74 protein-coding genes and 1 pseudogene (2 of these 75 running past the window's edge) are annotated in these 55212 nt (G+C 39.9%); 64 read left to right on the top strand and 11 right to left on the bottom strand.

From position 1 onward, the window contains the following. The 40 genes from C6Y07_RS13215 to C6Y07_RS13010 all read left to right on the top strand — a co-directional run. Window positions 1-106 carry the 3' portion of a helix-turn-helix domain-containing protein gene (locus C6Y07_RS13215; protein ID WP_046343209.1) on the top strand. 92 nt of this gene lie to the left of the window's left edge, so 106 of the gene's 198 nt are visible here — the last part of the coding sequence; its start codon lies beyond the left edge, outside the window; it ends in the stop codon at window positions 104-106. 45 nt (window positions 107-151) lie between these two features. Next, a complete protein-coding gene (locus C6Y07_RS13210; RefSeq protein WP_096881243.1) occupies window positions 152-346 on the top strand; it encodes a helix-turn-helix domain-containing protein in 195 nt (64 codons plus the stop codon). Between the two features lie 87 nt (window positions 347-433). Then, window positions 434-700, top strand: a complete 267-nt coding sequence (locus tag C6Y07_RS13205) for a helix-turn-helix domain-containing protein (RefSeq protein WP_223254150.1) — start codon at window positions 434-436, stop codon at window positions 698-700. Between the two features lie 2 nt (window positions 701-702). After that, window positions 703-972 carry a hypothetical protein gene (locus C6Y07_RS13200; protein ID WP_106156873.1) on the top strand — a complete coding sequence of 90 codons (270 nt, stop codon included), beginning with the start codon at window positions 703-705 and terminating at the stop codon, window positions 970-972. Beyond that, on the top strand, window positions 973-1143 hold the full coding sequence (locus tag C6Y07_RS18985; protein ID WP_189318377.1) for a hypothetical protein: 171 nt from the start codon (window positions 973-975) through the stop codon (window positions 1141-1143). Window positions 1144-1332: 189 nt separating this feature from the next. After that, on the top strand, window positions 1333-1524 hold the full coding sequence (locus tag C6Y07_RS13195) for a hypothetical protein (protein ID WP_025092874.1): 192 nt from the start codon (window positions 1333-1335) through the stop codon (window positions 1522-1524). 32 nt (window positions 1525-1556) lie between these two features. After that, window positions 1557-1778 (top strand): YqaI family protein, encoded by a 222-nt coding sequence (locus C6Y07_RS13190; RefSeq protein ID WP_025092875.1) that lies wholly within the window; start codon window positions 1557-1559, stop codon window positions 1776-1778. A gap of 110 nt (window positions 1779-1888) precedes the next feature. Next, window positions 1889-2809: a hypothetical protein gene (locus tag C6Y07_RS13185; protein WP_106156871.1), complete on the top strand. Its 921-nt coding sequence runs from the start codon at window positions 1889-1891 to the stop codon at window positions 2807-2809. Next, window positions 2769-3569, top strand: a complete 801-nt coding sequence (locus tag C6Y07_RS13180; RefSeq protein WP_106156870.1) for a PD-(D/E)XK nuclease-like domain-containing protein — start codon at window positions 2769-2771, stop codon at window positions 3567-3569. Before C6Y07_RS13185 ends, C6Y07_RS13180 begins: the two co-directional genes overlap by 41 nt. 213 nt (window positions 3570-3782) lie before the next feature. Beyond that, the gene (locus tag C6Y07_RS18980) at window positions 3783-4727 is read left to right on the top strand and encodes a hypothetical protein (protein WP_189318376.1); all 945 of its coding nucleotides are present in this window, start codon (window positions 3783-3785) and stop codon (window positions 4725-4727) included. Beyond that, on the top strand, window positions 4717-5520 hold the full coding sequence (locus C6Y07_RS13170; protein ID WP_189318375.1) for an ATP-binding protein: 804 nt from the start codon (window positions 4717-4719) through the stop codon (window positions 5518-5520). The genes C6Y07_RS18980 and C6Y07_RS13170 overlap by 11 nt, the downstream gene beginning before the upstream one ends. A gap of 377 nt (window positions 5521-5897) precedes the next feature. Continuing rightward, entirely contained in the window at window positions 5898-6338 is a 441-nt protein-coding gene (locus C6Y07_RS13160) for a RusA family crossover junction endodeoxyribonuclease (RefSeq protein ID WP_106156862.1), read from the top strand. A 131-nt stretch (window positions 6339-6469) separates the two neighbouring features. Then, a complete protein-coding gene (locus tag C6Y07_RS13155) occupies window positions 6470-6754 on the top strand; it encodes a hypothetical protein (RefSeq protein WP_106156861.1) in 285 nt (94 codons plus the stop codon). Between the two features lie 71 nt (window positions 6755-6825). Continuing rightward, window positions 6826-7029, top strand: coding sequence for an XtrA/YqaO family protein (locus C6Y07_RS13150; RefSeq protein ID WP_106156859.1), 204 nt, complete (start codon window positions 6826-6828; stop codon window positions 7027-7029). A gap of 31 nt (window positions 7030-7060) precedes the next feature. Beyond that, window positions 7061-7285, top strand: a complete 225-nt coding sequence (locus C6Y07_RS13145; protein WP_061409378.1) for a hypothetical protein — start codon at window positions 7061-7063, stop codon at window positions 7283-7285. Window positions 7286-7291: 6 nt separating this feature from the next. Then, complete coding sequence (locus C6Y07_RS13140) at window positions 7292-8548, top strand: DNA cytosine methyltransferase (RefSeq protein WP_106156857.1); 1257 nt, start codon at window positions 7292-7294, stop codon at window positions 8546-8548. A gap of 351 nt (window positions 8549-8899) precedes the next feature. Further along, the gene (locus tag C6Y07_RS13130) at window positions 8900-9604 is read left to right on the top strand and encodes a Rha family transcriptional regulator (protein WP_106156853.1); all 705 of its coding nucleotides are present in this window, start codon (window positions 8900-8902) and stop codon (window positions 9602-9604) included. A 28-nt stretch (window positions 9605-9632) separates the two neighbouring features. Then, on the top strand, window positions 9633-10043 hold the full coding sequence (locus tag C6Y07_RS13125; protein ID WP_106156851.1) for a hypothetical protein: 411 nt from the start codon (window positions 9633-9635) through the stop codon (window positions 10041-10043). A 157-nt stretch (window positions 10044-10200) separates the two neighbouring features. Then, window positions 10201-10401 (top strand): hypothetical protein, encoded by a 201-nt coding sequence (locus C6Y07_RS13120; RefSeq protein ID WP_142395335.1) that lies wholly within the window; start codon window positions 10201-10203, stop codon window positions 10399-10401. Between the two features lie 70 nt (window positions 10402-10471). Further along, window positions 10472-10855: an ArpU family phage packaging/lysis transcriptional regulator gene (locus tag C6Y07_RS13115; protein ID WP_106065067.1), complete on the top strand. Its 384-nt coding sequence runs from the start codon at window positions 10472-10474 to the stop codon at window positions 10853-10855. Between the two features lie 102 nt (window positions 10856-10957). Further along, complete coding sequence (locus C6Y07_RS13110; protein WP_223254149.1) at window positions 10958-12022, top strand: dimethylarginine dimethylaminohydrolase family protein; 1065 nt, start codon at window positions 10958-10960, stop codon at window positions 12020-12022. Window positions 12023-12757: 735 nt separating this feature from the next. Then, the gene (locus C6Y07_RS13100) at window positions 12758-13102 is read left to right on the top strand and encodes a hypothetical protein (RefSeq protein WP_041085542.1); all 345 of its coding nucleotides are present in this window, start codon (window positions 12758-12760) and stop codon (window positions 13100-13102) included. Window positions 13103-13157: 55 nt separating this feature from the next. Beyond that, a complete protein-coding gene (locus C6Y07_RS13095) occupies window positions 13158-13676 on the top strand; it encodes a ParB N-terminal domain-containing protein (protein ID WP_041085544.1) in 519 nt (172 codons plus the stop codon). Window positions 13677-13684: 8 nt separating this feature from the next. Continuing rightward, on the top strand, window positions 13685-14713 hold the full coding sequence (locus C6Y07_RS13090; protein ID WP_106156847.1) for a DNA cytosine methyltransferase: 1029 nt from the start codon (window positions 13685-13687) through the stop codon (window positions 14711-14713). 135 nt (window positions 14714-14848) lie between these two features. After that, a complete protein-coding gene (locus C6Y07_RS13085; RefSeq protein ID WP_106156845.1) occupies window positions 14849-15097 on the top strand; it encodes a hypothetical protein in 249 nt (82 codons plus the stop codon). A gap of 46 nt (window positions 15098-15143) precedes the next feature. Continuing rightward, window positions 15144-16013, top strand: a complete 870-nt coding sequence (gene terS / locus C6Y07_RS13080) for a phage terminase small subunit (protein ID WP_106156843.1) — start codon at window positions 15144-15146, stop codon at window positions 16011-16013. Between the two features lie 11 nt (window positions 16014-16024). Beyond that, on the top strand, window positions 16025-17320 hold the full coding sequence (locus C6Y07_RS13075) for a PBSX family phage terminase large subunit (RefSeq protein WP_189318379.1): 1296 nt from the start codon (window positions 16025-16027) through the stop codon (window positions 17318-17320). Continuing rightward, window positions 17320-18840 carry a phage portal protein gene (locus tag C6Y07_RS13070; protein WP_106156839.1) on the top strand — a complete coding sequence of 507 codons (1521 nt, stop codon included), beginning with the start codon at window positions 17320-17322 and terminating at the stop codon, window positions 18838-18840. The genes C6Y07_RS13075 and C6Y07_RS13070 overlap by 1 nt, the downstream gene beginning before the upstream one ends. Further along, the gene (locus tag C6Y07_RS13065; RefSeq protein ID WP_106156837.1) at window positions 18837-19754 is read left to right on the top strand and encodes a phage minor head protein; all 918 of its coding nucleotides are present in this window, start codon (window positions 18837-18839) and stop codon (window positions 19752-19754) included. Before C6Y07_RS13070 ends, C6Y07_RS13065 begins: the two co-directional genes overlap by 4 nt. Window positions 19755-19796: 42 nt before the next feature. After that, the gene (locus tag C6Y07_RS13060) at window positions 19797-20387 is read left to right on the top strand and encodes a hypothetical protein (protein ID WP_106156835.1); all 591 of its coding nucleotides are present in this window, start codon (window positions 19797-19799) and stop codon (window positions 20385-20387) included. A gap of 34 nt (window positions 20388-20421) precedes the next feature. After that, entirely contained in the window at window positions 20422-21372 is a 951-nt protein-coding gene (locus tag C6Y07_RS13055; protein WP_106156833.1) for an XkdF-like putative serine protease domain-containing protein, read from the top strand. 23 nt (window positions 21373-21395) lie between these two features. After that, window positions 21396-22319: a phage major capsid protein gene (locus C6Y07_RS13050; protein ID WP_106156832.1), complete on the top strand. Its 924-nt coding sequence runs from the start codon at window positions 21396-21398 to the stop codon at window positions 22317-22319. Window positions 22320-22324: 5 nt separating this feature from the next. Continuing rightward, window positions 22325-22717: a YqbF domain-containing protein gene (locus tag C6Y07_RS13045; RefSeq protein ID WP_095285437.1), complete on the top strand. Its 393-nt coding sequence runs from the start codon at window positions 22325-22327 to the stop codon at window positions 22715-22717. A gap of 5 nt (window positions 22718-22722) precedes the next feature. After that, on the top strand, window positions 22723-23115 hold the full coding sequence (gene yqbG / locus C6Y07_RS13040; protein ID WP_095285436.1) for a protein YqbG: 393 nt from the start codon (window positions 22723-22725) through the stop codon (window positions 23113-23115). Next, window positions 23112-23468: a DUF3599 family protein gene (locus C6Y07_RS13035; protein ID WP_095285435.1), complete on the top strand. Its 357-nt coding sequence runs from the start codon at window positions 23112-23114 to the stop codon at window positions 23466-23468. Before yqbG ends, C6Y07_RS13035 begins: the two co-directional genes overlap by 4 nt. Next, the gene (locus C6Y07_RS13030) at window positions 23465-23971 is read left to right on the top strand and encodes an HK97 gp10 family phage protein (RefSeq protein WP_095285434.1); all 507 of its coding nucleotides are present in this window, start codon (window positions 23465-23467) and stop codon (window positions 23969-23971) included. Before C6Y07_RS13035 ends, C6Y07_RS13030 begins: the two co-directional genes overlap by 4 nt. A gap of 4 nt (window positions 23972-23975) precedes the next feature. Then, window positions 23976-24431, top strand: coding sequence for a phage tail terminator family protein (locus C6Y07_RS13025; protein WP_095285433.1), 456 nt, complete (start codon window positions 23976-23978; stop codon window positions 24429-24431). Beyond that, entirely contained in the window at window positions 24418-24642 is a 225-nt protein-coding gene (locus C6Y07_RS13020) for a YqzN/YkzM domain-containing protein (RefSeq protein ID WP_095285432.1), read from the top strand. The genes C6Y07_RS13025 and C6Y07_RS13020 overlap by 14 nt, the downstream gene beginning before the upstream one ends. Before the next feature lie 2 nt (window positions 24643-24644). Then, window positions 24645-25991, top strand: coding sequence for a phage tail sheath family protein (locus C6Y07_RS13015; protein ID WP_106156830.1), 1347 nt, complete (start codon window positions 24645-24647; stop codon window positions 25989-25991). 1 nt (window position 25992) lies between these two features. Continuing rightward, complete coding sequence (locus C6Y07_RS13010; protein WP_025092909.1) at window positions 25993-26436, top strand: phage tail tube protein; 444 nt, start codon at window positions 25993-25995, stop codon at window positions 26434-26436. Window positions 26437-26745: 309 nt separating this feature from the next. Here the strand turns inward: C6Y07_RS13010 and C6Y07_RS13005 are convergent, their stop codons facing one another. Further along, window positions 26746-26853 carry a putative holin-like toxin gene (locus C6Y07_RS13005; protein ID WP_082179342.1) on the bottom strand — a complete coding sequence of 36 codons (108 nt, stop codon included), beginning with the start codon at window positions 26851-26853 and terminating at the stop codon, window positions 26746-26748. Window positions 26854-27017: 164 nt separating this feature from the next. Between C6Y07_RS13005 and C6Y07_RS13000 the strand changes: the two genes are divergently transcribed. The 14 genes from C6Y07_RS13000 to C6Y07_RS12935 all read left to right on the top strand — a co-directional run bounded on the left by C6Y07_RS13000 (window position 27018) and on the right by C6Y07_RS12935 (window position 40149). Beyond that, window positions 27018-27467: a phage tail assembly chaperone gene (locus C6Y07_RS13000; protein WP_106156828.1), complete on the top strand. Its 450-nt coding sequence runs from the start codon at window positions 27018-27020 to the stop codon at window positions 27465-27467. A 29-nt stretch (window positions 27468-27496) separates the two neighbouring features. Next, window positions 27497-27643 (top strand): hypothetical protein, encoded by a 147-nt coding sequence (locus C6Y07_RS12995; protein WP_106156954.1) that lies wholly within the window; start codon window positions 27497-27499, stop codon window positions 27641-27643. Between the two features lie 3 nt (window positions 27644-27646). Beyond that, complete coding sequence (locus C6Y07_RS12990) at window positions 27647-32611, top strand: transglycosylase SLT domain-containing protein (RefSeq protein WP_106156826.1); 4965 nt, start codon at window positions 27647-27649, stop codon at window positions 32609-32611. Next, window positions 32604-33266, top strand: a complete 663-nt coding sequence (locus C6Y07_RS12985; RefSeq protein WP_087977383.1) for a LysM peptidoglycan-binding domain-containing protein — start codon at window positions 32604-32606, stop codon at window positions 33264-33266. Before C6Y07_RS12990 ends, C6Y07_RS12985 begins: the two co-directional genes overlap by 8 nt. Before the next feature lie 11 nt (window positions 33267-33277). After that, on the top strand, window positions 33278-34369 hold the full coding sequence (locus C6Y07_RS12980) for an XkdQ/YqbQ family protein (RefSeq protein ID WP_106156824.1): 1092 nt from the start codon (window positions 33278-33280) through the stop codon (window positions 34367-34369). Continuing rightward, window positions 34366-34647 (top strand): DUF2577 family protein, encoded by a 282-nt coding sequence (locus C6Y07_RS12975; RefSeq protein WP_106156822.1) that lies wholly within the window; start codon window positions 34366-34368, stop codon window positions 34645-34647. Before C6Y07_RS12980 ends, C6Y07_RS12975 begins: the two co-directional genes overlap by 4 nt. After that, window positions 34647-35075, top strand: a complete 429-nt coding sequence (locus C6Y07_RS12970) for a DUF2634 domain-containing protein (RefSeq protein WP_106156820.1) — start codon at window positions 34647-34649, stop codon at window positions 35073-35075. The genes C6Y07_RS12975 and C6Y07_RS12970 overlap by 1 nt, the downstream gene beginning before the upstream one ends. After that, window positions 35068-36114, top strand: a complete 1047-nt coding sequence (locus tag C6Y07_RS12965; RefSeq protein ID WP_106156819.1) for a baseplate J/gp47 family protein — start codon at window positions 35068-35070, stop codon at window positions 36112-36114. The genes C6Y07_RS12970 and C6Y07_RS12965 overlap by 8 nt, the downstream gene beginning before the upstream one ends. After that, a complete protein-coding gene (locus C6Y07_RS19330; protein WP_106156817.1) occupies window positions 36101-37024 on the top strand; it encodes a YmfQ family protein in 924 nt (307 codons plus the stop codon). Before C6Y07_RS12965 ends, C6Y07_RS19330 begins: the two co-directional genes overlap by 14 nt. A gap of 12 nt (window positions 37025-37036) precedes the next feature. Then, the gene (locus C6Y07_RS12955) at window positions 37037-37420 is read left to right on the top strand and encodes a phage tail-collar fiber domain-containing protein (protein ID WP_106065091.1); all 384 of its coding nucleotides are present in this window, start codon (window positions 37037-37039) and stop codon (window positions 37418-37420) included. A 17-nt stretch (window positions 37421-37437) separates the two neighbouring features. Next, window positions 37438-38631, top strand: a complete 1194-nt coding sequence (locus C6Y07_RS12950) for a hypothetical protein (protein WP_106156815.1) — start codon at window positions 37438-37440, stop codon at window positions 38629-38631. Between the two features lie 10 nt (window positions 38632-38641). Continuing rightward, window positions 38642-38989, top strand: coding sequence for an XkdW family protein (locus C6Y07_RS12945; protein WP_106156813.1), 348 nt, complete (start codon window positions 38642-38644; stop codon window positions 38987-38989). Further along, a complete protein-coding gene (locus C6Y07_RS12940) occupies window positions 38979-39167 on the top strand; it encodes an XkdX family protein (protein ID WP_106156812.1) in 189 nt (62 codons plus the stop codon). Before C6Y07_RS12945 ends, C6Y07_RS12940 begins: the two co-directional genes overlap by 11 nt. A 169-nt stretch (window positions 39168-39336) precedes the next feature. Next, window positions 39337-40149, top strand: coding sequence for a peptidoglycan recognition protein family protein (locus C6Y07_RS12935; protein ID WP_106156953.1), 813 nt, complete (start codon window positions 39337-39339; stop codon window positions 40147-40149). A 27-nt stretch (window positions 40150-40176) separates the two neighbouring features. Here the strand turns inward: C6Y07_RS12935 and C6Y07_RS12930 are convergent, their stop codons facing one another. From C6Y07_RS12930 to C6Y07_RS12920, 3 genes are read right to left on the bottom strand one after another with little or no spacing between them, the layout of a single operon-like run. Further along, entirely contained in the window at window positions 40177-40863 is a 687-nt protein-coding gene (locus C6Y07_RS12930; protein WP_106156810.1) for a hypothetical protein, read from the bottom strand. 1 nt (window position 40864) lies between these two features. After that, window positions 40865-41233, bottom strand: coding sequence for a hypothetical protein (locus C6Y07_RS12925; protein WP_106156809.1), 369 nt, complete (start codon window positions 41231-41233; stop codon window positions 40865-40867). Then, a complete protein-coding gene (locus C6Y07_RS12920) occupies window positions 41230-42078 on the bottom strand; it encodes a ParA family protein (RefSeq protein ID WP_106156807.1) in 849 nt (282 codons plus the stop codon). The genes C6Y07_RS12925 and C6Y07_RS12920 overlap by 4 nt, the downstream gene beginning before the upstream one ends. A 248-nt stretch (window positions 42079-42326) precedes the next feature. On the opposite strand from C6Y07_RS12920, the gene C6Y07_RS12915 reads away from it, so the two are divergent. Together C6Y07_RS12915 and C6Y07_RS12910 are read left to right on the top strand one after the other, a co-directional pair. Then, window positions 42327-43070, top strand: coding sequence for a hypothetical protein (locus C6Y07_RS12915; RefSeq protein ID WP_106156805.1), 744 nt, complete (start codon window positions 42327-42329; stop codon window positions 43068-43070). Between the two features lie 18 nt (window positions 43071-43088). Continuing rightward, a complete protein-coding gene (locus tag C6Y07_RS12910) occupies window positions 43089-43721 on the top strand; it encodes a hypothetical protein (protein WP_087977374.1) in 633 nt (210 codons plus the stop codon). Between the two features lie 82 nt (window positions 43722-43803). Here C6Y07_RS12910 and C6Y07_RS12905 read toward each other — a convergent pair whose 3' ends face one another. Further along, the gene (locus tag C6Y07_RS12905; RefSeq protein WP_106065101.1) at window positions 43804-43992 is read right to left on the bottom strand and encodes a BlaI/MecI/CopY family transcriptional regulator; all 189 of its coding nucleotides are present in this window, start codon (window positions 43990-43992) and stop codon (window positions 43804-43806) included. Window positions 43993-44071: 79 nt separating this feature from the next. Here C6Y07_RS12905 and C6Y07_RS12900 point away from each other — a divergent pair, with 79 nt between their 5' ends. Next, window positions 44072-44911, top strand: a complete 840-nt coding sequence (locus tag C6Y07_RS12900; RefSeq protein WP_106156803.1) for an SMI1/KNR4 family protein — start codon at window positions 44072-44074, stop codon at window positions 44909-44911. Window positions 44912-45010: 99 nt separating this feature from the next. On the opposite strand, the gene C6Y07_RS12895 is transcribed toward C6Y07_RS12900, so the two are convergent. Continuing rightward, window positions 45011-45595, bottom strand: a complete 585-nt coding sequence (locus C6Y07_RS12895; RefSeq protein WP_106156802.1) for a hypothetical protein — start codon at window positions 45593-45595, stop codon at window positions 45011-45013. A 256-nt stretch (window positions 45596-45851) separates the two neighbouring features. Between C6Y07_RS12895 and C6Y07_RS18975 the strand changes: the two genes are divergently transcribed. Beyond that, a complete protein-coding gene (locus C6Y07_RS18975; RefSeq protein ID WP_189318373.1) occupies window positions 45852-46016 on the top strand; it encodes a hypothetical protein in 165 nt (54 codons plus the stop codon). Between the two features lie 328 nt (window positions 46017-46344). Here the strand turns inward: C6Y07_RS18975 and C6Y07_RS12890 are convergent, their stop codons facing one another. Next, window positions 46345-46764, bottom strand: coding sequence for a hypothetical protein (locus C6Y07_RS12890; RefSeq protein WP_060596046.1), 420 nt, complete (start codon window positions 46762-46764; stop codon window positions 46345-46347). Between the two features lie 167 nt (window positions 46765-46931). Here C6Y07_RS12890 and C6Y07_RS12885 point away from each other — a divergent pair, with 167 nt between their 5' ends. From C6Y07_RS12885 to C6Y07_RS12865, 5 genes are all read left to right on the top strand, one after another. Continuing rightward, window positions 46932-47762, top strand: a complete 831-nt coding sequence (locus tag C6Y07_RS12885) for a sialate O-acetylesterase (RefSeq protein ID WP_066031021.1) — start codon at window positions 46932-46934, stop codon at window positions 47760-47762. A gap of 154 nt (window positions 47763-47916) precedes the next feature. Then, entirely contained in the window at window positions 47917-48579 is a 663-nt protein-coding gene (catA, locus tag C6Y07_RS12880; RefSeq protein ID WP_066031020.1) for a type A chloramphenicol O-acetyltransferase, read from the top strand. Window positions 48580-48783: 204 nt separating this feature from the next. Further along, window positions 48784-49902 carry a Rap family tetratricopeptide repeat protein gene (locus C6Y07_RS12875; RefSeq protein ID WP_106031524.1) on the top strand — a complete coding sequence of 373 codons (1119 nt, stop codon included), beginning with the start codon at window positions 48784-48786 and terminating at the stop codon, window positions 49900-49902. Then, window positions 49892-50068, top strand: a complete 177-nt coding sequence (locus tag C6Y07_RS12870; protein WP_060596049.1) for a hypothetical protein — start codon at window positions 49892-49894, stop codon at window positions 50066-50068. The genes C6Y07_RS12875 and C6Y07_RS12870 overlap by 11 nt, the downstream gene beginning before the upstream one ends. Window positions 50069-50177: 109 nt before the next feature. Beyond that, entirely contained in the window at window positions 50178-51008 is an 831-nt protein-coding gene (locus C6Y07_RS12865) for an SMI1/KNR4 family protein (RefSeq protein WP_106156800.1), read from the top strand. 42 nt (window positions 51009-51050) lie between these two features. Here C6Y07_RS12865 and C6Y07_RS12860 read toward each other — a convergent pair whose 3' ends face one another. After that, window positions 51051-51299 carry a DUF2651 family protein gene (locus C6Y07_RS12860; protein ID WP_003211793.1) on the bottom strand — a complete coding sequence of 83 codons (249 nt, stop codon included), beginning with the start codon at window positions 51297-51299 and terminating at the stop codon, window positions 51051-51053. A 540-nt stretch (window positions 51300-51839) separates the two neighbouring features. Here C6Y07_RS12860 and C6Y07_RS12855 point away from each other — a divergent pair. Continuing rightward, window positions 51840-52736 (top strand): macrolide 2'-phosphotransferase, encoded by an 897-nt coding sequence (locus C6Y07_RS12855; protein WP_060596052.1) that lies wholly within the window; start codon window positions 51840-51842, stop codon window positions 52734-52736. 45 nt (window positions 52737-52781) lie between these two features. Here C6Y07_RS12855 and C6Y07_RS12850 read toward each other — a convergent pair. The 3 genes and pseudogenes from C6Y07_RS12850 to C6Y07_RS12840 all read right to left on the bottom strand — a co-directional run. Continuing rightward, window positions 52782-53657: pseudogene (locus tag C6Y07_RS12850) on the bottom strand (LysR family transcriptional regulator). Window positions 53658-53680: 23 nt separating this feature from the next. Continuing rightward, window positions 53681-54379 (bottom strand): cysteate racemase, encoded by a 699-nt coding sequence (gene cuyB / locus C6Y07_RS12845; protein ID WP_106072276.1) that lies wholly within the window; start codon window positions 54377-54379, stop codon window positions 53681-53683. Between the two features lie 203 nt (window positions 54380-54582). Continuing rightward, a protein-coding gene (locus C6Y07_RS12840) for a LysR family transcriptional regulator (RefSeq protein WP_106031527.1) crosses the window boundary here: on the bottom strand, window positions 54583-55212 show its 3' portion. 261 nt of this gene lie beyond the right edge of the window; 630 of the gene's 891 nt are visible here — the last part of the coding sequence; its start codon lies off the right edge, out of view; it ends in the stop codon at window positions 54583-54585.

Here is a 55212-nt window from a genome sequence, read left to right as displayed (position 1 = left end):
AACATATATGAAATATGAGACAGGAGAATATGCCTTTAAAGCAAACCATCTCCCGATATTGGCTAAAGAATTAGACTGTGACATAAGGGATTTCTTTCGGAAGTGAATTTCTAAAATAGAAATATAATTAAGTGACTAGGAGAGATAAGATATGCCATCAAAATCAACTATGACTGTTCATGAAACGGCTGATTTTCTTGGGGTACATCACGACACTGTTTACACAATGGTTCGTGAAAAACAAATACCTTTCTTCCGAGTAAGAAAAAGAATTTTCTTTAAACGAGAAGTTCTTGAAGAATGGCAATTAGCACAAATGGAATCCAATTTTCAGCCAGTTGAATGATTAATAATTTACTACCTTAGAATACAGCGGATTTTTAGGTTTTTCTGTTCCAATTCGCAACATGTTCTATATAGGAACAATAAGGGGGTGAGGAAGTTGAGGTTGGGGGTAGTGCTCCGACAAGCAAGGAAAAGAGCTGGGATGTCCCAAGAGAAGTTGGCTGAATTGTTAAGTCGCTCAAGGAGCTGCATATCAAAATTTGAGAACGATCAAAAGATGCTTGATGTTCCTACATATGTACGGTGGATGGAGGCGACAAATGCAAAAGAAGCCATGATCGCAACCTTATGTGGTGTCGATCCACTTGCAGTCACGCAGCAAATTACAGCCATCATGGCTTTGTTTGGAGGATGAAGATGAGAAAAGCAATTTTCAAGAGTATTGATCATGAAGGGATAACAGCTGAAATGATCTGTATTGAACAACTACAAAAAAGATTAATGAAAGCATTAGAGAGTGCTGATACAGATACGGCATTAGCAGCTCACAAAGATATTGCTAAATCTTTAAACCAAATTCAGCGTTACGAAAGCCAAGCTAAGGTTCATTTATTAAAACAGGCTGCGAGGGTTACAAAAATCAAATATCCAAAATCACTAAAAAATAGATTGAGAGGATTGATCTAGGTGAAGTATTTGTTCACAGCAAGTCGTTTAATGAAGGCGAAAGATATCGTGAAACAATGTCAGATGCGTCATACAGAGGAAGGGCCCATTTTATTAGCCGCTCTGGAATTACAGATCAGAACGGAAATAGAAAACAGAAAAAAGCAGCAAGCTCCGACACTTACTGCTTAAATCATTTCAAACCATGAATAACAAAATGATCGATCTCATTATAGCGTTATTTAGAGATCACGACAAGGCTTATTCTTGTCGTCCGGCTTGCGGATGGGACAGTGTACACCTACCCCCTCAAATCATGCTCCATCCGCGGTCGGACGATGCGAATAAGCATCAAATAATGTGTTAAGGAGGAAAGAAGTTTTGAGAACTAAACCAGTTATTAAACCTTTCAGTGAGAGACAGTCTGATCAGTTCTATCTATCACAAGTGAATGGATCAATTGTGATGACTAACAAAGGTAAGCCAATGTTCCAATTTCCTGATAAACAAGCCTTTGAGAAATTTCAACAACTAAAGGCAGATGCGATCCGCTCAAAATTAGAGATTTCTTGATGTTTACACCAAACAGAAAAGGAGGGAAGAAGATGAATATTGAGCATCCGATTATCACAGAGATTAATAGATATGGCTATCCAAAAGATATGGTGAGGCAAGAAGAACACTTTGGAATTGATTTTTATGGGTCAGAAATTTTGCTAGAAGATGACTATGTTGAGGATAAAAATTCGGGTGAATTGATCTTGCGAGAAAATCTAGAACGATATCTTGCAGAGGAACTTGATTTTGAGTTTAAAACAGCAAAATAAAAGAGTTCACTCCCAACAAGTGAACTCTCATCTAAATAACCAGACACAGAATAAGGTGTCAACCACTATTATAAGCAGGTTGGCACCTAAATTCAATGGGGGTTTCTTATATGAATGGATTGTCAAATGTTGATTACTCAAACTATATGGCAGGTTCTCAGCAATCAGCAGGAACTTCAGTAACAACTGAAGCTATGGTTAGTCGGCAGGCTCAAGAAGTACAAGCAGCTATGGTCATAGCAAAGAAGTTTCCGCGAGATGTTTATGCTGCCTTTGAACGAATTAAGAAAGCATGTGAGCGTAGGCTATTAGCTGAGAATGCTGTCTATGAATATCCACGAGGTGGCACAAAGGTATCAGGTCCTTCTATTCGTCTGGCTGAAGCTCTGGCACAGAATTGGGGGAATATTGATTACGGAATCATGGAGCTTGAACAAAAAGCTGGGGAATCTTCTGTAATGGCTTATGCATGGGATCTTGAAACCAATACTCGGCAGACCAAAATATTTACGGTAAAGCATGAACGAAAAGCAAAAGGAGCTATTACAAAGCTCAACGATCCAAGAGATATTTATGAACTGGTTGCAAACCAAGGTGCACGTCGCGTTCGTGCGTGCATTCTCGGAGTGATACCAGGAGACATTGTTGATGCCGCAGTTGATATGTGTCAAAGAACACTGATTGATGGTCATAAAGAGCCTTTAGAAGACCGCTTAAGAAAAGCATTAACAACATTTAAAGCTGATTTTGGTGTTACGAAGGAAATGGTCGAGGAATATGTCGGTAGCAAATTGGATGCATTTACTGAGCAGGATTACCTCAAAATAGGACGCATCTACACTTCTCTTCGTGATGGTATGGCAAAGAAAGAGGATTATTTCAACGTCAAAACTTCAGGTGCTACAAATGCCACAAAATCCAAAATCGAAGAGGAGTTTCTAAAGCAGCAGGAACAAAAAGAAAGTGCTGAAAAGGCTGGTGAGCCAGCAGATGATAATTCCGACAATCAACAAGGAGAATTATTACTCTAACGAGATCGACCAAGCTTATATGTCAAATTCTCAATATAAGAGTTTCTTAGAGTGTGAGGCGGCTACAATGGCAAAACTCAACGGTGAATGGCAGCCGCCGTCCTCTGAGGCTCTACTCTTTGGTCAATATGTTCATGCCTGGCTTGAAGGAGAGCAGGCCTTTGATGAATTTAAGATGAACACACCTGCTCTATTTACACAAAAGGGCCAGCTTTATAAACAATATCAATTGGCTGATCTCATGATTGAAGCTATACAGAATGACGACTTGTGTATGTTTGTTCTTCAAGGAGATAAAGAAGTGATTATCACAGGCGAACTGTTCGGAGTGCCCTGGAAAGGAAAACTCGATGTGTACAACCCTGCAGGTGGCCGCTTTGCTGATCTTAAAACAACTCGTTCTCTCAGGGAAAGAATATGGGATCAAGAGCTTGGCTATTGTTCATTTGTAGAAGCCTACGGATATATTGCTCAAATGGCTCTCTATGCGGAATTAGAAAGACAGGAAGCAGGGCGTAGTGATTGGTTAGAGCCTTTGATTGTGGCCATATCAAAAGAAGATCCACCAGATAAAGCAGTTATCAATATTGATGAGTCAAGGATGGAAATTGAGTTAGAAGATATAGAAAAAAACATGGAGCGGATCGTTCAGGTTAAGCATGGCGGAGAAAGACCGAGAAGATGTGAAAAGTGTAAGTATTGTCGTTCTACAAATCGTCTAAACCGCATCATCCATTTTTCTGAACTGGTGAACAGCTAATGAGGGAGAAGCTAATCATTAAAGTTCCTATTCCGTTTGTGTACCTGTCGTTATCTAAATCGAGTCGTAATCAAGCTGCGTTATTTAGAGCGTATGTAAAGGGTTATATCCAAAGAAATGAGCCAGGTCTTGCTTTTATTAGGATCAGTGGAATGTACGCTCTATGTGAGGTTAAAAGGCCTTAATTAATGATGTTGGGGAGGAGGAAGTTATTTGTCTACTGGATGGGTAAAACTGCATCGGAAAATATTAGAACACGAATTATGGAATGACGTGACTACCTTTAGACTGTTCACTTTATTAGTTATGAGAGCAAGTCATCAAGATGGCTTCAAAATGAATGGAGTTGTATTAAATAAGGGCCAGTACATAAGATCGTACTCAAAACTATGTGAGGACCTCGCATATAAAGAAGGAAGAGGGCTAAAAAAGCTGTCTAAAAGTACAATTATGCGTTCAATTAAGAAACTTGTTACGAACAACATCATCACTGTTAGCGAAACGGAACTAGGAACACTATTCACCATTGTGAAATACGAGTCATATCAAGAGTTTTCGAGTGATCACGAAACAGAACCCAGAACGGAAGAAGAACCTATCGCAGAACGAAGACGGAACGAAAGCGGTACGAAGTCGGAACTATATCAAGAATTAAAGAATTTAAGAATTAAAGAAGAAGAAAAGAGAGCCTCAGTAGAAAATGATTTAACTCCTTTCCAGCAGATCGAAGAAAAGTACTTATCACGAAAAGGTGGGTTGATGTTAACACCAAAAGATTCAGCTGCCATTGAAAGGATTCTCAAGGAGCGAATCCCACTTGAAAACATATTGGTGTGGATCGACGAGGTATTTGATCAATATAAACCAAAGCATAGAGCAGACAGTATTAAATCATTTGCATACCTGGAATCAGCGATTCTTGATCGTTGGCATGCCAAACATAAGCCACCTAACAATGTTTCAGAATTTAAGCGTAAACAGCAAAAACATAGCAATTGGAGACCCGAAGGAGTGAAGAAAGATGCAGAGTATGGGGGATACCTTAAAGGCGTTGGAGAAAGCAAATCCAGCACTAGCGAAGAGACTGAGAGACTCCAAGAAATTGCAAGAAGAAAAGGTCTATCTGGCCAGGTACGAGACACTCACTGTGATTTCTGAACAACATTGCATGTATGGGAAATGTGATGGGTCGGGGTTGATATGGATTATTGATCATGAGGAAAACAAAGAATTTATGGAAGAGTGTCCATGCAAAGAAGTGAAAAAGCTCTCAAATAGGCTTATGAGCGCAAGACTCCCCGAAGAGTTTAAAGACGCTTCTCTAAACTCTTTTGATATCAATGTTTACGACAAACCCGAATCCAAAGAGCGAGCAGCCAATGCGAAAAGGGTTGCTAAAAACTATGTTTTGAAATTCGAAAAGATGCGGGATCTAGGGAAAGGCTTGTATTTCTTTAGTAAAGAGAAAGGGAGCGGAAAAACAAGGCTTGCTGCTAGTATTCTTTATGCGATAACCAAAACACATGACACGGTTTATGACAAAGAAACCAAAAAGTACAAACCACTTAAAATCATTTATTCGTCTACAGCTGATTTAATCGGAGAAATAAAAAGCACGTTTGATAGCGAATCGAAAGTGAGGAGTACCGACATTATGGATGCTGTCAAGACAGCTGATCTTGTTGTCCTAGATGATATTGGAGTAGAAAACGTAACTGGTTTTGTTGAAGAAACATTCACACGTATTCTTGATTATCGAGTACAACACAAGAAGCCTACGATCCTTACAAGTAATTTAAGTATAGACGAGCTTGACACAATCTATAAGAATGGCCGAATCAGTAGCAGGGTTGAAAAACTGGCCTTTCCAGTGATTATGCCAGATGAAAAGATTCGTAAAAAAATAGCACAACAAGAAAACGAGGAACTGCTTCTGGAACTATACGAGTAAAGGGGAAGGACAGATGTGTAATATATGCAATGGCAAGAAAATCATCATAGATGAAACGTCATTTATGGCTGGCTACTACCCTTGTCCTGAATGTAATCATACAGGGTGCAAACAGAGCCTAAAACCAATCATCGAGCAATTAAATCAAATGTTAGTCGAATCCAGAACTATGAAATGAGGAATAAATATGTCAAATATAATAGCAAACAGCGCTGTGAGTACCTTTTAAGCGAATTAACTCGTATTGGATATTTAGCTAGTTTGGACAAGAACCCCGAAAATTTATCACTCTATGAACTTGAAATGCTCGTCATCTCTCTCAAGAGTCAACGTGGCAGCAGGGTGTTAACATATAACGCCAGAATGGAGGCATCTGAATGAAGATAGCTTTCACCATCTACGGAGAGCCGGTTGCACAGGGGCGTCCAAGAGCTACTCATATGAATGGAATGACAAGGTTATACGACCCCAAGAAGTCACGAGACTTTAAGCAATACGTTAAGTTGGCTGCGAGCGATCACCGTCCTGATCAACTTCTTACTGGACCACTGGAGTTGAGGGTTAAAGTTTACAAATCCACCCTAAAAAGTTTCAGCAAGAAAAAGGCCGCAGAAGCTGAAAGAGGCGAGCTGAGACCAGCTAAGAAGCCGGATGTTGATAACTACATCAAAGGGATAAAAGATGGCTTGAATAAAGTCATTTGGCAGGATGATAGCCAGATAGTCGATCTACATGTAAGCAAATTCTATAGCAGTTCCCCGAGAATTGAAGTCGAAGTCTCAACTCTCATACCACCTCAGCAAACCGGAGTAGTCTAAAGTGAAACGCAAACGATCAAAACGGTGGTTCCTGCTTTATCGTATAGAGGATGGACAACGTGTTTACCTCTATGAACCACTTAAGAAATATGAATGCTCAGTCGAATCAGGAAAGGATGGAGGATTATCAGATGAAGAACAAATTCTTAGAAGGAGACTGGATCAAAGCATCAAGGAAAGGCAAAAGAGAAACACTTAACAAAGAAGGTTATGTACTTAAAGTATCTGAAGATGACATTTTAGTAAGGTTCCTTAGTGGTAATACCTTGGTTGTTCCAAAGTCTTGGGCTGAAAATTTGGATGAGGCGCTTACTGAAGATGATCTGAAGGCTTTGATTGACCTGTCTTTAGATTTAAGGGACGAACACCTCTTTAGAATGTGTGTACGTGATTTGCGAGCTCTTCAGGGCAAATAAAAAGAACCGATGCACAAGGCCCCAGTTCTATTGAATCTGCACAATTCATTATAACATGGGAGGCCTTGTGCATGAATAATCCTTACAAACATATAGACTCTAACATCTCAATTGATCAGCTTTTTGAAAAAGGAGAAGTTAAAGTTATTATCCTAGACGGCCATTCCAATAATGTAGTGTTGGTTGAAATGCCGAGGTACGGCAAAACTGAGCTCACAACACGTGACGGCCAATTCACCAATTTGAATTACAGCAGTTCACACAAAATAAAATAGCAGGAGCTTCCTCCTGCAGGGAGGCGTCAAAATGAAAGAAATCTGGTATTCAAAATCACCATTCGCTGAATTTTGTATCGTCAATACAGCGAGCGGATATGTTGCCTATTGGCGTTCTGATCTATTAACAGATGCAAAATGGAGCGAGTATGACACATATCAATCCTATCCAGCAGCACGTCGGAATCTTGGTAAAGTCGGCTGTGCTGGAAGTATGAAAAGGGTCGAGCGATTGCCATGGGAAAGTGTGGCATGAGCTTTGATGCAGATTGATCTATTTAGAGAAATCATAGTAGATAACTTTGCAGGAGGCGGCGGAGCAAGCACAGGCATTGAGCTTGCGACAGGCTTATCAGTAGATATAGCTATCAATCATGATCCTGCTGCCATTGCAATGCATGAGGCAAACCATCCTGACACAGAACATTATTGTGAATCTGTGTGGGATGTTGATCCGAAACAAGCAGTTAAAGGGCGAAAAGTTGGTCTAGCATGGTTTTCCCCTGACTGTACACACCATTCAAAGGCCAAAGGCGGCAAGCCTGTAAAACAGAGTATCAGAGGGCTTGCGTGGATTGCTGTTAGATGGGCGATAGCAGTAAAACCGCGCGTCATCATGCTTGAGAACGTTGAAGAATTCAAAGATTGGGGGCCTATCTCTAAAGAAGGTAAACCGATCAAAGAACAAAAGGGACAGACATTTCAATCATTCGTCAAAACGCTGGAATCACTTGGATATGAGGTGCAGTTCAGAGAGTTAACGGCTTGTGACTATGGAGCGCCAACCATAAGAAAAAGATTCTTCATGGTTGCAAGATGTGACGGAAAAGAAATCGTATGGCCAAAACCAACACATGGTGATCCCAAAAGTCTTCTTGTTCAAACGGGAAAGCTCAAGCCGTGGCGATCGTCTTACGAAATTATAGATTGGTCCATAGGGGTTCCTAGTATATTCAGCAGGAAACGACCATTAGTTGAAAATACAATGAAGCGAATCAAACGAGGCATTGAGAAATTCATTGTAAACAATCCAAGTCCTGTAATGGTGCCGGATAAGAGCAAAGCCGCTTTCTTGATTAGCTATTACACAGAGCGATCAGAAAAGGATGTAAGAGGTCTTTCGCTTGATCGTCCATTACACACAATCACAGCTGGCGGTAATAGATTCGGACTAGTGACCATTGCCTTTTTGACTAAGTATTACGGCCAAGGAGTAGGCCAGCGATTAGGCGAGCCATTGCATACCATTACAACCAAAGACCGATTTGCATTAACAACTGTTTGCACAAATGGTCAGAGAATCGCTGACATCGGATTGCGTATGTTGCAACCAAATGAACTATTTGCAGGACAGGGGTTCCCACCTGGATACATTTACGACATTGGGAAGAAAACGGATCAAATACGCAGGGTCGGGAATAGTGTTCCACCGCAATTCGCAGAGCAGCTGGTGCGGGCTAACCTTCCTGAGATGTGCGTACCAAGTCATCTTAATAAATATCATAAGAAAGCTAATTAATAGAGAGGAAGATCATTGTGAAACTGAGAAGCATTTTTTATTTAAACGTACAAGGCATAAGACTTTTGGGAGGATGGGATCACTATCCTAGTGAGGACGAAATGCGAAACGCATTAATTGATATGTATGGATCTTGTACTCACTTAGGAGAACGGCCAATTATTTTTGAAGTCATTAAGCAAAACACGTTTTATCAAGGTGATATACAAGATTTGCAGGGGGGTTACTGATGGCAAAGCGTGAGTCAAACGGGCCTGTCATCTTAACTCTGCTGGCTATCATTGCGATCATCGTGATCGTTGGGTTGATGCAATGAAACACATCACTAGAAATGACAAGGAGGACATACGAATGGAAAAACAATTAGTATTCGTAAAAGAAAATGAAGTGGTAACGGACAGCGTGACGATCGCTGAAATGTTTGATAAACAGCATAAAGACGTTTTGAGAGATATTCGTACTCAAATGGAATATGCAGGCGAGGAATTCGCCCAGCGCAATTTTGCGCCCGGCGATTACAGAGATAAGAATAATCAAACCAGACCAAAATACGACCTAACAGAAGAAGCCTTTACATTGATCGTATTCAGTTATAACACTAAAGAAGCTGTTCAAACAAAAATTAGATTCATTCAAGAGTTTAAACGAATGAAAGAATACATTCAGGCGCAGGAACGACCAAAAGCTATGAGTGAAAAAGAAAGCCTACTTGCGAGCATGAAATTAACCATTCAATTGAATGAAGATGTAGATGGAATGAAAGAAGAAATAAAGCAGCTTCGTGACGATATTGATAAAAAAATAACCCTTGATTATTCACAACAACAAGCCATGAAAAATGCTGTTAACAAACGAGTGCATAAGCTATGGAACGAGGACATGGTTGATAAATCAATCTATGAAAATACGAGAAGACTCTACTCGGCGTTATGGAAGAATTTAAAAGACGCTTACAGGGTGAATGCTTATTCAAACATCCTCCAAAAAGATTTTGAAGAGGCTATGAGTTTTATTGAGGGATGGAGACCTATCTTTAACGGAATCAAAACAGCCTAGCGGCTTAGAAGGAAAAGAGGAATGACAAATGAAAAAGCTACTAATCACACTATCTATCATTGTGGCTGCGGTGATTTGTACGCCGGCAGCTGCAGCTGTAACAAGCGGATATAAAACAATTGGAGGCCATACAGTCAGCGTATCAACGGATGCTAATACGTACACCCCACGTGCTAAAAGCATTGATGTCACAGCACATAAAACGGGTTCTGAAACAGTATACTACCGCTTCACGTTGCAAAAGAAGGTGAGCGGCAAATGGAAAGATCAGCGGTTCAGCTTGGTCGGTTCTTTCAAACGTTCTACACCTGTAAAGGAATTTTACACGGTCAATCATACATCTGGCACGCATCGGATCAAGATGACAATCTATAAATATAAAAATTGGACAGGCGTCAAAGGCAATATCTACACGCCAGCTTTTGAGGTGCGGAAATGACAATCAGAACATGGAACGACTTAATAAGAAAGCATTTCCCTGACGCTGATGATAAGCGATGTGAATTTATCTTGTGGGAAAAGACTGCTTTTCCTCTTGTACCTGTAGAAACTATTGAAAGGCAGCTGCAAGAATATGCCGAGGAGGTCACGAAATGATGAATGTACGAATTGTTGATGACAATTTTAAAGAAATATCTATTCAACCGATTGATATTAAAAAGGTTGATAACTTGATTCGTTTAGTTGCAAAGTATGGGATTGCTGATTTAGATGGGGATAAATATAAATACGAATCAGCTATCTATCTGCCGTTGGAGAATGCGTTTGAGATCAGAGTCTTTCCAATAGAAGAATAAATCATATGACATAGATCGGTGCAAAATTGCCCTGGTCTATGTCTTTCATTGTTTATAGGAGGTTGAGGAAATGGGAGCTGAACAATTGTGTTTACTGCCAGGGATCGATGAGAAACAAGTCCGGAATGCTTTGATCAAGGAGCTGAAGGTCTATAGGGCCCTGAAGGTGAAGGAGGAAAACAGAAAGGAACAGGAGGCAAATGGTGCAACAGGCCTTTTCCCTTCTCTCAGGAACCAGGAAATTTTAAATGAACTGAAGGTACGGCAGATAGAAAGGGCGTTAAAAAATAGTTTAGACGAAATTGAACAAGATATTATCAGGATGAAATATCTTACATCACGATTCGTAAAAGATATAGAAATATGCGAAGAATTGGGATTGAAAAAGGACCGGTACTATAGGTTGAAAAAGCAAGCCACATTTAACCTCTCAACAGCACTGGGTATAATTTAATACAAAAAACACCAAAGAAATCCTATTAGTTAAGAAATATTTAAGATTTAATAGTTACTATCTTTATTAGTGACAAAATAATAAAATGGAGGATTAATTGAAATGAGAAAAAAATTTATTAATTTAGTTGGCTTTGCTGCGGTAATGGCTGTCATTTTAACAGGTTGTTCGCAGTCAAAAAGTTCAGACGGTGTTAAAGCAAAAGCAGAAAAAGTCTCAGCTGAAAACGAAAAAAATAAAGGTAATGTGTATGTTGAAAGTGAATTTGCTCCATTAAAACGTGTCGTTATGTCTCAATCTGAAGTCTATTTTCCAGAAGGTAGCGGCTCAAACATGATGGAAGATATGAACGATATTCAAAACAAAATGGAAAAAGAACGTGATGAGTTTAAGAAAATACTCCAGAAATACGATGTAGACATCCAAATGCCACGCCTTTTAACGGAGGATGAAAAGAAATTAGGTTTAGCTGAAAATGGTATAACTGGTGGAGCTGGTGCTACGAATTTCTTTGTTAGAGATCCATTCTTTACAATTGGGGATCACATAATCGAAGGATCGTTTTTATCAACTTACCGCAGACTTGAAGTGCTTCCAGCAAGGGATATCCTTTTAAAAGAGGTAAAAGCGAACAAAAATCCCTATGTTGCTGTTCCACAACCCGATGTTTCAAAAGGCATAAATTCTAAGAATGGTCCATTTTTAGAGGGTGGAGATATTCTTGTGTACGGGAAAACAATTTTTGTTGGGAACTCTGGTCAAGCATCTAATAAAGCAGGAATCGATTGGCTCCGTAATTATTTAACACCAGATGGTTATAAAGTAGTTGAAGTAAAACTCGAAAAAAATACACTTCATCTTGATTGTGCTATTAGTTTTGTCCGAGACGGTCTGATGATTGTGAATGAAGATTCATTACCAAACGGGATTCCAGATGAATTAAAAGATTGGGATAAAATAAAAGTAAGTTACAAAGATGCGCAAGATTTGGCCATAAATGGTTTACCTATTGATGAAAAAGTATATGTAACGGATTCTGCATATAAAAATACAATTGGTAAAGAACTAGAAAAAAGAAATATCAAGGTGGAGTATGTCGATTTTAAAATCACAAGAAGCTTTGGTGGTGCTTTCCGATGTACTACTCAACCATTACTCCGTAAATAAACTAGAGACGAAACATCCTTAACAAGGATGTTTTTTATATAAATGAGAAAAAGCCGACAAAAAGGGGGATAAAAAGGGTACCTTTTTTCCTAAGTGGATCATCGTATGATAGAGACAAGCAAAACGAACGTGAATATTTTGTCCAGAAGGAAGAACCTGCGGACGCTGATCATTGAGCACTTTAAGTGCCTTGATTGGTGTCCGCTTTTTTTATTGGGAGACGCGTCTTTCCCTTATCAATGGCGTATCTGGATACGGAACAAAGGTGATGAGGAATGTGGCCATACGAGAGGGACATTCTGAGCCTGGATAGCAGCTGGTCTGCGGCGGCCGTATCGAGGACAGTTTTTCATTTTACTTGATGATTGACTGTACTTGGCATCCTCTCGGAGTGTAGTCATCATTTCCAAATCTATTTAAGCGAATAGCGTAAGGTGGTGCTTATTCGGCAAGGGGAGTATGAACATGAAGATCAGAGATTCTTTATCTGTAGAAACAACGAAGCAATTAAAGCGCATTGCTCCTGGTTCTAATAGTAAGAAGAGCGATGCTGATCCGATAACGACGCGCGATTGGGAAGAAATAATGGGCACGAGACGCGAAACGTACCAACGACAAGGCGGCCGTATCCGGAGAAAACGATAAATTTTGGGAACAGTCGTCTTTTGGGTGTATGGCTGCAGGTGCTTTGGTGAGGGATAGGAGCGCAAAAATATAAAAAGGGAGATGATGAGCATGGCATCAAAGTTTGGTGTATCTGCTAATCCGAAAAAAGCGAATCATACTTTAGGAAAGGACAAGGTTGTGGTTGTTGCGATTCAGAATCACAATGATTACATTTGTGGGCCAAACCTTATTCCTCAACGAAAAGTAGAAGGGAAATGGGTCACGATCAAGACTAATTCACCTAACCCGCTTAACCCAGCAGAGAAACAGTACGATGAATTCAGCATCAAGGAATCACTTGATAACAAAAAAGGTACGTATCGATTCAAGGTAGATGTAGAGCGATATGACAAACATGGCAACCATGTTGAAACTGTCGGTACATTCTACACATCGGAATTCTACATCAAGTAAGCAGCTGATGCCGCCCTAAAGGCGGCATCATTTGTTTTTATAGGAGGAAACAGCGATGAATATCAAAACAATTCCCGTACATAAAATTAACCCATCACCATATAACCCCCGCATCGATCTGCAGCCAGGAGATCCAGAATACGACTCTCTGAAAAACTCAATAAAAAAATTCGGATACATTGATCCCTTAGTATGGAATGAACGGACTGGCCATCTCGTAGGAGGTCATCAACGTTTCAAAGTATTGATGGAGGAAAATCCAAGTGATATTCCTGTATCAGTTGTATCGCTTAATGAACAAGATGAAAAAGCACTGAATATCGCATTGAATAAAATAGACGGTGAATGGGATGAGTATAAACTTACTGAACTGCTGAAGGATTTAGAGGGATCAGGATATGATCTAAGCTTAACGGGATTCAGTGACGCAGAATTAGAGGATGTTCTGAATGATTTGGAACACACAGGTCAAGGTGGAGCAGTATCTGAGAGTCATGAGATCGATCTTGATGAATATGGAGATGACCAATTTGAGCATACATGTCCTAAGTGCGGATTCTCTTTTAATGAGTAGGTGGCAGCATGAACATGAACTATAGATGGAAATTGAGTGATCTTAAAAACATCCCTTTCAACGGGTTGAAAGTGTTTAGCACTTTCTCATGCGGTGGTGGCTCTTCAATGGGCTACAAATTAGCAGGGTTTGAATTGCTGGGGAACTGTGAGATTGATCCCCAAATGATGAAAATCTATAAAAAGAATCACAAACCGAAATATCCTTATCTTATGGACATTCGAGAGTTTAACCAGATACCGCTCTCCGATCTTCCTGAAGAACTCATGAATCTTGATGTGTTCGATGGATCGCCGCCATGCAGCGTGTTTTCAACGGCCGGAAAAAGAGAAGAGGATTGGGGAAAAGAAAAGGCATTCAGAGAGGGACAAGCTGTCCAAAAACTAGATGATCTGTTCTTTCATTACCTGGATGCTGTAGAACGTTTGCAGCCCAAAACCTTTGTAGCCGAGAACGTAAGCGGCATGATCAAAGGAAAAGCAAAGGGGTATGTGAAACTTGTCATTGAGCGAGCAAAAGAAATCGGGTATGACGTTCAGCTGTTCTTGCTGAACGCGGCTACAATGGGAGTCCCGCAAAGAAGAGAGAGGGTCTTTTTTATTGGCCGTAGAAAGGACCTGAATCTGCCACCGTTGAAAATGGCTTTCAATGAACAACCGGTCACATATGGAGAGTTTAGAAGTGGACATGGATCAAGGCTAAATGAATCAAGTAAAACATATAAAAGATGGATTAAGCGGCGTCCGTCCGATGGCAACATTGGAGACATCACTAAACGAACAGAAGGTAAAGAGCGGAATTTCAATACAGTATTAGTTAAAAATAGTTTAGTTCCGCCAACACTAGCAAGCGGTTCTGTCTTTATTAGATATGATGAACCTTATTATATCTCTGAAAGGGAAATTATTCTGATGCAATCTTTCCCATTGGATTATGACTTTATGGACGCTTCAGTGCAGTATGTCTGCGGGATGAGCGTGCCTCCAGTGATGATGAAACGGATCGCAGAACAGATACATTTGCAATGGTTTAAATAAAAAAAGAGGGTGCTGACAACACCCTCCCTTCAAAGACAGAAAGAAACTCCCTGCCTAAGAGCGTGATCAAGACGCGGCCGCGTTTGTGGGAAAATATCACGCTCTCATCCACTATTGTAATGGAGGTCAGGGAGAATGACAATAGAAAATAAAAACACACGTTCCCTTTCTGGCGAAGAAAAAATGGAAATGATGATGACCATTCAAGCCGAACAGGCTGAAGGTATAGATAAATCAAAAGAGAACTATCGCAAAATTGCACAGGCTTGTATCTCTCAATGGGTGAGGGATTTTAAAGAAGGTAACATCAAATTGTCTTCAGTAGAAGATCTGAAGAAGCTCATAGAACTCGACATCGACCTTCAGAAGCATGACGATATTTGAAAACAACTCAAACTTAATTAAGCATTTCGGAGGTGGGTGATATGTAATGGCTAGACCACGTGATCCGAGAAGAGATGAAGCTTTCCGTCTTTGGAAAGAGAGCGGTGGAGCCCGCTTACTCAAAGACATTGCAGATGAGTTGGGTGTGACAAGCAGCACTGTCCGTAAATGGAAAGCAAATGATAAATGGGATGATAATTTCAAAGGGAGCGCTCCTAAATTGAAAGGGAGCGCTCCTAAACGCCCTGGGGCTCCCAAAGGGAGTAAAAACGCCAAAGGGAATAAAGGTGGTAAAGCGCCACCAGGTAACCAAAATGCAAAAGGGAATACTGGTGGTGCTCCAAAAGGGAATAGAAATTCTGTGCGGACAGGTGAATATGAATCTATCATGTTCGATTATATGGACGACACAGAAAAAGAGCTCTTTGAGCAGATTGAGACCGATCCGCTCTATCAAATTGAATTGACCATACGTGAGCTTAGTATTCGAGAGCGGCGTATGATGCATAGAATCATGAAGTATGAAAATGGTTTAACCGATAATCAGCGACGTGTTCTTAAGCAACTTAGAAAAACAAAAGATGTCGCACCTTCGACAAGTGAGAATGGTGTTGTCAAATACGTTCCAATTATCAATGAACGTCTTGTAGTCACTGAGGTGGAAGAAACTCAATTACCTGTGATTGATCGCATCCTAGAAATAGAGGAAGCATTGACGCGAGTAACAGACAAGCGTCTTAAAGCCATTAGGCAGAAACACGACATTATGAAAACTATGTCAGAGCATGAATTGAGACTCAGAGGTCTTGATCTTGCAAACCGAACGAGAGAAGCAGAGCTGGAACGGATCACCGCACGTCCTGTTGATGATTCTGTACAAATAACAATTAAGCGGAAGAATAAAGGTGATGACTGATGGTTCAAATGATGGAGAAGGAAGTCAATCCACATTTTGAGGACTTTCTTTTTGATTGGGATCAGAAGTTTCAGTTCTTGGTGGGCGGTTACGGCTCCTCCAAAAGCTATCATATTGCCCTGAAGCTCATCTTAAAGTTGCTAGATGAAAAGAGAACAGCCCTTGTGATTCGTGAAGTCTATGACACACATAGAGATTCCACTTTCTCTTTATTTGAAGAGATCGTGAATGATCTTGGACTCGATCATGTCATTCAGTGCCGGACATCACCGCTCATGCTTAAATTTCACAATGGCAGCCGGATCATTTTCAAAGGCTTGGACATGCCAGCCAAGCTGAAGTCGATCAACAACATCTCGATCATATGGATTGAAGAATGTTCAGAAGTGAAGTACGAGGGATTCAAGGAGCTGCTTGGTCGTTTGCGTCATCCAACATTGCAGCTGCACATGATCCTATCGACGAACCCTGTCGGCCAGGATAATTGGACGTACAGACATTTCTTTAAGGATGATCAGAACAACCGCTTTATCTTAGATGACGAGACTTTATACAAAGAACGCACCATCGCTATCAACGATACGTACTATCACCACTCGACGGCAGAAGATAACCTATTTCTACCTGTGAGCTATATCAAGCAGCTGGACGAACTAAAAGAATACGATCCCGACCTTTATCGAATTGCCCGAAAAGGTCATTTTGGCATAAACGGAATTCGTGTTCTGCCACAATTCGAGGTGCAGCCACATGAAGATGTGATGCTGGCCATCTCAAATATTAATCGCCCTTTGCTTAGAGCGGGCATGGACTTTGGTTTCGTTGATTCATATAACGCTGTGGTTAGGTTGGCTGTTGATCACGAGAAGAAGTATCTATATATCTATTGGGAGTATTACGATCGTGGCAAGACTGATGATGTCACGGTTGAGGATTTGAAAGAGTTCGTCGAAACAAAAGAGCTGATTAAGGCTGATAATGAGCAGAAGACAATCGCATATTTCCGCAAGATGGGATACAACATGGTGGCCGCTCATAAGTTCCAAGGCTCACGCTTGCAGTACACCAAGAAGATCAAGCGGTTTAAGAAAATCATTTGTTCCGACTCATGCAAAAACACGATCTATGAGCTTCAGCCGCTCACGTACAAGACAGACAAGCGCGGCAATATCATAGAGGACGAGTTTCAGATTGACCCTCATACTTTTTCAGCCATCTGGTATGCGCTAGATGATTATGAGGTAACGGACCTGAAAGAGAAACCAAAAGAGCGGACACGCCCGAACAGAGAAAGGAGGTCACGCTGATGAAAACGGTCAGAGCAACAGTGATGAAGGCCAATGTGTCTGAAACCACTAAGCAGATTTATGAGGATGGATTTAATTACGAGGCTGATGATGTGATCGAGCCGTCATACAATATCAAAGAGCTCAAACAAATGGCCGAGTATTCTACCATTCTTCAGCAATGCATCGATGCGTATAAAACAAACATTTTGGGATTCGGCTTGGGAGTTGAATACACTTTCGACTTTAACGCTGAGAATGCACCAAAGGAAAAGAAAAAGGCAGCTGAGAAAGAATGGACCCAACTTGAAGAGTTCACCAGATATATGAACTATGATGAGTCAGCCGAAGTGGTTCTTGGTTATGTAATAGAAGACCGAGAGAAAACAGGTAATGGATTTGTGGAAGTGCTTCGAGAAGGTACAGGGAAACCTGCAGGTATTGAGTACCTGGATGCACAATACTTACGAGTTTGTAAGCTGGGTGATCCCGTTGACGTCGAATTCCGATACACAGAAAATGGTCAAGTGAAGTCATTGCAACGGAAGAAGAGATTCAGGAAGTATGTGCAGCAGGTCAACACTAAAAAAGTATTCTTCAAGGAGTACGGCGATCCAAGAACAATGAATGCTGCTACGGGAGAATACAGCGAAGACACCCCTTCTAATCACATAGCAAGCGAAGTCATTCACTTCAAGATAGGCAGCGGTACATATGGTGTTCCTCGTTGGATTGTTAACATCGTAAATATGTATGGTGCGCGCAAGGCAGAAGAGTTGAACTATCTGTACTTTAAACAAGGTCGTCATGTGCCGGCCGCTATCACAGTGGAAAATGGGATGCTGTCTGAATCCTCGTATGAGCAGCTGCAGGAATACATGAACGGCATTGAGGGATCAGACAATGCACATAAGTTTCTTTTGTTGGAAGTTGAAGGGATTCCCAAGAAGGATGAGCTATCGAACGATGAAGAACCGGCTAATGTGAAGGTGGATATAAAATCACTGGCCGAGATTCTCCAGGAGGATGCACTCTTTTTGGAATACGATGAGAAAACGAGAAACAAGATACGTTCTTCTTTTCGTCTGCCGCCGATCTACACAGGCGAATCACAGGATTATAACAAGGCCACAGCTGACACCGCTCGAAAAACGACAGAAGAACAGGTATTCCAGCCGGAGAGAATGATCATCACTGGCAAGCTCAATACACTCTTTCTTCCTGATCTCGATCTCTGGCATGTGCGACTCATATTGAATGGTCCAGACTTTCGTGATCCGCTCGAAATTGCAAAGGTTCTTACACCGTTTATTCAAGCAGGAGCAGTTTCACCGAATGACCTGCGTGATCTGGCTGGCCGTATTCTAGGAAAAACATTAGAAGAATGGCCAGAGGAAGAATATCACCGACCAATTGAGGCAAAGTCAAAGGCATCAACTAGCTTGCTTGATACGGTTTTTCAGAAGTCAGCAGGTTCTCAGAATGAATTGGTATCGATCCTCAAAGACCTTAGGGATGAACTAGAGGAGATCCGCAAATGAGTAAGATTGATCAGCTGATAAAAAACATCAATACCTTTGTGCAAAAAGCGGAGGCAGATGAGGTCGAGGAACTAGAAGCAGTTGTAGCTGATTTCCCTGAATTGAAGGGTATACCCTCTTTGGTGGAAGAGTACGAGAAAACTATTGCTAAATTGTTCAGATTGCAACGCAGGACGTTTTTAAATGCTCTGAATGGTTTTATATCCAAGGATGATTCAGAGACGTTAGAATCAATTCTATCGTTCTTTCAAAATGACTTGTTTGCAGCTGATGAATTTGCGGAGCTGTTCGGAAAGGAAACGGCCATATTCTTGACTTTGACTGTCACGCAGCTGGCTGAGAAGATTATGCATTCCATCGATGCTGATATTCCATTCAAGGTGCTTTCTGAGAAAACTGAACAGTGGATTGAATCGTGGTCGCAGGAGTTGGCGCAGCTGATGAAGCTGAATACTCATACAGCCATAGAGCAAACGCTGAAAGAGGGTATAAAAGAAGGCCGCTCTATCCAAGAAATTGAACTGGAGCTGAAGGACCTTCCTGAATTCAGCCGGAAGCGCGCACGTGTAACAGCCATTACAGAGGTGTTGACCGCTTCTTCTGTTGCGCAACACGAATCCTATGTTCAATCTCCAGCTGTGACGGGGAAGAAGTGGAAGCATAGCGGTGGAAAAAAGAATCAGTCGAGGGATAGTCATGTGCAACTAGACGGGACGATCATTTCTCTCGATGAAGAATTTGAGATACCAGGCAGTGGAGAGCGGTGCATGTTTCCGAGAGATACCAAGCTTTCTCCAAAAGAGAGGGTTAACTGTCATTGTGCGATTGGTCCTGTGGTTGACCCTCTTATTCTGGGATTGTCAGCTGAGGAAAAAGAAGAGATTAGAAGAAAAGTCTTACAGAACATGGAATGAAATAGTATAATATCCTCATTACTTTGGGAATGAGGGGAATATATGAATTGGATGGAATTATTATCGAGCATCATAAACTCGATTGCATGGCCTGTGGCTATTATTATAATTATAGGATTTTTAAAAGAACCAATTTCTGAATTGATTAAAACAATTATATCGATTAAGTACAAAGATTTTGAAATCCATCGCGATATAAATAATTACGCTAAGAGTATTCAAGAACATACAGATAGTATTGTTACTTCAGAAAATTCTAGTGTACTTGATAATTTAATGAGTGAGTTATCTAATTATCATACTATAGAACAACTCAATGAAGAGCTAGATAAAAAGGTTCTTGATTTATATTTAGTGTCGCAAGACCCTAGAAAAGATATTTCTTTTAGTGACCCGGCTCATCACATTCAATCAACAATCTTTTTTGCTAGTTATTTAAACTCGCAAAAAATTATTACTGACGATATGTACAGGGTTATTCGTGATTTGAAGGAGATGTTTGACAAAATAGAATATATTGATAATAAAACAATGGAATATCCGAAAAAGAAATATCAAGAAAATGCTCCTAAGATAATTGCTGTTCTTGATAATAAAATAAAAGAAATTCAATCAGAGACCTCTAATTCATAGTGAGGTCTTTTTCTTTTGAAAGGAGGTGAATGAATTGCCACGCGAATTGATAAATGCAAAAATCACACACGTTTCATACGTGGACAAAGCTGCTAACCAAAAGCAGTTTTTTTTCGTTAAGTCAGAAAAAGAAAATGACTTTCAAAAAGAGATCAAGGTCATTGCAAAGGCTGATGATGCGAAGCGTCTTGTGTACGGTATTGTGTATGAACCAAACGTTGCGGATGCGCATGGAGACTATATGACACCAGAAGAAATTGAAAAAGCCGCTCATGGGTTCCTGAAGGATGCACGTGAGATTGATAAGCAACACGATTTCCAAGGCGGTGTCGGTGAAGTCGTTGAATCGTACATTGCTCCGTCTGACTTTGAAATGGGCGATGAGCTGATCAAGAAAGGATCGTGGGTCCTTGTGACAAAAGCATCTGATGAAATCTGGGAACAGATTCAAAAGGGCGAGATCACCGGATATTCAATGGCCGGAACAGCAGACATAGGAAAACAAGAGCGTGAGCCAGCTTCTGATGAAAAGGGGCTTTTTTCTTTGCTCAAAAACTTCTTTTTGAAAAATGAGAAGCCAGCGGAAGAAGTAAAAAAGGCAGGTCGGAAGTTTTCCGCTGCTAACTTAACTGAATTAAAAAATGCTAGAGCCGCTATCGACAATCTGTTGAGTCAAGCGGAAGAGAAGGAGGAAGAAGAAGTGAACAAAGAAGATCTGCAAAAGATGCTAGATGAAACAATTGCACCAGTCGTAAAACGTCTGGATGACCTTGAGAAAGGAGAAGGCGAGCAACAACCTGATCCACAAGAAAATCAACCGAATGAAGCTGTTGCAAAAGAAATGGCCGCAGCTGTAGAAAAGGCATTGGCTCCAGTTGTTGAAAGAGTCGAAGCGCTTGAAAAAGCACGTCCGCAAGGTAATGGAGTAGGAGATCAACAACAAGACGTACAAAAATCTGAAGCGTTATGGGACGGCTTGCTTTAAGCCGAGAAAAAGGAGGAACTAGAGTGAGAAATCAAGAGGTACTAAACAAAGCGGAAGTGACACTTGCTAGTTTGAAAACTGGCGGTCTCATGAATCCAACGCAAGCATCTACATTTATTCGTATGGTGCAAAACACACCAACCCTGTTGCAAGATGCACGTGTAATTCCAATGGACAGCGATTCGCAAAAGATTGAAAAAATCGGTTTTGGGCAGCGTATCTTGCGTGCTGGAGAAGAAGGCAAAGCGCTTGATGCAAAAGATCGTGTTGCGCCAACAACAAGCACTGTCCAGCTAGCTGCAAAAGAAGTCATCGCAGAAGTAAATATCACATATGACACACTTGAAAACAACATCGAGGGTGATAATTTACAGAATACCATCATGCAAATGTTGGCGGAACGAGCGGCAGTAGACATTGAAGAGTTGATCCTAAACGGTGATACAAAATCTGAGGATACTTACCTTGCTCAACTTGATGGTATCCGAAAGCAAGCCACATCTCATATCGTAGATGTTGCTGGTGAACCACTTACACGCCAAGTATTCAAACAAGGATACAAAGCTGTTCCGCCAAAATATTTGCGAGTCCCACAAGAGTTCCGTTTCTATTCTTCCCCAGGGCAAGAGGTCGAATGGAAAGACAAAGTAGCGGATCGTCAAACGAATTTAGGGGATGCAGCTGTACAAGGTGGACTTTCTTCTGCATTCGGTGTTCCAGTCAAAGGTGTTGCAAACATGCAACCGTATGATGCGGACGGCACAGATGTTTCTGACATCTTGTTGACTCATCCAAAAAACATCATCCTTGGCTTCTCACGCAATATTCGTATTGAGGTTGAAAAGGATATCCGCAGACGTAAATTTATTATTGTCCTCACAGCGAAGCTCGACAGCAAGTTTGAGGAAGAGGATGCTGTTGCTAAGATCATCAAGGTCAAGGAGTGATCAATATGTATACAGCTGAATTGATCAAGGGAAAGACATACTCTGTTATGGGTCATGTCTTTCTTTTAAATCAGGAAAAAGAGATTGAGAAAAAGGTCTTTCAATATCTCGATGGCAATGAGTTTTTCAATTGTACAGAAGTGAAAGCACCTGTTGATGATCCAAAAAGGGATGATCAACCAAAAGAAGATGATAAGTCTGTGAAAGAGGAAGAAGAACCGTCACAAGAAGCAAAAATCTACACTGAAACTGAATTGAAGGATATGAAGAAAGATGGACAAGAAGCCGTTATTGTTGATCTTGGCGGCGATCCGTCTGAGTTCAAGAATGAAAGTGAAAGAATTGCCTTCATCCTTGAACATCAACATCAACAGCAACAAGAAAAAACAGGAGAGTAAGGCTGATGCTGATCTCTCCTGAAGAAGTTAGGGCGTATACCGTATTCGAGAGCGTGAAAAACCGCTCAGATGAATTATTGGAAAGTGACATCATTGAGGCTGAAGCTGAGGTATTTAAGATTGTAGGTCATGATTTCACAAGTGAAAAATATCAGCCGCTTCCTGAAAAGGCAAAGATCGCATTGATTAAAATGGTACAGTTTTTTGCATTGATCAACGGCGATGAATCAATCATCAAAGGGTACAAGTCTGAAAAGATTGGCGATTACTCTTATACACTGGCAGATGGTAACGCCGTTTCAAAACCAGATGTGTATAACCTGTTGATAGATTTCATTGAGCCAGGAGAACCGCCAGAAGATCCAGGCAGCATCAAATTAAGGTTGAGGTCGCTATGAGCTATCAATCATTATTAACGGATCGATGCGATATTTTCCACCTTCAGAATAAACAGCTATCAAAAGATCGCTATGGAATACCTGTTCAAGATGCGCAGCCGGTCTTTTCATATCCTGATGAGCCTGATCAGGTTGATCAAGCATGTTATTTCACAGAGAGAAATCAAAACATCACACAGCAGGAACCAAACGCAACTATTCATCAATCATATCTCGTTCATTTTCCTATTACCGCTGATGTCCGAGTAAATGACAAGGTGGTATGGGAAGGCGTGACATTGAAACTCCAAAAGCCCAGACAGATCAAAAATCACCACATTGAGGTGGTAGCGATGAGGAGTGAAAGTCTATGAGGATAGATGGTCTTGATCAATTCATAGAGGACTTGAATGCTGCGGTGAATGGTGGCTTGCAAGCAGAATATGAAGAGTGGCTTGAAGGAATGGGTTATGAGTTCCTAGATATTGTTCAGGATGAGGTCATTCGTACAAAAACAGTGGATGCTCGTCGCTTGCTTAACTCTTTTCAGAAAGGCGATCGAGAAAACGTCTTTTCGATGAGCAGTGGCGGTCTAACGTTGGATGTTGGGACCAACTTGGAATATGCATCTTACACAAACGATGGACACTTTACCATTGATCCTAGTAAAAATCAGGATAGACGATGGGTTCCTGGCAGATGGGTTGGTGATCGTTTTGAATATGACCCAAATGCCGAAACAGGGATGCTCCTGAAATTTCAATGGGTTGAGGGCAGCGGGTATTGGGATAATGCAATATCCATCTTTGAACAGATGTTTGAACAATCACTAGATCGCAAGCTGCAGCAATGGATCGATGAGCAATTTGGGCGGTGATTAAATGAATCAAGAAGTCGGCTCCATCATGCATTATTGTTACAAGCGGTTTCCGGTGAAAGTATATGAAAAAGAGATTCCTGAACAGTTTCAGATCCCATCGATGTACTTTCCAGCATCATGGGTCAATACAAGGAACGATACTGTGTCAACTTTCCTCAAAACATATACGCTGCATGTTAAAGTGTTTCACAAGGACTCTGGACAGGCTCATGATGCAGCTGAATCGATTGTAGATGCCTTATCAGCGGATCGGAATATCATTCAGATGGTTGCTGAAGACGGTGAACCGCTCGATCAATATATACGAATCAAGAGGGCGGAAACTAGGATTGCTGATCAAGGTGTGGCAACGATTGTCCTCACATGGGATAGTGCTTATTGGTACAACCGAGACGAGCAGCCAAGCCTTGACGACATAAATTTTTCAGACGGGGTGATCAAACGTGAGCAAGACTAAAAATGAATCACAGGTGAAAGAAGAAAAAGCCGCACCTGTTCTTACTAAAGAAGCGGCATTTTCATTTGAAGCCTTGAAAGAGCACAGCAAGGAAGTATTTGGCGTAAAGCCTGAAATCCTTGAAGGTGCTCTTTTTTATATCAAAGATCAACCAATTACAAAAACAGAAGCAAAGAAGCAGATTGAGGCTTTTTTGTCTAAGGAGGTTTAAGCATGAACGGAGGCACATTTACACCAGGTACAGAAAAAAAGCGTCCTGGTATCTACTTCAATTTCAAAACCACAGCACAGCAGCGTATCACGTTAGGTGATCGCGGCACCGTTGCACTTCCAATCACAATGAGCTGGGGAGAGCCGAAGACGTTTATCTCTATCTCAGGCATCGAGGACTTAAATAAAAAAGTCGGATTAAACATCGATGACAAATCACTGCTTCTTTTCCGAGAAGCCAAGAAAAAAGCACAAACAGTCTTGCTTTATCGCTTGAATGAGGGTGAACCTGCAAAGGCTCAGATCAGCGAGAATTTCAACGTGCTTGCCAATTATGGCGGACAAAAGGGCAATGAGGTCACGATCCAAGTCACTGAAAACGTATTGGACAGCTCCAAGCGTGATGTGGTGACTTACGTAGGCACAGATATTGTGGATAAGCAGATTGTGACGGATGTCAAAGAGCTGAAGCAAAACAAATATGTTTCGTTCTCTGGTGAAGGAGAAGTGACAATCACAGCTGGCGTAACACTAAGCGGTGGGAAAAACGGCGTGCCAAGTGTCGCAGACTATACAGCTTTTTTAGAAGAAGCTGAAACAGAATACTTTGACGTAATTGCACTGCCTAATAACACTAGCGAGCAGTTAAAAGCGACATTTGTGGCGTTCGTCAAGCGTCTGCGTGATGACCAAGGCCGTAAGGTGCAAGGTGTTTTACCTAACTATGCAGCTAATCACGAAGGAATTATCAATGTCACAAGTGGCGTTCTGCTAGAAGACGGCACAGAGATTACGCCAGCCAAAGCAACAGCATGGGTTGCCGGTGCATCTGCAGGAGCAAATTTCAATCAGTCACTCACCTTTGTTGAATATGAAGGGGCTGTGGATACGTTAGAGCGCTTGGATAATGACCAAGTGGAATACCGCTTATCACAAGGCGAATTCTTGTTCACGTTTGATGCTCGTGATCGCACAGTGAGCGTTGAGAAGGACATCAACTCTCTGACAAGCTATACAACGGAGAAAAACAAGACATTCGGTAAAAACAAGATCATTCGTGTGCTCGATGCGATCAACAATGATTTAACGTTCGAATTAAAAAATCTGATTAAATTACGCAAAGCAAATGGCAATGACATTCCGGCATCTGATGACGGGTTGCAGCTGGTGAAAACACTCATCACGCAATATCTAACTCAGCTGCAAGACGGAGATGGAATCACTGGCTTTGACTCTGAAACAGATATTACGATCGCTTTAAATGAAGATCGTGACGGTTTCTTGATTGATCTAGCTGTTCAACCTGTTGATGCAGCTGAAAAATTCTATTTCAATGTAGAGGTGAAATAAGATGGCTTTTAAAGCGCAGAATACCATTTCAGGTAAGGAAGGACGCTTATTCCTCGATGGTGAGGAATTGGCATTTATCAAAACCTTCGAAGCAAACGTGGAGAAAAACAAATCAGAGGTCAATGTCATGGGTCGTCGTATGACCGGTCACAAGACAACCGGTGCGAATGGTACCGGCACAGCGACTTTCTATAAAGTCACATCGCGTTTCGTACAGTTGATGCTGAACTATGTAAAAAAAGGACAAGATCCGTACTTCACCATTCAAGCTGTACTAGATGACAAATCATCCGGCCGCGGCACAGAGCGTGTCACATTGTTTGATGTGAACTTTGATTCTGCAAAGATCGCGGGGCTTGATGTGGATTCAGAAGCACTTGAAGAAGAGGTTCCTTTCACGTTTGAGGATTTCGACCTTCCTGAGAAGCTGAAGGATACATTCTAAACGGAGATAAAAAAGTAAACATTTTTTTGTTTAAAAAATTATCGTTATGTTATAATGAATTCAAATTACAGGATTCTGTAATACGCTTATCCGTAATCCTTTAAACAAGATTACACAGTGTCTTAAATAAGAAAACGTGTTTACATGCAAAGCAATTTGCATAAAATAAAAAGAAGCCAGGATGCGCAAACATCCTGACTCTAATGTACAATTTTTGGCCCATCAAGAGGGCTGGCTTATTCCGAAGGCAGAAAAATCTTTTTGAAAATAGACTTTACCCTTTAACTTTTAGCGGAGCTCAAGGGAGGTCTATTTTTTCTTTTTAAAAAGTGCCAACAATGTCACGACTAAAGTCAGAATGCTTAGGGTATAAATCCCAAAAGCAATCATTAAACTAATCGCTTCAAACGTTGACATATGCCTCACCCCCTTTCTTACAGGGATGAGCCAGACCGCCCTTGAGTAAGCCGTTCAATTAAATTGTACGAGTTATATTATACATGAAAAGATTGGAAAGCACATTCAAAAAATGGATGTGCTTTTTTGTATTCAAAAAAACAAATCAAAGGGAGTTTTTAAACATGAGCGAAAAACAAACAAACAACACATATGATCTTTCATTCTTTATGCCAGGACAAACAACAGAAGCGGAAGAAGTCAAATCCATTATCTCAAAGCGTTTCATTGATAAAGAAGGTAAAGTGATTCCATTCGTATTCAAAGCGATCACAACAGAGCGCATCGATGAACTGGAGAAAGAAAACACGACTTTCAAAAATGTTAAAGGTCGTGGACGTGTGAAAGACTTGGATTCTCAACGTTTCTACGCACGTATTGCGGTTGAATCTACTATCTATCCTGATTTCAAATCAAAGGAATTGCGTGAAGCATACAGCACCCAAGATCCAGTCGAAGTGGCAAAGCGTGTTCTGTCTGTCGGTGGTGAATATGCGAACTGGTTAAACAAAGCCATTGAGGTTAACGGTTTTGAAGATGAAATTGAGGACCTTGAAACAGAAGCAAAAAACTAATAAAAGACGGGAACAAAGAGGCTGTGTATCTGTATTACTGCATGCATGAGCTTCATTACTCCCCGTCTGAACTCTTAGAGGTCTATGAAGCGCCAAGGCAATTCAAGGCCTTTTTGTTTGGGTTGATAGCCCACAAACTCGAAGTATTAGAAAAAGAATCAAAGAAAGGGGGATAAGACATGGCTCGTTTGACAGCTCGGTTTGAATTACAAGACCGAATCACGCGTAAATTACGTTTGATCAGAGGGGACCTAGAACGACTTGATAGATTGCGCCGCAGATCAGAGCGGCCAATCACTTTAAGAATCAGGGACAATGCCACAATCGCATTAAGACGTGTGCAGCGTTTCGTATTGCGTGACCTTGCTCGAACTTATCAGTTGACGATTGAAGTAAATGATCTGGCCACAAAAGCTCTACGAAAGTTCAATGGCTTTGTGCAGCGCAAGATGCCGCGTATTCATAGTGTGCTGATGCGCATTAAAGATCAGGCAACACCAGGTCTTGTTCGGCTACGTCGTTACATCGATCGAAAGTTTGGCAAAGTAGAACGGTTTGCCATAACGGTCTATGATCGGGCAACCGCAGGGATCAATCGTATTGCTTCATATGCAGCACGGCAGCTTGGCCGAGGATACAGCTATACCATTAGAGCTGTTGATATGGTCCGGCGTACAGTCAGCCGTATAGCGTCTTATACTCGAAATACCTTGGGTACAGAATACAGGGTGGCGATCAACGCGATAGACCGTTTCACCGCTCCGGTACGTGGAGCTGTCTCATTTGCGAATACCCATTTAGGACGGACTTACACAACCACAATTAAGGTCCTTGACCTAATCACAAAGCCATTGAGAGGGATCGTGTCAGCTGTCACCAGTACGCTTGGTTTGCTTGGAGTAGGAGCCGGTGCAACAGGCGGTATTGTTGTGCCGCTCAAAATGGTGGCGGATCGACAGAACATGACCACGGCTTTTGAAACACTGCTCGGTAGCAGAGGAAAAGCAGATGCACGACTGGATGAATTGACGGCCTTTGCTGGTCAAACGCCATTTACTCGTGATGAGATTTTCGAGTCAAGTCGTGTTCTCCAAGTATTTACGGGCAATGCCCTTTCTACGACTGAAGGAATGAAGCTAGTCGGGGACGTTGCTGCAGGTGTTCAACGACCGTTTTCCGAAGTTGCGCTATGGATGGGGCGTTTATATGACGGCATTAAATCGGGGCGTCCTATCGGTGACGCAACGGCAGCGCTGCAAGAAATGGGGGCTATCTCTGGTGATGCCAGAGGTAAACTCGAAAATCTTGCAAAGAGCGGAAAAGACATCTCTAAGACATGGCCGGAAGTAACGAAGGAATTTGGCAAATACAACGACATGATGATCAAAATGTCGGACAACTTGGCCAACTTATTCCTCGGTGTCAAATCATTCATCAACAACTCTATTTTGATGCCTTGGGGTAAAGGACTTGCAGCTGCGTTCCAACCTGCGTTAGAAGCGTTCAGGACATGGCGTGGGGAATATTCCTTTGTGTTGACCGACCTTTCCAATAAAGCTGAAAAGGCTGGTAAAGCCTTTGCAAAGAGCTTTTTAAATCCGACCAAAAGCGTATTCGGATTCATTGGTGATCAGTTTAAGATTTTGTTCCCTGGAGAAAAACTTTCCAAGAAGCAAATGAAAGAACTGAAGGTCAAATTTAAGGACAATCCCAAATTGCAGAAACACTTTGAACAGCTAGAAAAATACAGAAACATGGACTTTGAAACTCGGTGGAAGCTCGTCTTAGATAATACAAAAGACGTTTTTGGAGCGTGGTGGGAAAAGACTGGGAAACCAGGTCTTTTTAAGATGGCTGAAAATGTCGGGAAGACATACGGTGGCATCATAAACGGTGTGATCAACGGTCTACTTGGTATTGATGACAAATCATCCGAGGACAGTTTCACTGATGCAGGAGCCAAAGCAGGAAGGATATTCATCGAATCATTTTTAGAAGCTCTTGATCCAGCGCAATTGGGAATTCGTATCACCAAGAAGATCGGTGAGATCAACTTGAATGCTCTTACTGGAGAAGGATCAATTGCTGGTGCTTTGATTGCCAATGCGTTTGCGCTTGCATTCCTGGGGAAAGTGGCCACGTTGTTAAAGCCGCTCAAATCCATTCTTTCTGGAGCCTTTGCTGTCTATAAATGGGGCAAAGGTTTAAGAGGCGGGATGGGAGCAGGAACGAGCGGTGGTGTAATCGGTAGAGCTGGAGGAGCAGGGCGACCGCCGAGGAACCCACGAACTCCTGAATATCGTCAGCCTTGGATCAATAGAGGAGAGTCAGTACGACCAACAACGCCGAACCAAGGGCGTGGCGGTGGATTGTTAGGTAAAGTCGGTAAAGGTGCAAAGAGCATCGGAAAACGTATCCCTATTCTCGGTACAGCAATAGCAGGTACAGAACTGCTAGGCATGAATAATGACAATAAAGGCGAGAAGATCGGTGGATTTGCTGGCAATCTAGGTGGCGGAATCGGTGGAGCGGCAATCGGAACAATGATCGCCCCTGGTATCGGAACAGCTATCGGTGGAGTATTAGGGAGCATCTTTGGCGGCGATCTCGGTAATTGGATAGGAAAGATGTTCGATGACGGGACCATCAAGAAGAAATGGGATGGGCTTGTCAAAGGTGCAGAGAATGCAGTCCAATGGATTAAAGAAACATGGAGCACTGTTTCCGGTTGGTTCAATGATAATGTGTTAACTCCTATTACAACGTTCTTCGAAGATACATGGACATGGATCACAGAGAAATGGGGTCAGCTTTCCTCTTGGTTTATGAACAACGTGTGGCTCCCTATTTATAACTTTGCAGTTCCAATCATCAACTTTGTAGTTGGTGTTTTTGTCGTTGCATGGGAAGTGATTAGTTCCGTATGGGGAGCTGCATCAACATGGTTCATGGACAATGTATGGACTCCGTATGGACAAGTTGCGGTTGCTGCGATCACTCTTGTCTGGAACAAGATCACCGAATTATGGGAATGGATACAAATCACCTGGTCCGTTTTCTCGGCATGGTTCATGACTTACGTCTGGGAACCATTTGGATCAGTGGCAATTGAAGCCATTGTGTGGGTATGGAATAAACTAACTGAGTTTTGGAATTGGGTTCAAATCGTATGGGGCGCATTTGCGGTATGGTTTGATACTTTCGTTTGGCAGCCGTTTATAACATATGCTTTGCCAGCAATCATGTTTATCTGGAACCAATTTAACAGTACATGGAACCGGATTAAAACATCATGGGTGGTGCTCGCAACATGGTTTGATGAGTATGTATGGCAACCGTATAAAAAGTATGCAGAGCCAGCGATTAACTTTGTGTGGGAAAAATTTCAGGATGCATGGAGAATCATCAAAGGTATCTGGAAGACAGTAAGTAGCTGGTTTGAGAAGTATGTTTTTAACCCACTAAAAGATCACGCAGAAAAGTTAACCAGCACCTGGAAAGGTCTATTTGATATTGTTGGAAATGTATTCGGTAAAATTAACGAAGTTAGTGGGAAAGTTGCTAATGTCTTTATTAAAAAAGGTGAAGAAAAGACAAAGCTGAAAAAGAAAGAGAAAACAGCAAATAATGCCACCGGTGGTTATATCACAAAGCCAACACTTTCATGGATCGGCGAGGCGGGCAAGGAGTTTGTCATCCCGACCGAAAACAACAAAGGCCGAGGAAAGATGCTTCTTGCTCAAGCAGCTTCTCATCTTGGAATGTCTGTTATGCCAAGCGGTGCATCACCAACCTCTCCAGCAAGCTCATCGTCTCCAATGAGACCGGCTGCTGCTTCATCAGTTTCCACTTCTGCAAGTGGTTCGATATCAATTGGAGACGCGGCCAACGCATCAAAATACGGGGAACAGTTCACGTCTGAATTCGAGAAGGGACTAAATAATAAAGTCATCTCAATGGAGCAATGGAAACAAGCTAATATCAAGCAACCATTTACTCAAATTCAAGCATCAACACCGCTTTACGGAGCACAAACTGTCTCCGGCTTTGCTGCAGGTCAAAACATGACACCAACTGGCACAGGTCAATTCTTAGATCAAAATGTAAGACAACCTTTCTTGAATGCTCGACAAGAGTCACCTACATGGGGAGCTGGACTAATTGACGCATTTAACAGCGGCATGCGTTCCAAAGGAAGTGAAGTGACACAGGCGGCCAAGGACATGGCCAAGAAAGTAGAGCAGGCGTTTAGAGAGGAATTAGACATTCATTCTCCATCACGTGTCATGATGAGCCTTGGGAAATTCGCATCAATCGGTGTCGTTAAAGGTCTTGATTCGGTTGACGTGAAGAAATTCGCTGAGAATCAAGCGGGTTCCTTAATCGCTGCGTTTAGCGGAATGGGTGCATCTAACCTGAGTGTTCAACAATGGCTCATGGCTGCTCTAATGGCAACTGGCACATCAATGAGCTGGCTACCTGGTTTGATGACGATCGCACAGAATGAGTCACGTGGAAACCCGAAAGCGATCAACCTATGGGATTCTAATGCGAAGAGAGGAACGCCGTCTAAAGGATTGATGCAGACCATTGATCCGACCTTTAACTCTAATAAAGTCAACGGCATGAACGACATCTGGAACCCAATCCATAATGCTGCAGCTGCTATCAATTACATCAAAGGCAGATATGGGAATGTGTACAATACGCCTGGATTGAGAAGTATCAGAAACGGTGGACCATATAAGGGTTATGCAAACGGTGGTCTAATCACGCAAGAACAAATCGCTAGAGTCGGTGAAGGAAACAAGCGTGAATGGATTATTCCTGAAGAGCGTGGCATACGTGGTCGCTACTTGTTGGCTCAAGCTGCACAGGCTTTAGGAATGGACGTATACGATCCGGCCACTGCTGCATCATCTGAGCTTTCACAAGGTCAGGTGCAAACAGTAACAGCTGGCACAGCAAATGCACCGTCTGCTTCAGGTGGATCAAAACAGATCATCATTAATTTTAATGGTGAGCAGCATTATCATAATGGCCAAGACGCAGAAAACCTTGCAGAGAAGATCAAGCAGATGCTCATTGATGAGTTAGAAAATGAAATCAACACAGGAACGAAGGGAGTCGTGATTGATGGCTAAATCAAAATATCAATTGTGGATTTCGCAAGGGAAGGACAAATTACGATTCCCTGTTCTTCCTGAAAAACTTGAACTGAACAACAACGTACAAAATGAATCTATCAAAGTATCAAAATTTGGCGAGCTCACATTCTTGGATGTACCAGGGGCGCGTCAAATTTCATTTACAGCCTTTTTTCCGAAGAAGTATACACCGATCGCTGAATATAAAAACATTCCATCACCAGAGAATGCAATTGCCAAAATAGAGCGATTCATGAAGTCAAAAAAGCCTGTACGCTTTATCGTTACTGGAACCAAAATCAATATGCAATGCAGCATAGAAAGTTTCAATCACAATGAAGGTACGTATGACGTTGGTGATCGTGAATTCACGCTGCAGCTGAAAGAATACAAAACGGCATCACCTAGAAAAATCAAACGAAAAGCTAAAAAGAGCAGTAAAAAACGCAGCTCAAAAGGCGCACCAAAGGTGTACACCGTTAAAAAAGGTGATACATTGTGGGATATTTCTGGTCGCTTCTATGGTGACAGCACAAAATGGCGTCGCATTTGGAATGCGAATAAAGCCGCGATGATCAAACGAAGTAGACGCAATATTAGACAACCAGGGCATTGGATTTTCCCTGGTCAAAAATTAAAAATACCACAATAGGGGTGATCCGATTGATAGAACTCTTTGCAGTGCGGAGCGGGACCATGTATGAGCTTGTGACAGAGAGCGTCACGCTTCGTGGTCAAAGGTATCAAGCTCCCCGATCAATACAAGCAACTATCGTCACAAAACAAGGAAGTCAGAAATATTACAGCATCAAAGAGGGTGACACGGTTCTTTTCAAGTGGAAGGGAAAAGAGCTTTTCAGAGGAACAGTGTTTGCAAGAACGCCGAAGGACGAAAAGCTCACTTTTACTGCTTACGACATGCTTCAGTATTTGGTGAAGAACCAGGATGTATATGTCTTTGCAAATAAAAGGGCTGATCAAATTATGAAGAGACTTGGTCAAGATTTTCAGATCCCGATGACGTCGATCGCTAACACTGGCCATGTCATTAAATCACTTGTATTCAAAAACGATACAAGCCTTTATGACATCATCCTGCAGGCGTTGAAAGAAACAAAGAAGCAAACAGGGCGTAACTATCAAATCTATTCTGCTAAAGGAAAGATGGGGCTGAGAGCTTGGCCTGATCCGTCCGAAGTATGGGTCATTGAATCAGGCATGAATCTCATTGATTATCAGTACAGCACCTCGATTGAGGAAACGGCCACTCGTGTGAAGATGAGAGCTACACGAGTGGAAAAAATTAAAGTTTTAAAGAAGGAAAAAAAGAAATCGAAGTCTACAGATAAAGAAAAAGATAAGAAAACGACTAAAACCACGAAGCCGAAAACTGTCACTCAAAAGAAAGATATTGAGATGCTGGCTGTGGCGAATGATAGTGCTGCTAGAAGTAAATACGGCATCCTTCAGCACGTTGAAAGAGTGTCAGGGGAGATCAACCAAGCACAGCTGCAAAAGAGGGCTGATGTTCGGCTCTCACAGAAAAAGGGCGTAAAAAAAGAACTCAAAAGTATTCAAGCTCTAGGTATTCCTGGATTACAAAGCGGCATGCCAATACGCATCATCATTCCTGATATCGGTATCAAAAAAACGTACTGGATCGATCAAGATAGTCACGAATTCAAAGGGGTTAAACACACCATGACGATTGATGTCGTTGAAAAGAATACGATCCCAACGGGGAACCAGACATGAAACTAAGCGAGGCAATTAAGCGATTGGCTGTCGATGCGGTTGATGCACAATCACCAACTGAATTGATGCTCGGTGACGTTGTGTCCGTTTCCCCTCTTAATGTCAGGCTGAACGAAAATGACAAACTCATCATTCCGGAAGAACTTCTCATCTGGCCAGCACGCTTAGATGAGGGGGAAGATGATGAGCTAGAAGAAGGCGATAGTGTCATGGTCCTTGCGATGACAGGCGGCCAAACGTTTTACATCTTAGATAAAGTAGTAGGAGGTGGTTCATGATGGCTCTTTCACCTGAAGAAGAGATTGAGGATTTGGATGAGGACGAAGAGGATATTGTTGAACCTTCAACCACCTACCGTATCGACTTCGAGTCAGGACGTCTAACCAATGAAAAGATCAATGGTTTTGATGCCATTCGCCAATTCGTTTATATCACACTTAGGACAGAGCGGTATGCACATCCTATCTACAGCCATGATGTTGGTTGTGAGGTGCAGGAATCGGTATCTGATGAAGAAGCAACTGATGAATACAAGGAGATGGAGATCCCGCGGCTCATTGAAGAAGCACTTCTTGTTGATGAAAGAATTGAAAGTGTGCAAGATTTTGAGATCACTAAAGACGGAGCAGCCTTTAAGGTGATATTTGAAGTGGTGACAGATGAGGGAACCTTGGAGATCGAGGAGGTGATTGGCGAAGATGTTTGAAGAACAGTCATATGAAGCCATTATGGAGCGAATGTTGGAACGTATCCCCGATGATATTGATAAACGTGAAAACAGCGTGATATGGAATGCGTTGGCTCCTGCAGCTGCCGAACTTGCTCAATCTTATATATGGCTAGATCAGGTATTCGATCTTGTCTTTGCGGATACAGCGCAGGGAGAATTTTTAGATAGACGAGCTGCTGAAGTGGGGATCACTCGTAAAGCGGCCACAAGTGCTGTATGGTCCGTCGGTGTGACACCTAAAACTATCAGAATACCAATTGGCTCAAGGTTTTACATTGACAGTCTATATTTTCAATATCAATCTGACGGCACGCTGAAGTGTGAAACAACTGGTGCTGTAGGAAACGGGAATTTTGCAGAACTGCCGCTTCTATCACTGGATAACATACCAGGTTTAGAATCAGTCATTTTTGAGGAGCTGAAAATACCTGGTCAAGAAGAAGAAGACGATGAAGCTCTGTATGAACGGTATTTGATGAGGGCAAGGCGGGAGGCTGTCAGTGCCAACAAAGCTCATTATAAAAAGTGGGCTGAAGAAGTAGAAGGAGTTGGCAGAGCAAAGGTTTTTCCTCTTTGGAATGGTGAAGGGACAGTAAAAGTTGTCATCACTGACGGAAATTTTGATGTAGCGACGGATCTGCTTGTCAATAAGGTGCAGGAGTACATTGATCCGGTTCCGGGCGAAGGGGAAGGCCAAGCACCGATTGGAGCCACCGCAACCATCGAGAGTGCTAAGTGGAAAGATGTTGAGGTGTCCCTATCAGTGGAGCTTAAAATGGACTATTCACTTGAAGATGCTCAACAAGAAATAGAAGAGAAGATCAAGGACCTCTTGAAATCACTTGCCTTTGAAGAAAATGTGATCAGAATGTCAGCGATTAATGACATTTTATATCATGCGGATAGTGTCTCTGATTATGCGAATGTCTTGATAAACGGCGAAGCCAAAAACTTGCCTCTCCAAGACATTGAAATCCCGCGTCTAGGGCAGGTGAACGTCATTGAGCAAGCTTGATGAAATGAAAGCTTACCTTCCTGCTTATCTCACAGAGATCACTGAATTTGATGAATTAATGAAATCCGAAGCTCCAGAGATGGAAAGGCTAGATGATTCTATTTTTGATATGACTGATCAGCTTTTTCCGCTCACTGCGACGTGGGGGCTTAATCGATGGGAAAGGATGCTGAAGGTGCAGCGTGAATCAGGTGATTCTATTGAGCTGCGAAGGGCACGTATTTTGAATCTCATGTCAAATATTCCACCGATCACATACGCATCTTTAGAAAGGGCTGTGAATCGCTTTCTAAAGAATCCTAGTGCGGTGGTTCGTCTAACAACTGGCCGCTATCATTTTTCCCTTCTTGTTAATTTGGATGACCTGCAAAATACCAGGTATATTGTAGAAACGCTTGAAAACTTGAAGCCAGCTCATTTGGCTTACAAATTCACAAGCGTTCATCATACGGATGTAAAAGAAATTAAAGACTATCATAACAGGCTCACACTGCGCAGCAGAGTGGGCTTTTTTGATCACATTCCCATCTTACTCAATGGTGAATTTTTATTAAATGGTACGTTTTATCTTAGCGGATCTCGCAATTCAACAGATATTCCAGTGCGCTTCAGGCAATCTTTAAAGATGGCCATGAAGCTCAAAAAAGAAATGAAAGTTTCTGGCCGTACAAGATATGTCATGGTAGGAGCCAAACATGAAACGGATCAACAAGCAGCTCTCACACTTCGATCACGCTTCAATCATGTTAGGAAAGAAAAAAAGAAAATGACATTTCGCATGGCTGCTCATGTATCAAATGAGCAAAGCGGAAGTGTAATCATTAAGCAAAAATATTGGACGCTTGATGGATCAGTACCGCTAGACGGTTCAAAATATCTAGCTGCGACGTCCAAACAAATAGATTTATAAAGGAGGATCATAATGGCTGATCAATTAACCGTTACAACGCTTTATGCTCGCCAACAAATGGCGAAGGCTAGAGCGGAAGGGACGAAGCTCACGAAGGTGGTTAAGATGGCTTTTGGCAATGGAGGAACGAAGGACGGAAAGCCAATCTCCTTGGATGGAACAGAACAAGAATTAAAGAGTGAGCTTGTTCAAAAGGACATTGATTCCTATAAGTTCATGGAACCAGCGAAGATCCGGTACACATGCACGATCGCTGAAGGGGAGCTTGCTGGAGAAGTCATCAACGAATTGGCTCTTGTTGATGAAGATGGAAAGTTTACGGCCATCCGCACCATGACAGACAAGCAAAAAGATGGTGACATTGAATTCATCTTTGAGATTGATGATATTTACTAGGAAAGGAGTGCTCATCGATGGATATTAAATCTCCTAAAGTGTTTGAAACAAGTGACAAGGCTCATGCGGATCTGTTCAATGACATGGTTAAAGTGTTGCTTGAAAATGACTCTGGACTGTTAGATCAGATCATAGAACATATTGGCGATGCTCAGCCACATTCATCTGAAGCAGAGAAGAAGAAATGGAATGAATCGCAGTTATATAAAATCACAGCTGATGACGGCAAATACTTGATCTCTGTTCCAGCTGACAAAAATATTTATGATGCGATTAAGGACAAAGGGACCTGTACTTTCATTGCATCCCCAGGTGTAGAAGATTCACCAGCGCCCAGCAATGCCTATTTGAGAGGAATACAGACTGTTGGCCAAAACAATATCGGAACTGGTTTTGCGATAGATACGTCAGGTAATGCGTATTACTTCTACTATAATTCTAGCCATATATCAATCACTTGGACGCAGCTGCCGTCAGTTGCCGAAAGGAATAAATGGAATAATGGTCAGTTATATAGGCTCACACCAAACGATGGAAGAATTGCAAGGGTTCCAAATGGTACTGATATATTCACTTTACCGACCGGGTCGTATATGGGAGCTCAACTCCTTAATGCTCCAGTAGAAAATGATACGAGTTTTTATTATGTTGAAGTTTTAGAAACAGCATATGTTCAAAATGAAATTAATTACAAAAGAATCATTGTCACAAGGTCATTTGATAATATTACTTGGATTGGAACGTTCCACGCTCAAGGATTTAGAGGCTGGAAAAAAACGCTGACCGTAGAAGATGTTGCAAACAGCACCTTTGTTGATACTTATGATCAAGATAATTCATCTGTTTCAGCCGCTGAAAATGTTGCAACAAAGCTTGTTTTTGGCGCAACACGAGCGGATGATTTATCAGAGTATAACCGCTCTCGTGCTGAAATCACATTGAAAAACAGTGGTCTTTATTTGATCAGGCTTTATATCACTAGCACTAACATCACAGTCGGATCAGATAATATCTTGGCCTGTTATGTCAACGGATCAGAATACCAGAGGTTCGGAAACTGGAATCCAGCGACATCATCAAGTACGTGCGTGCTTTATTTATTACAAAAATTTAAAGCTGGAGATAAGGTAACTTTCTATATAACGCCAAGAGGGACCAACAAAACAGTATCAATAAACACAGCTTATGTAACGATGTCTCAATTGAGATAGGAGGGAAAAAATGAATAAGGCGCTAGCGATCAAATATTTATACCCAAATGCGGAACTAGGTGAGGATTATTCGGTTCGGGATGATGGAGAAGGACAATTTATAGACAAGTGGTTATTAGCCGAACCTATACCTTCAGATGAAGAGTTGGATGCTGCATGGCAAGAGTATTTGAAATTAGACAATGAACAGCCTATGACTCAGGTTGAAAAACAATTGCTTCTTATTGGAGAACAGTTAGCGAAAGAAAAAATCGCTCGCCAACAGACAGAAAGAGTAAATGCAACGTTAGGGCAGCAGCTTGCAGAAATGCGAATAGAAATCCTTAAATTAAAGGGAGGGTTTACAGATGAATCTTAATTTCTGGGTGTTAGCGTTATTTTATAAATGGGCCACTACTGAAATGGTTAAACAAGCAATGTCGTTTAAGGATTGTTCAATTGAAGAACTAGAAGAGGGCGTTCAAGAGGAATATGTTACACATGATCAATACAAAGAAATAACCGGTGAAGTATACAAAACGCCAGAAGCCGAGTAGAAAGGCTTTTTATTTTGCCTTCTTTAAGGAGGTGGACAAAGTGGAGGAGTAGGTGAGTATGGTGGAAATGGATTTGGCTCAATATTTGATGACACAGGGACCCTTTGCGGTTCTTTTTTGTTGGGTGCTGAGGTGGCTCTTTTTAATACACCAAAAGGAGACGATGAACGTGGTAAAAATCATTAAAGATTTAATTCCGAAAAGCAACAGGAACCGCCCAGGAAACAAAATGAAACCTCTATATATTACGGTCCACAATACAGCCAACACTGACAAAGGAGCAAACGCTTTGCGTCATGTCAATTATGTGAAAAAACCTAATACAGCTACAAGCTGGCACTTTACAGTGGATGATAAAGTCATTTATCAACATCTCCCGTTGAACGAAAACGGATGGCATGCAGGAGATGGACGAGGAACCGGAAACATGAAGTCAATTGGAATTGAGATTTGTGAAAACGCAGACGGCAATTTTGAAAAAGCGGTTGAAAATGCTCAATGGCTTATTCGGAAGCTGATGACAGAACAAGGCATTCCATTGGAAAACGTTGTGCCTCATAAGAGATGGAGCGGAAAAAATTGTCCTCGCAAGCTGCTTAATCGTTGGAATAGCTTCAAAGCGGGTATTGCAACCGCTCATACAGGGAAAAAGGCAACAGCGAAGCCGGTGAAAGCGACACCTGTCAAAAATACGTCATCAAAGCCAAAAGCGAGTAAACCTAAAAAATCATTTAACTTGCCATCTGGCATTATTAAAGTAACCAAGCCTGTGACAAAGGGCGCTGGAGTAAAAGCATTGCAGGAAGCTCTGGCTGCTGTGTATTACTACCCCGATAAAGGAGCAAAAAACAACGGGATTGATGGCTACTATGGACCCAAAACTGCGAATGCGGTCAAGCGGTTCCAGCTCATGCATGGTCTTGTTGCTGATGGCATTTATGGGCCTAAAACAAGAGTAAAACTTAAATCATTATTAAAATAAGGACGAGCTCATCCGTTTGGATGAGCCCTAAGTTAATTCTTTTAGTTTGAGCTTGAAAATATTATAAAGTCTTTTTCCGAGAAGATAATTTAATTCTTGTTTACGTCTATAGAAAGAATTCTCTAGAATGCCAGGATGAACAATGATTAGCAATTCAATCATACTAGTTAGGATATTTTTAATGTTATTAATAACAGTCTTTAAAACTTGTAGAGTGAAATCATCATTTTGAATCGTTTCACAAAAATATTTATGAATATTATTGTGAGCTTTTATATTGCTATGAACTACTAAACAACATTTTCCATACTCTCCAGATAGATAATCGAAAAGCTGCTTAGTTCTAACATCAGTAGCGAATTGCGTTGTATTTTGTCTAAACAATTCATTAACTCCGGTCTCATCTGAATTACCGAGCTTCAGCATACATCTATGAAAATTCTCTAAAAGCGATCTAAGAACAAAATTGTAATATCTTATAGAATTGCTACTAGATAATGAGTGCATTAAAGAAAGTAAATCATGAAAAAATGAACTTCTATAATGATTTGATGGTAAATGATCAATAACTGTTTTTGAAACAATTATTAATTTTGAGATTGATACCAATTCTGGTTGTTGGGGGAGGGCCTTTTTAGAACACACTAGGGCTAAAAAATTATTTATTTCAGCTTTTAAGTCAGGTATTGCTTGAGAATTTAGAGTTAATTCCATATCAAAGTCCTTCTAACCATTTCTTCATTTTTTCATTAGCAGTGTTTCTTTTTGAAGATTTAACTTTATCCGATTCCTGATCGGATTTAAAGTATTCCAGGATTTTTAATTTAATTTTATGTATTTCTTCATCATTTAATTTTACGAGTGTTCTTGATACTCTAGCTGCAATTAAAGTTCTTGATTTCATAACGTAAGGGAGAAACTGTAAATCGAACACTTTAATAAGAAAATTTTTAAGGTCTTCGTTTTTTTTGAAAATTTCTTTTGAATAAATTAGAGCTATGCTTATTCCTAAGACTTCTATAGAATCAACGGATTCATATAAAAGCCTGTTGAGGTATTTATCCATTTGTAATTGAGAGCTCATTCAGTCTCTCTCCCCTCTATTTTCGTAAGAAATTCAATACATATGTTTTTAATGTCATCTTCAGACTTCTTATAACGAGATGCAATATTACCTTGATATCCAACAGTTAGATCATTTACCAGATGGGTAAAGGAATCAAAAAGATCAATTTCTTTAACAATATCGGAAGACTCAAAGGTTTCTCTTAGTTTCTGAACTTTTTGTCTGTTCATATTATCAACCATAGTGTATACAATTCCGAGTGGATGAAGGTTTAAATCTTCATCGAATTTAAGTCGGTCGATAACCTGTTTTAATAATTTGATTCCTAGTATAGAGTACCGGTCTATTCTGTTAGGGACAATATAAAAATCTGAAGCTTTTAGAGCGGCATCTGTGTAAAATGAAATTGTCGGTGGGCAATCTATAAAAATATAGTCATACTCTTCTTTTAAAGCGAAATCTTTAATGAATTTTTTAATTCGCCTAGATTTTGATCCATCATTTTGATTATCGTCAAATATCAAGTCAATATTACCACAAATAAGGTGGATGTTTGGATATTCATTGCTGCTTATTATAATTTCAGATGGTTCAGGGAAAGCAAGTTTGTGACTTATTGTTTCTTGTGTTTGAAAAAGCTTTCTAATAGATTTATTATGTCTGTATTCATTCATGTATTCATCTTCGAGATTTAATAAATCTAATAAAGTTTGAGTGGTGTTAAATTGCGGATCAACATCGATAAATAAGATTTTTTTATCCATATAATTAGCTAAATACTCTCCCATACCTATGCAGAGGGTTGTTTTACCTACTCCACCTTTCATATTGATGAAGGAAATAACTTTACCCATTTTATTCATGATTGATACCCCTTTTTATGTATTTTTTTAATTACTTATATCACATATAGAATGTCGAATGCTTAAAAAAAATGTCGAATAATATTAAAAAATGTATTTTATCAGATGTGAATATATTGATTAGTAATATCTGCGGACTATAAAAACATCCTTAAATTTACCTTAAATATCCTATAAAGTGTTTATTTGAATTTAAAGTAAAACTATACTAAAGGAGCTTTAGATTACATAAATAGGAGGATTATTAGGTGAAAATTACTAAAAAGGTTTTAAGTTTGCTATTAATATTTTCATTGTTTGTAGGTGTTACAGGTTTTATTCCACAAGTGAAAGCTGTCGGTCAAGACGAAGATGAGGTTTATTTAGAAGATAGTAGTGTGATTCTTGAAGAAGATAATGATGCTGATGCTGAAGAAGAACTTGAAGAAATTCAAGGAGTGGAAGAAAACTCAGATGAAAGTGCTCTAAGCGAAGAAGAACTAAAAAGTATTAAAATAACTACTCAATCTTGGGATAGAGGTGGTTTTAACGGAGGTCGTATCGGAGGCGGCGGTGGAGGTGGTTCCATTGTACCAAAGCCAAAACCAACACCAAAACCAACAGCAAAACCTAAGCTTCCTGCAAAAGGTTTTAAATCTGGAGCAGCGGGTGAAAAATTCCTAAATGATTATGTAGGTGGAGTTGGGCATAAGGTATATAAAAATGTTCGAGTATATGATCACAAAAAAGGTAAATGGGTAAAAGAGAAAAGAATTGTGGACGCTTATGTTCCAAGTACAAGAGTGGCACATGAATCAAAAGTTGGTTACACAAGTCTATCAAATTTTGTAAGAAAACAGATTGACAAAGATGTAGCTTTAAGAAAGGCTGGTCAAGTGGATGGAGTGAAGTGGCACTTTTTTAAAAGTGCTAAAACTGGTAAAATAGGAGCAACTAAAAATTTAAGAGAATATTTAAAGAAAAAGAAAGTTCCTTATCAATACCACGACTAATGTTTTGGAGGCTATTAAATGGATTACCCTCTAATGGAACCACCATTTGAAGTAGGTTCACACGAATCACTTTCTAAAAAAAAGGCGCAAATTCTTTTTGATTGGTTTATTAATGAAATACCTCAAAGGATATCTGTTTTAGAAGAATTTACGAATGGTGAAGTAGATTTTAATTATACACCGGAATCTTTAATTGACGTGTATAGTTGGTACTTATCTCAAATTGAAATTTATGAGTTATCCGAAGAAGAAATAGGAATAAAACTTGAAAGGTTAAGTCACTATCCTGACTTTATTTATCAAGATGAAAAAGAACGGTTACTAGCAAATCCAGTTGAAATTGGAAAAGTGGATTATGCGATAGCAATGGATATTGGTATATATTATGGGGAAACCGTTAGGAAAAACTATCCGCAAGTGAAGTGGACATACTTTACTAAGCCTAAATCACATCCCTTTTTAAATAAGCCAGTATTATATTTTAATGATGCTGATGATGACATGATATCTTATGAAAGAGAACCAATCGATATGATGTTTGTTCTTAATCAAAGAATAAAAAGAGGAGAGATTACAGATCACAGTCTGTATGAACTTTATCAATACGATGTGAATGAAATTCTCGGCATCTTTGAGGATCCTGAAGATTAAGATAAAGGGGCAACTTCTGACTTGGAAGTTGCTCTTTTTAGTGTATCAGACATTTGGATACAGAAAGGTTGGTTAACTGATATTAAAACCGCCATTCTCTTTTCTCTTTATCCCATTTCAATTCTTCTTTTTCCAGAAGGTTTTTGACTGCTTGCCTAACAGTCGTCTCATCTTTACCAGTTTTTCTTTTCAGATCATCAATTGTTGGATTCTTACGGAAGCGACTCATATTATAAATAATTCGATAGATCTTTCTTTCGAGATCAGACATACAATCACCACCAAAAACAGTTTAACAGAATATATGTTTGTAAGGGAGTTTTGTTAAATGACACTAGGAGGAAAAAACTTTGAAATCTTTTTGGGAAATAGACGATGAAGGTTACTATACGTTAAAAAAGATCAACGCAGAAGAAGTAGCGAAGGCTGAAAAGAAACTAGGAGTCACTTTGCCAGATACATATAAAAAGCTCATATTAGAACAGAATGGTGGTTATACAGTTCATAATGCTTTTCCAACGACTCACTCTAATTCATGGGCTGAGGATCACATTCAATTTAATCACCTGCTGGGAATTGCTGAAGATGAAGGGATTATGGATAGTGCTTATTTGATAAAAGAGTGGGAGCTGCCAGAAGGGCTTGTTTTGATTAACGGGGATGGCCATACTTGGGCAGCGATGGATTATCGAAAAACGAAAGAGAATCCTGCAATTCATTATTTTGATGTTGAGATGGAAGAAGACTTTAAGTTAGCAGATTCCTTTGATGAATTCATTCAGGGGCTTTATACAGCTGAGTACACTGTTGATGAAGAAGCAGCAGAGGGTGAAAATGAACTTTCTGAAGTTCATTTAAGCAAAGAAGAACTTGAAGCCATATTTGAATTGGACGTCCTTGATGAAGGTAATCTGTATAAAATTCAGTATTACCCGATGGTTGATTTGAACGAAATTGAATGGTTTTTTAAAAAGATGCAATACCACATTGAAAAAACAAAAGATGAAGATATGCTTTATCAAGTAGGTGATACGATTCTCTGCATTTTCTTATTAAATCAAAATATGCCGATCAACGAAAAAATTAGTGAGATTCTGCATCAAATAGCTAAATTTTTAGAAAAGAATGATGACCCACTGCTAGTGAATCTAGGAGAAAATATTGCGATTGAAACAGAAATTCTATCTTAATAGAACGATCTTAAGGTGTCCTTTCTAGAAAAATTATTGGGGATTGCTAAAGAAGAAAAAGTGAACAAAGAGCTGATCAATTAAATTAAAGAGTGCTCTTTAAAGCAACTCTTTAATTTCTTCTTCTTTGTTGTCCATGAAGGGTGTAATATAATCAACATAGAAATATTCTCTGTGCTCTTTTCCGTAAATATCAATTAAGCTTACTCCGAATTTAACTCCTCTCTTTCCATTAAGAGGATTAAAGTACTTAACATCATTATTAAAAAGAAACTCACTATTCGAATCTCTTGTTATCAAAAGTGTTAATTTTAAAGGAACAATAGATCCTGCGGATAAATCAAACGCACTATGTTCTGCGGTTACTCCATTAATATTTATTTTAGTTATATCAAAAAGGCTAAAGTGATCAGATTCGTAGAAAATAAATACAGACTGGATAGCTGTAGGTGCTTTCCCTATATTGAAAACATTTATAGAAATAGTCGTTTCGATATGATCTGCATATGAGCGGTTCTCACATTGTTCTTTCCCCCACTTGTCAAGTTTGAAGTATACATGCAAATTAGGCTGGCTAACTCCTATTTTAATTTTTGCTTTATTTTGTATTGCTTCTTTGAACCAGGCTAGTAAAAACCCAAGTAAAACACCTAATATTGGAAGGAATACCTTTATATCTTCCATATGTAAAATCCCCCTTTATAAATATCCTTATATTTATCGGCATCCATAAGGAATCTTTAATCACAGAGGGGCAGAGTTTTCGATGGGAACAAATGTTTGATTAACGATTTGGATTTCGTTATAATAAGAATAAGATTGACCCCTTCATGAACCTGGCTGACACTCAGTCAGGTCTTTTTTATATCTACTTGTGAACTCGTTTTCTTTTTATATAGGGACAGTCAATGTTGCGTAATCTTGCAGGAGGTGATTTGAGATGGAAGTCAAAATTATTGAAGGGCCTAATGTTGACAAGCGTCTTAATGGTTGTTACCACTATTTGATTAAGTGGTGGAGAGAGGAGTTAAAACGTAGTAATCTACACGAGGGGATTTCTCAAGGTGTAACCAATAAAAGGGCAGAGGATGGGCAGCGCGATTAAAGTAAAACTGAACTACAAAGTTATGTGCAGATAAAGGCTTCTCATTAGATAAATTAAATTCAAAACAGACCTTTAGGGGTCTGTTTTTTATGGGGACGGATTGGGGACGAACCCTTTCAGTTTTCTTCAGAAATGCACATTTTTTATCAGAAAGGCTCATCATAGAACCTTATTAAATCAGTCTTTTTCAGGGAAGGTCTGTTTGCTTCGGATGAGGTCATTCACCTTGACTGGGTAGAGGTGACAGTTCGATCCAGCTTAATTAGAGACCATCGTAAAGAACCCTTCTTGTTAAAGATTAAAGAAGCAATAAGTAAAAAATATGAAACTATTTTATTTCCTCATCCATCACTTTCTTATATTTTTCAAATTCAGAATCCTTCATTTCTCCGTTCATTTGAAGCAGGAAGTTCCCTTTTGAATATGTGTGAGAGAAGAACATAGATCCAGCATTGCCCAACTCATCATAATAAGATTTGGCCTGGTTAAGGTCAGTTTCATTTCCAAATTTAAAAATCCTTCCACCAGCATTTTCACCTAAAGAAGGAATGAGAATCCTTTTTCCTTCTTCTCTTATATTTCCAAACTCTTTTTGTTCAAGATCAGTTGGTTTTTCTGCTTCAAGTCCAGCACTTTTGAACGCTTCAATCACGTTGTCTGTTGTGAGCTGTTTTTTAGTAGATGCTGCATTGCTACAAGCTGTTAACAATAATAAACATGTAAAAAATAATACAAAATATTTCTTCATAGTCGATCCTCCTGATTGATAGATGCATAAGGATCTTACACTAAGTAATTTCTGTTTACTATCCTTTCGACAAAAGTAGACAAATGTGAAAAAATAAAGGAAGGGTAAAATGATAACGTTCAGGAGAATACACATTTGATAAAATATTTAGTGGAGGGGAGAAAGATATGAAGTCACTTTTACTAATTGGACAATCAAATATGGCGGGGCGCGGCTTTAAACATGAAGTGCCTCCGATTTATAATGAAAGAATCATGATGCTGCGAAATGGTAGATGGCAAATGATGACTGAACCCATTCATTTTGATAGGCCGGTAGCTGGCGTAGGACTGGCGGCTTCCTTTGCGGAGGCTTGGTGCAAGGATCATGAAGGAGAGAAGATTGGTCTTATTCCATGTGCCGAAGGTGGCAGTTCCATTGATGAGTGGTCGCTAGACGGAGCATTATTTCGTCATGCAATAAATGAAGCTAAATTTGCAAAGGAAAATAGCGAATTGGTCGGGATATTATGGCATCAAGGAGAAAGTGACAGCCAAGATGGGAAATATAAAGCATACTATGAAAAAATACTAAGATTATTTCATGAACTAAGAACTGAATTATCTGTACCTAACATTCCGCTTTTAATAGGAGGTTTGGGCGATTACTTGGGAAAGGTGGCATTTGGCGCAGGGGGTGTGGAATATCAACGTATTAATGAGGAACTACAAAAATATGCACATCATAATGAAAATTGTTATTATGTTACTGCGAAAGGTCTTATATCTAACCCAGACGGAATTCACATCAATGCGATGTCCCAGAGAATATTTGGTATAAGGTACTATGAAGCATTTCGAAAAAAAGAACATATACATGAGCCAATACCAAATGAAAATGAGTTAGTCAATGAATGTCATAATAGAATGAATACCTCAGCGGAGAAAAAATACATAGCACTAGAAAAGTTCACGTTGGGCAAGATTACTTACGAAGAGTTGCTGGAGGCTTTATCGTAGGTTAAGCTTATGGTAGCCTTTGAATGAAACCGTTATAACTCATAGTTGTGATAGACAGAAACATAACATATCTCTTGAAAGGATGATTGTGGTGGTGAAAACAGATAAAGTCTCCTCCTGAATACATGAAATCACATTCAGGAGGAGATAAAAAATGTTTAAACAAATAGACGAAAATTACCCGCGAAAAGAGCACTTTCATCATTATATGACTCTAACCCGATGCTCATATAGCCTGGTGATCGATCTAGACATCACGACATTGTTTTCAATATTGAAAGAAAAAAAGTTAAAAGTATATCCTGTGCAAATTTATTTATTAGCAAGAGCTGTGCAAAAAATACCGGAGTTTCGAATGGATCAATTGAACGATGAACTTGGTTACTGGGAACTTCTCCATCCTAGTTATACGATTCTAAATAAAGAAACAAAGACATTTTCAAGTATTTGGACGCCTTATGACGAAAACTTTGCTCAGTTTTATAAAAGCTGTGTAGCGGACATTGAAACATTTAGCGAAAGCAGCAAACTATTTCCCAAACCTAATATGCCAGAAAACATGTTCAATATTTCAAGTCTGCCGTGGGTTGATTTTACTTCTTTTAACCTTAATGTATCTACAAATGAGACTTATTTACTGCCAATATTTACGATAGGCAAATTTAAAGTGGAAGAAGGAAAAGTCATTTTGCCCGTTGCGATTCAAGTACATCATGCTGTTTGTGATGGCTATCACGTCGGTCAATATGTGGAATATTTGAGGTGGCTTATAGAACATTGTGACGAGTGGTTAAATGATACAATGCAAATTACCTGAAGACAACAGGTACTCCCATGGAAATCTAGAAGATGAAGGCAGACTGAAATGAGTCTGCCTTTTTGTTTTGTGATGATCATGAAATGTGCCAAAGGTTTACGATGCTACATTTGTTCTTTTTGCGGTTTCTTTTCGGTGCTTTGTAAATTATTGTATGTGATAATAAATGTAATATAAGGGAGTCTAGTGGAAGGGGAATAAGGGATGGAGAAAGTTCTTTCTTCACATGTAGGTGTGAAAATAAATGAATGGTATAAAATGATTCGGCAATTCAGTGTACCCGATGCAGAGATTTTGAAAGCTGAGGTAGAACAAAAAATTGAACGGATGGAAGAGGATCAAGATCTGCTCATTTATTATCAATTAATGTGTTTTCGACATCAGCTTATGCTCGATTATATTAAACCTTCAGAAAAACGATCGCCTTCTGTTTCTGATTTGGTTGATAAAATCGAAAATTCAAATCATCAACTTTCTGGTATGCTGCAATACTATAATGCTTTTTTTAGAGGAATGTATGAGTTTAGTAAAAAAGAATACATACAGGCTATCCAATATTATAAGATCGCTGAAAGGCAGCTCGCATTGGTTGTTGATGATATTGAGCAAGCAGAGTTTCACTTCAAGGTGGCTGAAGCCTACTATATTATGAAACAAACTCATGTTTCTATGCATCATATTATAAAGGCCTTAGACATCTATAAGCAGCATGAACAATATAAAGTTCGCCAAATACAAAGCTTGATTGTTATTGCAGGAAATTATGATGATTTCAAGCGATATGACAAGTCATTAGAGCATCTAAATACAGCTTTTTCTATAGCAGAAGAGCTCGCCGATAATATGTTAATTGCTAAAATTCTATTGAACATAGCGAATACATATGATCGACAACAAAAGTACACTGAAGCAATCATACGCTACAGAGAAGTTTTAGACATTATTACACCACGAAGTATTGATATAAAACCAATCACCCTATTTAGTTTAAGTTGGTCGTTGTATAAGTCTAGTCAACATGATGAAGCCGCTCCACTCGTAGAAGATGGTCTTAAGTGCTCCTTAGAGAGAAATGATTCGTTGTGTTTGATGTTATTTAAAGCTTTAAAAGCGATTTATATAGATGGTAATGAGAAAGCAATTCAAGAAGTGCTAGATTATTTTGAGGAAAAGCAACTATATGTCTATGTCGAGGCATTTGCTCAAAGTATAGGATTATCTTCTGAAAAAAAGGGGGACTTTGAAAAAGCTGCCGAATATTATAGAAAGGCTCTTAAAGCTCAAAATGATATTCAAAAAGGAGAGTGTCTGTATGATTATTAAAAAATTACTAGTCATTGTATCCATTGTATTGTTAAGTGTTTCAACAGCAGAAACTTTGAAAATCATTGGAACAAAATCAATTCGGAATACAACAATGGAGGAACAACAAAAATCAAATCGAAACACGACTATGATTGATCGAAATACAACCTCTGAAAACGTATAGACAAGATTAAAACAGACTTTAATAGTCTGTTTTTTTATGAAGTAGAATGAGCAAATGAACAGTTGGTCAATGTTATACTTATCTCAATAGATATAGGGAGGCACCCACTTTGAAGCCATTTTGGGAGAAAGAAGAAGAGAGTCCTTTCACGTTAGAAAAGGTAGATGAGGAAAAAATTCGTGAAGCAGAAGGAAGACTTGGCGTCACTTTACCTGATACATATAAAAAGCTCATTTTAGATTGGAACGGTGGTTTTACAGTTCGTAATGCTTTTCCAACCGAACGGCCAAATTCTTGGGCAGAGGATCATGTTCAATTTGACCATCTAAGAGGAATCGCAAAAGGTGTTGGAATTATGAACAGTCCTCAGTTAAGTGATGAATTGGATCTGCCTGAGGGACTTATTTTCATCAGTGGGGAAGAAGATACATGGATCGCAATGGACTACCGAGAAACGAAGGAACGTCCTCCTATTCACTATTTTGATTTAGAGCTGGAAGTAGATTTTAAGCTGGCAGATACTTTCGATGATTTTATTGGGCAGTTATATACAGCTGAAGATGCGATGGTCGAAGTAGTAGAGATTGAGGAGGAAGCTTCGGATTTATATGTCAGTAAAGAAGAGCTTGAACACATATTTGAGAGGCAAGACCTTCGTCAGCAGAATCTCTTCAAAATGGCACATTATCCGATGGAAGAAACAGAAGAGATCGAATGGTTTTTCAATCGTATGAAACAATGCATCCAACAGATAAACGATCAACATGTTTTGTATGAAGCAGCGATAACGATTCATTCCATCCTTCTATTAAACCCACATATGCCAAGAAATGACCGTATCAATCAAGAGCTGCAAGAAATTGCTGAATTTCTAGAAAAGAGTGGAGAGCCTAATACCGCCTTTTTGGGAGAAGACATTCATCCAGTGAAAAAACGATAGTGAAAGAAGAAAAGCCCCTGTAAAGGGCTTTTTAAATGTAGTTTAAGACCTCTTTTTATTTAAAATTTTCATGATGAATAATGCTATATATGAAGCAATGAATGAGCCAAAAGTGTAAACAACTGCCCAGCCTAAGAAGGAGACATTAAAAAGTGTAAATGTCAGGATGAGTAAAATGATAAAGCTCACAACTGGCATGAAATAAACCTTTTGTACAATCAATGTGACGATAAAAGAGGCGATAATCATACTGACTGGAAGCAAGCCGAATGCGAATTCTAAATGAGTCATACCAATTCTCCTTTTAAATGACTTAGCTACATTTGAGTTTAATAAATTATTAGACAAAAGAATCAATAACCATATCATAACATGAATAAATACAATTATTTCATTTTATGTAATTGGGTGGGGTATTTGATGATTTTAAATCCCTCTTTTTGTGATCTTATTGAAAGTTATATTTAAATAAAGTATAGTTATTTTATATTACAAAGAGGAGGATGGTTAAAGATGATGCATGCAGGAAGATTACGCCAGCAAACTTTGAACAATCAGTAATTTCATATGTTCAAAGGCTCTGTTTTCATCAAACGGAGTAAACGGGGTATTCTGCACATTTTTAATGATCTTCAGCGGGAAAGTATGCAATTTCACTAGAAGACAGGCAGATAATCGTTCTGTCTTTTTTGTATGTTTATATCATACAAAGAAAGGCATAAGTCTAGCTTTGTTTACTCTGACCACATAAAATAGCCTGTTTGTGGTTTTTTGTGATGATATTCTTGATGCCTATTGATCATGACTAAATGAGCAATTGGAGGAATGAATATGAATAGACTAGATTTAAAGCAATTAGCCAATCATCACGGATTAGAGATTTTAGAGAATACCATCAAAATAAATGAATCAGGTGTTGATTTCCGTGTCGCACATGTCGAAGATTTACATGGTGATCAATGGATATTAAGAGTGCCTCGCAGACCTGAATCAATGAAACATACCTTACAAGAAAAAAAGACATTAGATCATATTAGTAAGCAGGTTCAATTTCAGGTCCCTCAGTGGTCTATCTTTACAGAAAGTCTGATTGCTTATAAACAATTAGAGGGGGTACCGGCGGCTAGTATTGATGTGGAGAAGCAATCGTATGTGTGGAGTTTTGACCAAACGAATGTACCGCAAGCCTATTACGAATCATTAGGAAGAGTTTTAGCGAATGTACATTCCTTAGATCAACAGCCTTTTAAAACGCTCGGTGTGGAGATGCTCAGTGCTCATGAATTAAGAGAATCAATGAAACAGCGAATGGAACGTGTCAAATCGCAATACACCATTAACAGCGGTTTATGGGAGCGCTGGCAAGCATGGCTAGCAAAAGATTCTTTATGGCCGCCTTTCGTGGGGGTGAAGCATGGAGATTTACATCCTGGCCACATTCTGATTGATGAAAATCAATGTGTTACGGGTGTGATTGATTGGTCTGAAGTGGGGGTTGGTGATGTATCTGCAGACTTTTTGTCGCATCAACTTCTCTTTGGGAAAGAAGGATTAACAAAACTTATCCATGCGTATGAAAAAGCAGGCGGGAGAACTTGGCCAGGAATGGATGAACATATAATAGAACTTCTGACTACAAGTGCGATCACTGTGGCCGAGTACGCACAGAGATCAGGTTTGAAAGATATGCATGAAACTGCAGCATACATGTTGGCAAACGAAAGCTAATCAATCAGGACGAATCCAAAAAAAAGCCCCTAAAAAGGGCTTTTTTTAATCTAATTCATGAAAAAACTGTTTGAGTTGATCAATGAAAACGGATTTTGATTTTCCTTTTTTATAAATGAACTCGATATTGATATTGAAATTGATGGATGGATCGATTGAAATTTGTTTTAATGTTCCTTGTTCTACCTCATTTCTAACGCAATGATGAGGTAGAAACGATAGTCCCATTCCTTAAAGCACTAAATTTTTTGCGGTTTCCATATGATCAACCTCAATGGAAATGTTCGGTGTGATGTTGTTCTTTTGAAATAATCGGTGGAGCATCAACCAATCAAATGACCCATAGTCAAAGAAAATAAAAGGCTGTTCTTCTAGTTCTTTCATATTGATGTTGTCATGGCTGGCGAGCGGGTGATGAGTTGGGACGAACAGCCCGATTGGATCGCTGAAAATAGGGATTGATTCAATTTGAGAATGTGTTTCAGTTCTGACAATCCCAAAGTCTACTTGGTTGTTAATCACTTTTTGGACAACATCCTTTGAATGTCCTGTTACGATTTTCACTTTCAGGTTTTCGTATTTTTCTTTTAGTGCGGGTAATATGTTAGGCAATAGATTATTGGAAATAGAGGATGCGCATCCAATCGTCAATTCATAAGGGATCATCGTTTGTTTGAGACTATGCTTTGCTTCTTGATAAGAATGGAGGATCTTTTTGGCATGCGGGTAAAACTGTTCACCTTTTTCCGTCAGAGATAGTTTATTTCTCTGTCTATCAAATAATTTCAGGTCTAATTCTTTTTCTAACGATTGAATACGTGCCGAAACAGAAGGCTGGGTTAAATACAGTGCTTCCGCAGCTTTATTGATACTGCCTAGCTGGCATACATAAATAAACACTTCTATATTCTCAATATTCATTTTATCCCCTTATATTACGTTCTTTAAATGTTTAGCTTTTCAAGCTCATACACTAATTTTACAGCTTCTTTCGCCAAAATGACAGTAGGGTCAATCACTTTCACATCTTTAGTTGACCTTAGTACTAAGGGGATTTCTGTACAGCCGGCAATGATGGCTTCTGCCCCTTGATTGATTAATATTTCTGCAGCTAATGCCAATTCACTTTCGCCTTTACTTAATTTTCCTGCTTTCACCGCATATATCCCATTCATCACGTTTTTCTGAAGATTTTCACTAGGAATCATGACGTCAATCTTGTGATGAGCACAAGCCTTTTGATAGAGCTGGGTTTTTAATGTTCCATCAGTACATAGTAAGCCCACAGATGTATATTGATGTTTGTTCAGGTAATTTGCGGTTTCTAATGGCATATTCATAATAGGGATATGGGTGGAATGTTGTACGTTTTCTAAAAAGAAGTGAGCGGTATTGCATGCAATGAGAATAAAGTCCGCTCCTGCACGTTCTAATCTCTTAGCTGATGCAATCATATCATCTGTAGGATCTTCGCCTCTCCCAAATATGGCATTGGTTCTATCAGGGATTTGCGGATAATTATCAGCAATCACATGGATATGATCCTGATCTTTTATCGCTGGAGTATGAGAAATGATTTTTTTCATCAGATCAATCGTTGCTAAAGGACCCATCCCGCCCATAATTCCGATCGTTGTAGACATATACGCCACCACATTTCTTTTTTTTCTATTATAAAAAAATAAAGCATGGTGAGCGTTATAGAAAAGTTCTATATGTATATAGAAGGTTTATCAAAAGCGTCTTTTAATAGCGCTTAGCGGCCCTCTCTGATTGAAATTGGCGAATAACAACCCGGTGTATCCTTGTAAATATGCTGTTTGCACTCATGTTTTAACCTCACTTTTTAGTTTGTTTTTGATTTGAAAAAGTCTATCAGCCATTCAGATAGCTGCTGCTGTGCTTTACTGACAAATCGATCTGCATAATAAGTTAATTCCAAGTGACGAACAGGCGCCGGATCAGCAATAGGAATCGAAACAATATTTGGCCACGTCGAATGGTATTGCAGCAACCCTCGCGGCTGAATGGTTGCACCGATGCCGGCTTCAACCAGCTGCAATAATGAAGATGCGGACCCAACTTCCATGACGGTGTCCAGTTCAACACCCTGTTCTTTACATACGTCATCTACTAAATCCCTTCCTAGATATCCCTTCGGATACATAACCAAGGCATGCTGCGTCAGCTCTTCCAATGTCACTTCACTCTTTTGGGCTAGATCACTTTCTGAATGAACAAATAATTCGTAGGGCTCACTTCCAAGTGGAATTTGAACGAGACGCTTATCCGCAGGCCCTCGCAGCCCGATGCCGAGGTCCACTTTATGCGACAGTACTTCTTCACGAACGAAGATCGTTGAATATGCTTTCAGATTGGTTTCGGGATAAAGTGTTTTAAATTCTACAAATAGCGGAACAAGCTGAAAGTCAAGATCGGAGGGGAGTACTGCAAGTCGTACGGTTCCTCGTTTTTC

This window comes from Bacillus sp. LNXM12-1 (genome assembly GCF_003004375.1).
In the GTDB taxonomy this organism is placed as follows: Bacteria; Bacillota; Bacilli; order Bacillales; family Bacillaceae; genus Bacillus.
The sequence above is the reverse complement of the archived record's forward strand: the minus strand, read 5'-3'. Positions and strand labels throughout refer to the sequence as shown.

Coding starts and splice junctions, on each gene's coding strand:
- yqbG (WP_095285436.1), top strand. CDS start 22,723: ATGCTGATCTCTCCTGAAGAAGTTAGGGCGTATACCGTATTCGAGAGC.
- C6Y07_RS12975 (WP_106156822.1), top strand. CDS start 34,366: ATGAAACTAAGCGAGGCAATTAAGCGATTGGCTGTCGATGCGGTTGAT.
- C6Y07_RS13120 (WP_142395335.1), top strand. CDS start 10,201: ATGAATGTACGAATTGTTGATGACAATTTTAAAGAAATATCTATTCAA.
- C6Y07_RS13180 (WP_106156870.1), top strand. CDS start 2,769: ATGATAATTCCGACAATCAACAAGGAGAATTATTACTCTAACGAGATC.
- C6Y07_RS13155 (WP_106156861.1), top strand. CDS start 6,470: ATGAAGAACAAATTCTTAGAAGGAGACTGGATCAAAGCATCAAGGAAA.
- C6Y07_RS13030 (WP_095285434.1), top strand. CDS start 23,465: ATGAGGATAGATGGTCTTGATCAATTCATAGAGGACTTGAATGCTGCG.
- C6Y07_RS12885 (WP_066031021.1), top strand. CDS start 46,932: ATGAAGTCACTTTTACTAATTGGACAATCAAATATGGCGGGGCGCGGC.
- C6Y07_RS12940 (WP_106156812.1), top strand. CDS start 38,979: ATGAATCTTAATTTCTGGGTGTTAGCGTTATTTTATAAATGGGCCACT.
- C6Y07_RS13190 (WP_025092875.1), top strand. CDS start 1,557: ATGAATATTGAGCATCCGATTATCACAGAGATTAATAGATATGGCTAT.
- C6Y07_RS13100 (WP_041085542.1), top strand. CDS start 12,758: ATGGCATCAAAGTTTGGTGTATCTGCTAATCCGAAAAAAGCGAATCAT.
- C6Y07_RS13070 (WP_106156839.1), top strand. CDS start 17,320: ATGAAAACGGTCAGAGCAACAGTGATGAAGGCCAATGTGTCTGAAACC.
- C6Y07_RS12895 (WP_106156802.1), bottom strand. CDS start 45,595: ATGGAAGATATAAAGGTATTCCTTCCAATATTAGGTGTTTTACTTGGG.
- C6Y07_RS13090 (WP_106156847.1), top strand. CDS start 13,685: ATGAACATGAACTATAGATGGAAATTGAGTGATCTTAAAAACATCCCT.
- catA (WP_066031020.1), top strand. CDS start 47,917: ATGTTTAAACAAATAGACGAAAATTACCCGCGAAAAGAGCACTTTCAT.
- C6Y07_RS12930 (WP_106156810.1), bottom strand. CDS start 40,863: ATGGAATTAACTCTAAATTCTCAAGCAATACCTGACTTAAAAGCTGAA.
- C6Y07_RS12965 (WP_106156819.1), top strand. CDS start 35,068: ATGTTTGAAGAACAGTCATATGAAGCCATTATGGAGCGAATGTTGGAA.
- C6Y07_RS12990 (WP_106156826.1), top strand. CDS start 27,647: ATGGCTCGTTTGACAGCTCGGTTTGAATTACAAGACCGAATCACGCGT.
- C6Y07_RS13065 (WP_106156837.1), top strand. CDS start 18,837: ATGAGTAAGATTGATCAGCTGATAAAAAACATCAATACCTTTGTGCAA.
- C6Y07_RS13015 (WP_106156830.1), top strand. CDS start 24,645: ATGAACGGAGGCACATTTACACCAGGTACAGAAAAAAAGCGTCCTGGT.
- C6Y07_RS12950 (WP_106156815.1), top strand. CDS start 37,438: ATGGATATTAAATCTCCTAAAGTGTTTGAAACAAGTGACAAGGCTCAT.
- C6Y07_RS13000 (WP_106156828.1), top strand. CDS start 27,018: ATGAGCGAAAAACAAACAAACAACACATATGATCTTTCATTCTTTATG.
- C6Y07_RS13045 (WP_095285437.1), top strand. CDS start 22,325: ATGTATACAGCTGAATTGATCAAGGGAAAGACATACTCTGTTATGGGT.
- C6Y07_RS13200 (WP_106156873.1), top strand. CDS start 703: ATGAGAAAAGCAATTTTCAAGAGTATTGATCATGAAGGGATAACAGCT.
- C6Y07_RS13115 (WP_106065067.1), top strand. CDS start 10,472: ATGGGAGCTGAACAATTGTGTTTACTGCCAGGGATCGATGAGAAACAA.
- terS (WP_106156843.1), top strand. CDS start 15,144: ATGGCTAGACCACGTGATCCGAGAAGAGATGAAGCTTTCCGTCTTTGG.
- C6Y07_RS12920 (WP_106156807.1), bottom strand. CDS start 42,078: ATGAATAAAATGGGTAAAGTTATTTCCTTCATCAATATGAAAGGTGGA.
- C6Y07_RS13140 (WP_106156857.1), top strand. CDS start 7,292: ATGCAGATTGATCTATTTAGAGAAATCATAGTAGATAACTTTGCAGGA.
- C6Y07_RS12870 (WP_060596049.1), top strand. CDS start 49,892: ATGATTATTAAAAAATTACTAGTCATTGTATCCATTGTATTGTTAAGT.
- C6Y07_RS13025 (WP_095285433.1), top strand. CDS start 23,976: ATGAATCAAGAAGTCGGCTCCATCATGCATTATTGTTACAAGCGGTTT.
- C6Y07_RS13185 (WP_106156871.1), top strand. CDS start 1,889: ATGAATGGATTGTCAAATGTTGATTACTCAAACTATATGGCAGGTTCT.
- C6Y07_RS18975 (WP_189318373.1), top strand. CDS start 45,852: ATGGAAGTCAAAATTATTGAAGGGCCTAATGTTGACAAGCGTCTTAAT.
- C6Y07_RS12860 (WP_003211793.1), bottom strand. CDS start 51,299: ATGACTCATTTAGAATTCGCATTCGGCTTGCTTCCAGTCAGTATGATT.
- C6Y07_RS13085 (WP_106156845.1), top strand. CDS start 14,849: ATGACAATAGAAAATAAAAACACACGTTCCCTTTCTGGCGAAGAAAAA.
- cuyB (WP_106072276.1), bottom strand. CDS start 54,379: ATGTCTACAACGATCGGAATTATGGGCGGGATGGGTCCTTTAGCAACG.
- C6Y07_RS13130 (WP_106156853.1), top strand. CDS start 8,900: ATGGAAAAACAATTAGTATTCGTAAAAGAAAATGAAGTGGTAACGGAC.
- C6Y07_RS13095 (WP_041085544.1), top strand. CDS start 13,158: ATGAATATCAAAACAATTCCCGTACATAAAATTAACCCATCACCATAT.
- C6Y07_RS12905 (WP_106065101.1), bottom strand. CDS start 43,992: ATGTCTGATCTCGAAAGAAAGATCTATCGAATTATTTATAATATGAGT.
- C6Y07_RS13110 (WP_223254149.1), top strand. CDS start 10,958: ATGAGAAAAAAATTTATTAATTTAGTTGGCTTTGCTGCGGTAATGGCT.
- C6Y07_RS12955 (WP_106065091.1), top strand. CDS start 37,037: ATGGCTGATCAATTAACCGTTACAACGCTTTATGCTCGCCAACAAATG.
- C6Y07_RS12910 (WP_087977374.1), top strand. CDS start 43,089: ATGGATTACCCTCTAATGGAACCACCATTTGAAGTAGGTTCACACGAA.
- C6Y07_RS13145 (WP_061409378.1), top strand. CDS start 7,061: ATGAAAGAAATCTGGTATTCAAAATCACCATTCGCTGAATTTTGTATC.
- C6Y07_RS13010 (WP_025092909.1), top strand. CDS start 25,993: ATGGCTTTTAAAGCGCAGAATACCATTTCAGGTAAGGAAGGACGCTTA.
- C6Y07_RS12970 (WP_106156820.1), top strand. CDS start 34,647: ATGGCTCTTTCACCTGAAGAAGAGATTGAGGATTTGGATGAGGACGAA.
- C6Y07_RS12925 (WP_106156809.1), bottom strand. CDS start 41,233: ATGAGCTCTCAATTACAAATGGATAAATACCTCAACAGGCTTTTATAT.
- C6Y07_RS13060 (WP_106156835.1), top strand. CDS start 19,797: ATGAATTGGATGGAATTATTATCGAGCATCATAAACTCGATTGCATGG.
- C6Y07_RS13075 (WP_189318379.1), top strand. CDS start 16,025: ATGGAGAAGGAAGTCAATCCACATTTTGAGGACTTTCTTTTTGATTGG.
- C6Y07_RS13160 (WP_106156862.1), top strand. CDS start 5,898: ATGAAGATAGCTTTCACCATCTACGGAGAGCCGGTTGCACAGGGGCGT.
- C6Y07_RS12985 (WP_087977383.1), top strand. CDS start 32,604: ATGGCTAAATCAAAATATCAATTGTGGATTTCGCAAGGGAAGGACAAA.
- C6Y07_RS12945 (WP_106156813.1), top strand. CDS start 38,642: ATGAATAAGGCGCTAGCGATCAAATATTTATACCCAAATGCGGAACTA.
- C6Y07_RS13210 (WP_096881243.1), top strand. CDS start 152: ATGCCATCAAAATCAACTATGACTGTTCATGAAACGGCTGATTTTCTT.
- C6Y07_RS13150 (WP_106156859.1), top strand. CDS start 6,826: ATGAATAATCCTTACAAACATATAGACTCTAACATCTCAATTGATCAG.
- C6Y07_RS12875 (WP_106031524.1), top strand. CDS start 48,784: ATGGAGAAAGTTCTTTCTTCACATGTAGGTGTGAAAATAAATGAATGG.
- C6Y07_RS13005 (WP_082179342.1), bottom strand. CDS start 26,853: ATGTCAACGTTTGAAGCGATTAGTTTAATGATTGCTTTTGGGATTTAT.
- C6Y07_RS13125 (WP_106156851.1), top strand. CDS start 9,633: ATGAAAAAGCTACTAATCACACTATCTATCATTGTGGCTGCGGTGATT.
- C6Y07_RS12890 (WP_060596046.1), bottom strand. CDS start 46,764: ATGAAGAAATATTTTGTATTATTTTTTACATGTTTATTATTGTTAACA.
- C6Y07_RS12855 (WP_060596052.1), top strand. CDS start 51,840: ATGAATAGACTAGATTTAAAGCAATTAGCCAATCATCACGGATTAGAG.
- C6Y07_RS13035 (WP_095285435.1), top strand. CDS start 23,112: ATGAGCTATCAATCATTATTAACGGATCGATGCGATATTTTCCACCTT.